This is a genomic window from Paenibacillus sp. WLX2291, from assembly GCF_046603665.1.
GTDB lineage: Bacteria > Bacillota > Bacilli > Paenibacillales > Paenibacillaceae > Saccharibacillus.
Window position 1 is genome coordinate 895,344 of record NZ_CP176755.1, and the last position, 57,671, is coordinate 953,014.

At 46.7% G+C, this 57,671-nt stretch carries 56 protein-coding genes and 1 riboswitch (2 of these 57 cut by a window edge); of the genes, 42 read left to right on the forward strand and 14 right to left on the reverse strand.

The genetic code is table 11. The features are described 5' to 3' along the window. The 3 genes from ACDE64_RS03860 to ACDE64_RS03870 form a co-directional block, all read left to right on the forward strand. A protein-coding gene (locus ACDE64_RS03860) for a protease inhibitor I42 family protein (protein ID WP_411349051.1) crosses the window boundary here: on the forward strand, positions 1 to 710 show its 3' portion. Its footprint begins 121 nt before the window's first position; only the last 710 of its 831 coding nucleotides appear in the window; the start codon falls outside the window, past its left edge; its stop codon occupies positions 708 to 710. Positions 711 to 893: 183 nt separating this feature from the next. Then, a complete protein-coding gene (locus ACDE64_RS03865) occupies positions 894 to 1,529 on the forward strand; it encodes an RNA polymerase sigma factor (protein ID WP_411349052.1) in 636 nt (211 codons plus the stop codon). Next, positions 1,519 to 2,184: a hypothetical protein gene (locus ACDE64_RS03870; RefSeq protein ID WP_411349053.1), complete on the forward strand. Its 666-nt coding sequence runs from the start codon at positions 1,519 to 1,521 to the stop codon at positions 2,182 to 2,184. The genes ACDE64_RS03865 and ACDE64_RS03870 overlap by 11 nt, the downstream gene beginning before the upstream one ends. Positions 2,185 to 2,532: 348 nt before the next feature. Here ACDE64_RS03870 and ACDE64_RS03875 read toward each other — a convergent pair whose 3' ends face one another. The 4 genes from ACDE64_RS03875 to gpmA all read right to left on the reverse strand — a co-directional run bounded on the left by ACDE64_RS03875 (position 2,533) and on the right by gpmA (position 7,833). Next, the gene (locus tag ACDE64_RS03875; protein ID WP_411349054.1) at positions 2,533 to 4,005 is read right to left on the reverse strand and encodes an amino acid permease; all 1,473 of its coding nucleotides are present in this window, start codon (positions 4,003 to 4,005) and stop codon (positions 2,533 to 2,535) included. Between the two features lie 107 nt (positions 4,006 to 4,112). After that, positions 4,113 to 4,309: riboswitch (Lysine riboswitch) on the reverse strand. Between the two features lie 174 nt (positions 4,310 to 4,483). Continuing rightward, a complete protein-coding gene (locus ACDE64_RS03880) occupies positions 4,484 to 5,632 on the reverse strand; it encodes a virulence factor (RefSeq protein ID WP_411349055.1) in 1,149 nt (382 codons plus the stop codon). 377 nt (positions 5,633 to 6,009) lie between these two features. Then, entirely contained in the window at positions 6,010 to 6,789 is a 780-nt protein-coding gene (locus ACDE64_RS03885; RefSeq protein WP_411349056.1) for a DUF4253 domain-containing protein, read from the reverse strand. A gap of 294 nt (positions 6,790 to 7,083) precedes the next feature. Continuing rightward, positions 7,084 to 7,833, reverse strand: coding sequence for a 2,3-diphosphoglycerate-dependent phosphoglycerate mutase (gpmA, locus tag ACDE64_RS03890; protein WP_411345201.1), 750 nt, complete (start codon positions 7,831 to 7,833; stop codon positions 7,084 to 7,086). A 325-nt stretch (positions 7,834 to 8,158) separates the two neighbouring features. Between gpmA and ACDE64_RS03895 the strand changes: the two genes are divergently transcribed. Next, entirely contained in the window at positions 8,159 to 9,289 is a 1,131-nt protein-coding gene (locus tag ACDE64_RS03895; RefSeq protein WP_411349057.1) for a helix-turn-helix transcriptional regulator, read from the forward strand. Between the two features lie 312 nt (positions 9,290 to 9,601). Here ACDE64_RS03895 and isdG read toward each other — a convergent pair whose 3' ends face one another. Genes isdG through ACDE64_RS03915 form a run of 4 tightly spaced genes read right to left on the reverse strand, consistent with a single transcriptional unit; the run spans position 9,602 to position 12,803 of the window. Beyond that, positions 9,602 to 9,940 (reverse strand): heme oxygenase, encoded by a 339-nt coding sequence (gene isdG, locus ACDE64_RS03900; RefSeq protein ID WP_411345203.1) that lies wholly within the window; start codon positions 9,938 to 9,940, stop codon positions 9,602 to 9,604. Continuing rightward, a complete protein-coding gene (locus ACDE64_RS03905) occupies positions 9,900 to 10,820 on the reverse strand; it encodes an ABC transporter ATP-binding protein (protein ID WP_411349058.1) in 921 nt (306 codons plus the stop codon). Before ACDE64_RS03905 ends, isdG begins: the two co-directional genes overlap by 41 nt. Further along, positions 10,817 to 11,827 carry a FecCD family ABC transporter permease gene (locus tag ACDE64_RS03910; protein ID WP_411349059.1) on the reverse strand — a complete coding sequence of 337 codons (1,011 nt, stop codon included), beginning with the start codon at positions 11,825 to 11,827 and terminating at the stop codon, positions 10,817 to 10,819. Before ACDE64_RS03910 ends, ACDE64_RS03905 begins: the two co-directional genes overlap by 4 nt. After that, positions 11,820 to 12,803 carry an ABC transporter substrate-binding protein gene (locus ACDE64_RS03915; protein WP_411349060.1) on the reverse strand — a complete coding sequence of 328 codons (984 nt, stop codon included), beginning with the start codon at positions 12,801 to 12,803 and terminating at the stop codon, positions 11,820 to 11,822. Before ACDE64_RS03915 ends, ACDE64_RS03910 begins: the two co-directional genes overlap by 8 nt. 445 nt (positions 12,804 to 13,248) lie before the next feature. Here ACDE64_RS03915 and isdC point away from each other — a divergent pair, with 445 nt between their 5' ends. The 11 genes from isdC to ACDE64_RS03970 all read left to right on the forward strand — a co-directional run bounded on the left by isdC (position 13,249) and on the right by ACDE64_RS03970 (position 26,913). Continuing rightward, positions 13,249 to 13,722, forward strand: a complete 474-nt coding sequence (isdC, locus tag ACDE64_RS03920) for a heme uptake protein IsdC (RefSeq protein WP_411349061.1) — start codon at positions 13,249 to 13,251, stop codon at positions 13,720 to 13,722. A 27-nt stretch (positions 13,723 to 13,749) separates the two neighbouring features. Beyond that, positions 13,750 to 14,235 carry an NEAT domain-containing protein gene (locus tag ACDE64_RS03925; RefSeq protein WP_411349062.1) on the forward strand — a complete coding sequence of 162 codons (486 nt, stop codon included), beginning with the start codon at positions 13,750 to 13,752 and terminating at the stop codon, positions 14,233 to 14,235. 88 nt (positions 14,236 to 14,323) lie between these two features. Then, positions 14,324 to 14,812 carry an NEAT domain-containing protein gene (locus tag ACDE64_RS03930; RefSeq protein WP_411349063.1) on the forward strand — a complete coding sequence of 163 codons (489 nt, stop codon included), beginning with the start codon at positions 14,324 to 14,326 and terminating at the stop codon, positions 14,810 to 14,812. An 89-nt stretch (positions 14,813 to 14,901) separates the two neighbouring features. After that, positions 14,902 to 18,516: an NEAT domain-containing protein gene (locus ACDE64_RS03935; RefSeq protein WP_411349064.1), complete on the forward strand. Its 3,615-nt coding sequence runs from the start codon at positions 14,902 to 14,904 to the stop codon at positions 18,514 to 18,516. Between the two features lie 160 nt (positions 18,517 to 18,676). After that, positions 18,677 to 19,597: a heme ABC transporter substrate-binding protein IsdE gene (gene isdE, locus ACDE64_RS03940; protein ID WP_411350226.1), complete on the forward strand. Its 921-nt coding sequence runs from the start codon at positions 18,677 to 18,679 to the stop codon at positions 19,595 to 19,597. 144 nt (positions 19,598 to 19,741) lie between these two features. Then, complete coding sequence (locus ACDE64_RS03945) at positions 19,742 to 20,695, forward strand: FecCD family ABC transporter permease (protein ID WP_411350227.1); 954 nt, start codon at positions 19,742 to 19,744, stop codon at positions 20,693 to 20,695. Then, entirely contained in the window at positions 20,685 to 21,470 is a 786-nt protein-coding gene (locus ACDE64_RS03950) for an ABC transporter ATP-binding protein (protein ID WP_411345211.1), read from the forward strand. The genes ACDE64_RS03945 and ACDE64_RS03950 overlap by 11 nt, the downstream gene beginning before the upstream one ends. Before the next feature lie 143 nt (positions 21,471 to 21,613). Then, on the forward strand, positions 21,614 to 22,720 hold the full coding sequence (locus ACDE64_RS03955; protein WP_411345212.1) for an MBL fold metallo-hydrolase: 1,107 nt from the start codon (positions 21,614 to 21,616) through the stop codon (positions 22,718 to 22,720). Between the two features lie 624 nt (positions 22,721 to 23,344). Next, positions 23,345 to 24,970, forward strand: a complete 1,626-nt coding sequence (locus ACDE64_RS03960) for an ABC-F family ATP-binding cassette domain-containing protein (protein ID WP_411345213.1) — start codon at positions 23,345 to 23,347, stop codon at positions 24,968 to 24,970. Positions 24,971 to 25,354: 384 nt separating this feature from the next. After that, positions 25,355 to 26,227, forward strand: a complete 873-nt coding sequence (locus ACDE64_RS03965; RefSeq protein WP_411345214.1) for a cation diffusion facilitator family transporter — start codon at positions 25,355 to 25,357, stop codon at positions 26,225 to 26,227. Between the two features lie 41 nt (positions 26,228 to 26,268). Further along, complete coding sequence (locus ACDE64_RS03970) at positions 26,269 to 26,913, forward strand: hypothetical protein (RefSeq protein ID WP_411349065.1); 645 nt, start codon at positions 26,269 to 26,271, stop codon at positions 26,911 to 26,913. Positions 26,914 to 27,041: 128 nt separating this feature from the next. Here ACDE64_RS03970 and ACDE64_RS03975 read toward each other — a convergent pair whose 3' ends face one another. Continuing rightward, entirely contained in the window at positions 27,042 to 27,206 is a 165-nt protein-coding gene (locus ACDE64_RS03975) for a DUF1328 domain-containing protein (protein WP_411349066.1), read from the reverse strand. 305 nt (positions 27,207 to 27,511) lie between these two features. Here ACDE64_RS03975 and ACDE64_RS03980 point away from each other — a divergent pair, with 305 nt between their 5' ends. The 10 genes from ACDE64_RS03980 (at position 27,512) to ACDE64_RS04025 (ending at position 38,973) form a co-directional block, all read left to right on the forward strand. Beyond that, positions 27,512 to 28,036, forward strand: coding sequence for a DUF948 domain-containing protein (locus ACDE64_RS03980; protein ID WP_411345216.1), 525 nt, complete (start codon positions 27,512 to 27,514; stop codon positions 28,034 to 28,036). A gap of 214 nt (positions 28,037 to 28,250) precedes the next feature. Then, the gene (locus tag ACDE64_RS03985) at positions 28,251 to 28,823 is read left to right on the forward strand and encodes a hypothetical protein (RefSeq protein WP_411345217.1); all 573 of its coding nucleotides are present in this window, start codon (positions 28,251 to 28,253) and stop codon (positions 28,821 to 28,823) included. A 140-nt stretch (positions 28,824 to 28,963) separates the two neighbouring features. After that, entirely contained in the window at positions 28,964 to 29,308 is a 345-nt protein-coding gene (locus ACDE64_RS03990; protein WP_411345218.1) for a general stress protein, read from the forward strand. 233 nt (positions 29,309 to 29,541) lie between these two features. After that, a complete protein-coding gene (locus ACDE64_RS03995; protein ID WP_411349067.1) occupies positions 29,542 to 30,711 on the forward strand; it encodes a SpoIIE family protein phosphatase in 1,170 nt (389 codons plus the stop codon). Next, entirely contained in the window at positions 30,708 to 34,406 is a 3,699-nt protein-coding gene (locus ACDE64_RS04000; protein ID WP_411349068.1) for a response regulator, read from the forward strand. The genes ACDE64_RS03995 and ACDE64_RS04000 overlap by 4 nt, the downstream gene beginning before the upstream one ends. A gap of 166 nt (positions 34,407 to 34,572) precedes the next feature. Further along, positions 34,573 to 35,466, forward strand: coding sequence for a CheR family methyltransferase (locus tag ACDE64_RS04005; RefSeq protein WP_411349069.1), 894 nt, complete (start codon positions 34,573 to 34,575; stop codon positions 35,464 to 35,466). A gap of 18 nt (positions 35,467 to 35,484) precedes the next feature. Next, positions 35,485 to 37,152, forward strand: a complete 1,668-nt coding sequence (locus ACDE64_RS04010; RefSeq protein ID WP_411349070.1) for a response regulator — start codon at positions 35,485 to 35,487, stop codon at positions 37,150 to 37,152. Between the two features lie 238 nt (positions 37,153 to 37,390). Then, positions 37,391 to 37,729, forward strand: a complete 339-nt coding sequence (locus tag ACDE64_RS04015; protein ID WP_411345223.1) for an STAS domain-containing protein — start codon at positions 37,391 to 37,393, stop codon at positions 37,727 to 37,729. Positions 37,730 to 37,747: 18 nt separating this feature from the next. After that, positions 37,748 to 38,200 (forward strand): anti-sigma B factor RsbW, encoded by a 453-nt coding sequence (gene rsbW, locus ACDE64_RS04020; protein WP_411345224.1) that lies wholly within the window; start codon positions 37,748 to 37,750, stop codon positions 38,198 to 38,200. Then, the gene (locus ACDE64_RS04025; RefSeq protein ID WP_367064155.1) at positions 38,197 to 38,973 is read left to right on the forward strand and encodes a sigma-70 family RNA polymerase sigma factor; all 777 of its coding nucleotides are present in this window, start codon (positions 38,197 to 38,199) and stop codon (positions 38,971 to 38,973) included. Before rsbW ends, ACDE64_RS04025 begins: the two co-directional genes overlap by 4 nt. A gap of 136 nt (positions 38,974 to 39,109) precedes the next feature. On the opposite strand, the gene ACDE64_RS04030 is transcribed toward ACDE64_RS04025, so the two are convergent. From ACDE64_RS04030 to ACDE64_RS04050, 5 genes are all read right to left on the reverse strand, one after another. After that, complete coding sequence (locus ACDE64_RS04030; protein ID WP_411345225.1) at positions 39,110 to 39,487, reverse strand: DUF5665 domain-containing protein; 378 nt, start codon at positions 39,485 to 39,487, stop codon at positions 39,110 to 39,112. Between the two features lie 105 nt (positions 39,488 to 39,592). Continuing rightward, a complete protein-coding gene (locus ACDE64_RS04035) occupies positions 39,593 to 40,192 on the reverse strand; it encodes a YtxH domain-containing protein (RefSeq protein WP_411349071.1) in 600 nt (199 codons plus the stop codon). A gap of 162 nt (positions 40,193 to 40,354) precedes the next feature. After that, positions 40,355 to 40,612, reverse strand: a complete 258-nt coding sequence (locus ACDE64_RS04040) for a GlsB/YeaQ/YmgE family stress response membrane protein (RefSeq protein ID WP_411345227.1) — start codon at positions 40,610 to 40,612, stop codon at positions 40,355 to 40,357. Between the two features lie 131 nt (positions 40,613 to 40,743). After that, on the reverse strand, positions 40,744 to 41,469 hold the full coding sequence (locus ACDE64_RS04045) for a phosphatase PAP2 family protein (RefSeq protein WP_411345228.1): 726 nt from the start codon (positions 41,467 to 41,469) through the stop codon (positions 40,744 to 40,746). A gap of 339 nt (positions 41,470 to 41,808) precedes the next feature. Then, complete coding sequence (locus tag ACDE64_RS04050; protein ID WP_411345229.1) at positions 41,809 to 42,033, reverse strand: DUF1128 domain-containing protein; 225 nt, start codon at positions 42,031 to 42,033, stop codon at positions 41,809 to 41,811. 106 nt (positions 42,034 to 42,139) lie between these two features. Between ACDE64_RS04050 and yyaC the strand changes: the two genes are divergently transcribed. The 17 genes from yyaC to ACDE64_RS04135 all read left to right on the forward strand — a co-directional run. Beyond that, a complete protein-coding gene (gene yyaC / locus ACDE64_RS04055) occupies positions 42,140 to 42,745 on the forward strand; it encodes a spore protease YyaC (protein ID WP_411349072.1) in 606 nt (201 codons plus the stop codon). A gap of 96 nt (positions 42,746 to 42,841) precedes the next feature. After that, the gene (locus ACDE64_RS04060; protein ID WP_411349073.1) at positions 42,842 to 43,633 is read left to right on the forward strand and encodes an alpha/beta fold hydrolase; all 792 of its coding nucleotides are present in this window, start codon (positions 42,842 to 42,844) and stop codon (positions 43,631 to 43,633) included. A gap of 607 nt (positions 43,634 to 44,240) precedes the next feature. After that, the gene (locus ACDE64_RS04065) at positions 44,241 to 44,885 is read left to right on the forward strand and encodes a DUF6483 family protein (protein ID WP_411349074.1); all 645 of its coding nucleotides are present in this window, start codon (positions 44,241 to 44,243) and stop codon (positions 44,883 to 44,885) included. A gap of 16 nt (positions 44,886 to 44,901) precedes the next feature. Beyond that, positions 44,902 to 46,095 (forward strand): class I SAM-dependent methyltransferase, encoded by a 1,194-nt coding sequence (locus tag ACDE64_RS04070; RefSeq protein ID WP_411349075.1) that lies wholly within the window; start codon positions 44,902 to 44,904, stop codon positions 46,093 to 46,095. 280 nt (positions 46,096 to 46,375) lie between these two features. Then, complete coding sequence (locus tag ACDE64_RS04075) at positions 46,376 to 46,975, forward strand: DedA family protein (protein ID WP_411349076.1); 600 nt, start codon at positions 46,376 to 46,378, stop codon at positions 46,973 to 46,975. A gap of 27 nt (positions 46,976 to 47,002) precedes the next feature. Beyond that, positions 47,003 to 47,572, forward strand: coding sequence for a thioredoxin family protein (locus tag ACDE64_RS04080; RefSeq protein ID WP_411349077.1), 570 nt, complete (start codon positions 47,003 to 47,005; stop codon positions 47,570 to 47,572). 3 nt (positions 47,573 to 47,575) lie between these two features. Beyond that, complete coding sequence (locus ACDE64_RS04085) at positions 47,576 to 48,214, forward strand: MBL fold metallo-hydrolase (RefSeq protein ID WP_411346690.1); 639 nt, start codon at positions 47,576 to 47,578, stop codon at positions 48,212 to 48,214. A gap of 352 nt (positions 48,215 to 48,566) precedes the next feature. Continuing rightward, the gene (locus ACDE64_RS04090) at positions 48,567 to 48,944 is read left to right on the forward strand and encodes an ATPase (protein ID WP_411345236.1); all 378 of its coding nucleotides are present in this window, start codon (positions 48,567 to 48,569) and stop codon (positions 48,942 to 48,944) included. 165 nt (positions 48,945 to 49,109) lie between these two features. Further along, complete coding sequence (gatC, locus tag ACDE64_RS04095; protein WP_411345237.1) at positions 49,110 to 49,397, forward strand: Asp-tRNA(Asn)/Glu-tRNA(Gln) amidotransferase subunit GatC; 288 nt, start codon at positions 49,110 to 49,112, stop codon at positions 49,395 to 49,397. A gap of 54 nt (positions 49,398 to 49,451) precedes the next feature. Continuing rightward, entirely contained in the window at positions 49,452 to 50,909 is a 1,458-nt protein-coding gene (gatA, locus tag ACDE64_RS04100) for an Asp-tRNA(Asn)/Glu-tRNA(Gln) amidotransferase subunit GatA (RefSeq protein ID WP_411345238.1), read from the forward strand. A 27-nt stretch (positions 50,910 to 50,936) separates the two neighbouring features. Continuing rightward, complete coding sequence (gene gatB, locus ACDE64_RS04105; protein ID WP_411349078.1) at positions 50,937 to 52,376, forward strand: Asp-tRNA(Asn)/Glu-tRNA(Gln) amidotransferase subunit GatB; 1,440 nt, start codon at positions 50,937 to 50,939, stop codon at positions 52,374 to 52,376. 169 nt (positions 52,377 to 52,545) lie between these two features. Beyond that, positions 52,546 to 53,037 (forward strand): GNAT family N-acetyltransferase, encoded by a 492-nt coding sequence (locus tag ACDE64_RS04110; RefSeq protein WP_411349079.1) that lies wholly within the window; start codon positions 52,546 to 52,548, stop codon positions 53,035 to 53,037. An 8-nt stretch (positions 53,038 to 53,045) separates the two neighbouring features. Then, the gene (locus ACDE64_RS04115; RefSeq protein ID WP_411346691.1) at positions 53,046 to 53,753 is read left to right on the forward strand and encodes an MgtC/SapB family protein; all 708 of its coding nucleotides are present in this window, start codon (positions 53,046 to 53,048) and stop codon (positions 53,751 to 53,753) included. A gap of 135 nt (positions 53,754 to 53,888) precedes the next feature. Then, positions 53,889 to 54,458, forward strand: a complete 570-nt coding sequence (locus ACDE64_RS04120) for a hypothetical protein (protein ID WP_411349081.1) — start codon at positions 53,889 to 53,891, stop codon at positions 54,456 to 54,458. Next, positions 54,442 to 55,836, forward strand: a complete 1,395-nt coding sequence (locus ACDE64_RS04125) for a DUF4097 family beta strand repeat-containing protein (RefSeq protein WP_411349082.1) — start codon at positions 54,442 to 54,444, stop codon at positions 55,834 to 55,836. The genes ACDE64_RS04120 and ACDE64_RS04125 overlap by 17 nt, the downstream gene beginning before the upstream one ends. A gap of 369 nt (positions 55,837 to 56,205) precedes the next feature. Beyond that, positions 56,206 to 56,646: a Fur family transcriptional regulator gene (locus tag ACDE64_RS04130; protein WP_411349083.1), complete on the forward strand. Its 441-nt coding sequence runs from the start codon at positions 56,206 to 56,208 to the stop codon at positions 56,644 to 56,646. 166 nt (positions 56,647 to 56,812) lie between these two features. Further along, positions 56,813 to 57,671: the 5' portion of a glycosyl hydrolase family 18 protein gene (locus tag ACDE64_RS04135; protein WP_411349084.1), read on the forward strand. Its footprint extends 851 nt past the window's final position; only the first 859 of its 1,710 coding nucleotides appear in the window; the start codon lies at positions 56,813 to 56,815; its stop codon lies off the right edge, out of view.

Sequence of the window (57,671 nt, forward strand, 5' to 3'; positions counted from 1 at the left end):
TTGCAAATGTATCGCAACAAAAATCTTCGATTGGAGATACTTGGACGTTCACAGCAGACAAAGATGGAACGTACACTGTTAAATTTGTATATGTTAAATATGGTAAGGACAAAACAGAAATTGCAAAGAAATTAGTATATAAAGTAAAAGTAGCAGGAACTTCTACAGAAAGCAAAGCGCCAATCGCACTGCAAACGAATACGTTGAATACAGTCAAAAAAGGAGAACTTCTTACAGTGATTTTACCTGAGGCTGATAAACAAGGATATGTATGGGTACTAAAAGACGCAGATCAATCACTTCATAGTGAAAAACAACCTGATGGGCCTATCCTCTTTACTGGAGATGGGCAAGAAAATAAACAAACGATTAAAACTACACCGAATAAAATGTTTAATATAACATTAGAGGAGAATCCTTCTACTGGATATTCTTGGTCATATAAAGCAAGCAGTAATGCTATCAGTTTAGTAAAAGAACAAAGCCAACCGCAAAACAACTCAAATGAAAATATTGTCGGTGCACCGAATGACAAATCTTGGACATTTAAAGCTGCAAAAGCTGGAACCTATACTCTAACCTTTACATCTGCACAGCCTTGGGAAAAAGACACCTCTAAAGCTGAAACAAAAACGTATACGATTGTTGTCGAAGATAATCAAACAACAGACCAAGTAAAAACATTACAATACACGATTAATGTGAAGTAGGATGTACAATGAATCACTAAGTATCGTTTGCAGAATGTGAATATAAATATGAATATGAATTTGTATGGCGCAAGGTATATTATCCATTTATGATAATATACCTTGCGCCACCTTTTTGAGGTTGATATTGGTACGATACGTTTTGCATAAGCCATTTTATTATTAAGTATAGGAGGGTTTTTTTTGTACAGTTTGTTGCATGGCGAAAAAGTATGTAATGAGAAAAAAAGTTTTTACTGGTTATTGTTTTGCAAATTAATGAATTATTTATTCAGTGCTACAACAACTCGGAATAAGGAAAAAGAGTATAGCAACGTCGAGAGTAAAGAGGAACCATTAGATATAGGTGAAAGAGCAAGAGATATTATCGATAAATATGGGGATTCACTTTTGCGTCTTTCTTATTCGTATATGCATAATTTGATGGATGCTGAAGATGTGATACAAGAAACGTTAATTCGATATTTGAACTATTGCCCTAAGTTTGACAATGATATACATGAAAAAGCATGGTTAATTCGTGTAACAATCAATTTGTGTAAGAATAAATTGAAATATAATAAACGGCGTCAATCGGATGAGTTAGACGAGGGGTTATTTTCAAGCGAAGATGCCGATTTATTGTTTGTATGGGAAGCAGTCAAAAAACTAGAGCCTGCTTATAGCGAAGTAATACATCTTTTTTACCACGAAGGCTATTCGACGGTAGATATCGCAAATTTGACTCATAGAAAAGATACAACAGTGCGTTCATTACTACATCGTGCTCGGATGAAGTTGAAATCTATACTAGTGGAGGAATATGACTTTGATGATTGAGCAAAATAAATACAACAAAATGATGGAAAAAGTAAAAATGACTCCTGAGATGCGAGAACGAATCATTGATAATGTACGCATTCAAACAGTAATGATGCAGCAACATAAAAAAAAGAAAAGCAAATTTATTTTAAAGTATCAAAAGTATATGTACGCAGCGGCTACTTTTTTAGTATTGCTTGCAGGAATAATAACTGCACAATATACGGTTAATCGTAATCCAAGTGAGAACCCTATATTATCTTCTAACAATGGTTCCAATACAGGCTCTTTTGGATTGAATGAATATGATTCCTTAGCTGAGTTGAAAACTGCTATTCCATTTACATTCAAGTCCGTTACATCTGTTCCATTTGAGCTAAAAGATACAACGTACTCTTCGTTTTCTAACACACTAGTGCAGATTGATTACATTGGCGCTACAAACCAATTAAATTTGCGCACGTCTCCTAATAAAGAAGAATTGATCGGCGATTACAATACTTATTCGCAAATCGACGAAATTGAAATAAACGATATTACTACAACGATCAAGGGTAACGACGGAAGCTACACTACAATTACGTGGAAACAAGATGGTTTATATTATTCACTTCAATTTGATCAAGGGATTAGCAAACAACAGATCCTTCAGACCTTTCGTTCCATGCAATAAATTTGATGTGAACATAGGATAGCTGAATGAGTTATATCCAGATGGACAAGTGAGATGCAGGAAAGAATAAAGGCTGGGATGCGGCTCGCAAACATTGGACTATATGATGCAACAAAAGAACTCATGGAGCAGATCACGCAAGTGTAGATACAAATAAAAAAACCTCTCTGAATCGGTAACCGTCGGATGCGACACATTGTACCGGAACAGAAAGGTTTTTTGTTATAGCTCGATTTCGCGTATACACTTAACCAGACTCACAGACTCACAGACTCACAGACTCACAGACTCACAGACTCACAGACTCAGGAGTCTGGTTCGCATATCACAGTAGACTAGACGCTAGTATTACACGTCTTGCCGTGCGCCCGTATCCAGATCGCATTGCTCCAGTGGAATAATACGTGTACGTTTTGTCCATTTATAACCGAGCCACAAAATAAGAAATAGCGGTACGCTAATGTACGTGGCAAAGATCGACTGCCAATCAATACCATCGGCAGAGAAGTACGACAAACTCTGTCCGATAATGACAACCGCACACAATACAAAAGCAAATAGCGGACCAAACGGGAACCATCTAGCACGGAATGGCAATTCACTCAGATCGCGTCCCTGCGCGGCGAACGCACGACGGAACCGATAATGACTGATCGCAATACCCAGCCACGTAATAAATCCACACATCCCAGACGCATTTAGCAGCCAGTTATATACGATTCCATCGCCAAACAGCGAAGCGAAAAAGGCGAGCATCCCGAAGGCGGCCGTGACGATCAGCGCATTTTGCGGAATGCCGCGTGAATTTAGACGCGCGAACATCTTCGGCGCTTTGCCTTCGCGTGCTAGTGCGAATAATACACGGGTGGACGCGTACATACCGGAGTTACCCGCGGATAGCACGGACGATAGAATAACTGCATTCATGACCGCAGCGGCGAACGCCAGACCTGCCTTTTCAAAAATCAGCGTAAACGGACTGACACTAATATCGGTCAGATCACTTCCTAGCAGCGATGGTGTCGTATACGGAATGATCAGACCAATCACCAGAATCGCCAAAATGTAAAAGATCAGAATCCGCCAGAACACCTGACGGATCGCGCGTGGCACATGTTCGCGTGGATTCTCACTCTCGCCCGCAGCGACCCCGATCAATTCGGTGCCCTGGAACGAGAATCCTGCCGCCATAAACACACCGATAAAGGCAAGCAGCCCGCCATGAAACGGCGCATCGCCAATCGTGAAGTTGCGGAATCCGACGGCTTCGCCACCCATAATGCCGAAGATCATCAGTACGCCGACGATCAGGAAGACGACAACGACCGCAATCTTGATCATGGCAAACCAGTATTCGGCTTCACCGTATCCTTTGACCGATAACACGTTTAGCAGGAAGATCAGTGCGAGGAATAGCAAGCTCCACAGAAACGATGAACTTTCCGGGAACCAGTATTTAATAATAATCGTCGCCGCTGACAATTCGGCAGCAATGGTGACTGCCCAGTTGTACCAGAAATTCCAGCCCATCGCGAATCCGAATGCTGGATCGACGAATCGTGCTGCATACGTATTGAAGGAACCTGAATCCGGCATATATGTCGCCATTTCGCCAAGGCTGGTCATCAGAAAATAAACCATAATGCCGACACACAGATAGGCGAGCAATGCGCCGCCCGGTCCGGCTCCGGCAACTGCACCGCCGCTCGCAAGGAACAGCCCGGTTCCGATTGAGCCGCCGAGGGCGATCATCGTCATATGTCTGGCACGCAGACCGGCTTTCAGGGTAGTAGGTGTTGGTTTCGTTGCAGGTGAACTCATGTTGCTTGGATACACTCCTTCATCAATATCCAGGGAAAGAAGGCAATAAAAATAGACCGCAGGCGAGCTGCGATCTATATACAGATAGACTCCGCACCATACTTTCCCTTTAAGATAGCTCAACACAATGAAAGGCTAGGTTTTTTCCATTGTGACAGTTCTGTTCCTTTCGGAGACAGCCCCAGCGTCATATTCTGGAGTGGAATACGGCACTTCGGCAGCAGGACCTTTTCTCCCGGGATCGACGGCGACTCCTGCGCCTGGTCCGGGGGTACTGATTCATGCTGCGACCTCTACCTCATCGGTTCTGCTGATGAGGCATATTATTTAATTAGTTAAAGTATTACGCACATGCCGACTATTGCATACTTGCAAGTAGCTGACACGGATGTGTTACAGTATAGCTTTTTGGCGTGCATTTGGCAATGACTTTTCTGTGACAGCATGCGTTATACGTTCGGACGCGGATAGTCAGGTGTTAGATGGAGCTATTTTGCTGACGGCTTTTCGCCATTTGCTGCCAGATCGTACCGGCAGCTTCTTCACCGGACTCGATGCGTTCCAGCGCCATTTTCGCCTGTAAACTCACTTCAAATTCGGGATCTTCGACGGCTGCTTCCAGCGCACCACGCGCTTCCTCCGTGCCGACCTCATACAGGAAGCGCGCCGCGCGCCAGCGAACGAGCTTGCTGCTATCCTGCAACGTTTTTAGCATCGCTGGTGTCGCTGCATCGTCACCAATATCCGACAGCGTATCGCCTGCCGTACGACGAACAGCAGCAGATTTATCCTCCAATGCGCGATATAACAGCTCCATCGCGGCTGGCGTTTTCAGATCGCCCAAGTAAACGACGGCAAGGCGGCGCAACTGCATTTTCTCATCATTCAACGCTTGCTCAATCAGCGGCAAGCTGTTCTCATCCGGCTCCAATACGTCGAAGGCGGCATAACGCATACGCCAGTCGTCACTATCCATCGCCGTAGCAATCTCGTCAGCCGACAACCCGCGCCGCTGCTCGACAAACTCTTCAGCACTCGCACCATGTGAGATTGCCTGATCAATGATTTTGCGTAGACGCTCCTGTGGAAATGCCGCTTCTAACTCCTGCTCCACCTCACGCGCAATATCCGGCAATTCGCCATAACGCACGCCATAATCGGTCAGCTTGCGTTCCTTAATCAGCGTAGCACTTGCAACCTCAGTTACCGCCTGGACAAACCGCTCTGCCAGCGAAATTCGTTCTTCCTTCGTTCCCGCCTTTACCCGAATCTGCATCGGAATGCCGCGGAAAAACTGTACGAACACATTCGCTTCTCCAAAATGCTCACCCGACAGATCTTCCGGTACTTCCAGCTTGTTCTCAATACCATCCTGACCTAGCTTCTCCTGCACTTCATTCAGAATCGCTGACCAGTCCGCACTTGCACGACGATCCAGCGCGACAAAGTCAGCCGTATGGAATACACTTTTGACCCCTTGAATATGCAGCATCTCCCGGATAAAAGACGGCGCAGAACGCTCATTGTCTACTGTATATGTTTTGCGAACACCATGCGGCAACTGCTCGTCAATCCGCAGCATCATCGTATTCGGACTCGGTGTTGGTTCTATCGATAAAATTTTCATGCAACATGTACCTCCTTGTTTACTTGTGATAACGCAATTGACCGACCAAGCGCTCAATCGCTTTATTTTATAGATGCAATACCAATACTTCAAATTGCAATGATATCAATTACAATGATACAAATTGCGGATATAATGCCATTGTGGTGGAACGACATTGTACTAGCGCCTTGCAGTACTGTCATAGCGCCAACCCTTACATTGCTGTCCAATCTTCGGTGTGTCACTACTTATTGTAACCCAAATCGTCATGTACCGGCACTGTTCTCCGCATGAGAAATGCATGAAGTCGCCGTTGTCTACGACTATTGCTTATTCAGTCCATATATATTCTGCGTGTCGACTCCAAGTATCCGCATTGCAGCTATAGAAAAGTATCAATCCCACCAGAAATACCAAATATGTTGTTGCTTCAAATAACTGGCATACTCGCCAATCGTCTCAAAGCTCTCCAACACATACTGACAAAATAACACATGCTGACGCGCCAGTTCTAGCGCATCTTCATCCGTTAGCGGAAGGTGCTGGGCGTGTAGTATCCATGTGCTTTCATTAACTGCGATTGGGATAGCACCGTACTGCTCCTGCCACTGACGGAAAATCGCCGCCTGATATACAGGCAGCGGACATTCATTGTAGCCACCCATCGGAATGATCAGCGCTGCTTCATATTCACGCCCTTGTGGCAATGTCAGCCAAAACGCACCATCTTCCTGCCGCGATTCCGCCCAATCCATATCTGGTACAGGCGCAACATGTGCTGTAGGAGTTATCGTCTCGTCAAGCATGGCGAGTGGCTGTTCGGACTCTTGCAATTGTCGGTATGCTTCATATAATTGGGTAGCGGATAACTTCTCCAGCGGCTGAAAGGAGGCAGGCAATTCGTTATATTCCAATAGCCAAGATAGTGAACGCCGCAATCCATCTGCTAGTGAGAGGGAGGATGTTTGTACTGCCATTTGCTGTACATAGTTGGATAGCGACTCGTGCTCGTCGATCACTTCCTCCATCACTTCCAACAAGTTTTCGCCTGTCAACACTAGCAAACGATGCGCTTGTGGCGATTGCGGATGCGGTGGAGCAGGGTAAACAATTTCCGCTATCTCTACCGTCTCAGTCTCATAGTCTTCTAATTGATCAAGCAGATCCTGACTCATCAGTAAAACTCCTTCCGGGTTCGGATGTAGAATGATATAGATGTGTGATGGTAATGCAAGTGAATATGTATTGCAATGAATCTTCTTATAGGAACACCAAATAAAAACGGTATACGATGACGCAACCTGTGTTCCTGTTCGCATCATTCGTATACCGTTTATTATACTCCACAGCCTGCATCGCTCCCAAACAGCCTACTTTCGCTTTTCACCAAAGCCCCCCAACTCTGAACGCTTCAGACATATAGACCAAGTAGTCTGAACTACGACATCAGCGGCAGGTGGAACGTACTCTTATTCTGTGACGTTATGCTCGTTCTCCACCTCAGCAGATTTGCGGTCAATATGCTCTTGCTCGCCTAAATAAAAGCGGCGCAGCGGATGAATCTGCTCATCCAACTCATACACCAGCGGAATACCGGTTGGAATATTCAGTTCTGTGAGTGATTTCTCATCCATATCTTCCATATATTTAATCAGCGCTCGGATCGTATTGCCATGCGCGGAAATGAGCACGCGTTCTTTTTCACGAATGAGCGGGACAATCCGTTGATGCCAGAAGTCTTCGACCCGTTTGATTGTATCCTGCAAACTCTCGCCAAGCGGCAACTCCTGTGGATCGATATGACGATACCGCTCCTCTGTACGCGGACTGCGTTCATCGTCTGGCTTGAGTAGGGGAGGACGAACAGTTAAACTACGACGCCACAGCTTTAATTGATCTTCCCCGTACTTTTGCGCTGTGTCCGATTTGCTCAGCCCTTGCAGCGCGCCGTAATGTCGCTCGTTGAGCTTCCACGACTTTTCCTCTGGAATCCAGAGCAAATCCAATTCTTCCAAAATAAAATGCATCGTCTCGATAGAACGCTTCAATACCGAGGAAAACGCCATATCAAACCCATATCCTGCTTCCCGAATCAATTGCCCGGCTACGCGCGCTTCGTGAATACCCCGTTCCGTCAGCGACACATCCGTCCATCCGGTAAATAAATTTTGCTGATTGTACTCACTTTCTCCATGCCGAACTAGAATGACGCTATACATGCTATCTTGCTCCTCTCCATGAGTGGATCATTTGGGTTGTTTGCTGCTGCGAAGTTGAATTGTTGTGCGAATAGAATGATTGTTCTCTATGTTCATTTTAACCAGAGCAAGCAGGTTACAATCGGGGAGGAAAAGGAATTGGTTATGTAGATAAAGACATAATCTGGATTGTGGATTGTCAATCCAAGTCTGGATACATGTATATTGTTTTATGTTCGATAACCATAATCCAGTTTCTGCATACAATCACCGCAACTATTATCAAACGTCATTGTCCATGTTTCCCTATACTTAAACCTATCACCACAGCAGAAAGGAGCAGCATATGAACGAAACGCACTCATCCAACCATCCTGTCCAGCAGATGATCGATATCATTGAGCACAGTCTCGCACACCAGCAAGACTTTTCCCTGTCAGAGCTGGGCGAGCAAATGAGCTATTCTCCATTCTACTGCTCATTCCTGTTCCGCCATCACACCGGAATCAGCATCAAAAAATACATCCTGCTGCGTCGTACCTTTCTGGCGGCATCCCGATTGGCAGAGACGAATGACCGCATTATCGATATCGCTGTTCAATATGGCTATTCCTCACAGGAAGCTTTTTCACGAGCATTCAAAGAGATCTTCGGCGTCACGCCCGCCGCATTCCGCAATGATCCGCAGCCATTACAGCAATATGCCAAACGCAGTCTAATTGCATCAGACACATACGAAGGAGCGATTCCCATGCACGAACTCAAAACAGCAGATATTCTCCACCTGCAACATCAAGTGGAGCAGCTTTACGAGCAGGATATTTTGAACGTATTAAACGGTCAACTGATGTATCAGGAATTTCAATCCAACCAATGGATGGGTAATAGCGACTATGTGCCGTTCAATGAAGCAATGTGCACGCATGAAGCAGCCCAAGCTATTTTCAGCCCAACGTTTCATACAATCAGAGCAGCAGGACATGGCAGTACTTTATCGAGTTATGAGCAGATTGTGATTCAGCCGCTACAGCCGCTTTGGGAGCATTTGCATGATTACAAATGTATCGTTCTCTGGTTTGGCGATGATATGTTTTGCCAGCTTAATCTGTTAACGATGCTGGCGTATCTGGAACAGCAGCAGTTCAAAGGAACGGTTTACTTCAATACGGTACAAGAGCAGACGTACGATGTACAGCAGACGGAGATGACGCTCGGAACGTTTGCTTCATTATATGAGCATGTAGTGCTGCATCACATGATGCCGGAGCAGAATCTATTGCCGGTAATGTATCAGGGGATTACATTGTATCTGACTATGCAGCAGTCCGATCATGAGTTGAAGCGCTATATTATCGCCCATCCAGAACAACCAGCTATGGAGCTAGTGCGTCAGATGCTGAAGCTGTTCACGCATTACGGTCTGGGCGATACGCAGTATATGGAGATGATTGAAGATGTGCGCGGAACAGAGAGGTAGCTACATGGATAGGCAAGAAGTAGAGAGCAAAGTAGAGGTACACATATCGCGCATGATGTACGATAAGAACATGGTAATACGATGAGAATATAGTAAAAAATAAGCGTATGACACAAAAAAGGCTGTTCCGTTAGGATACGGAGCAGCCTTTTCGTTTATTTACACATTCAGATACTCAGGCACGCATAGCATAGATTAATCGCTCTCATGTACGTCATCAATCCATCATTTTGGTTGAACCAATTCAATTGAACAAGCTACTGGCGCTTGCACGCTTGATCTTGTTCACAGCTTATGCCTTTGACACGATCCTTATACCGCTGCCTGATCACCGCTTGGCGATTGCTGCGGATCACGAACAATCTTCACTTCATAGAAACCGATTTTGTTATCCAGAATATAATCTGGAATATTGCGGTGTGCGTGGGATTCGCGGAACGCGTCGCTGCGTGTCCAGCCGTGGAAATGGTCTTTGGATTCCCAGCGAGTGCTGATTACGACCTCGTCGTATTCTTTGTTGCCATCATTGTACAGCACTTCCAGACCGAGAAAGCCTTCCATAAATTCCACTTTGCCTACTTTGTCAAAACGTTCAACCAGCAGATGGGCACTACCTTTGGTGATTTGCGATGTGTTCGTTACGATGATCATGGGATTGTCCTCCTGAATGGTGAGGGATTACTGGTACGATGACCGGATACTTCCCTTCATATTTAATAGTGGCATTCATGCCGTATACCTGTTTGATAAAATCATCCGTCAGCAACTCCAGCGGCTGCCCCTGTGCAGCTAGCTGTCCGCCCTTGAGAGCGATCATATGATCACAGTAAGCGGCTGCCTGCTGTAGATCATGTAGCACCATCACAATCGTCAAACCAGTATCGCGATTGATTCGATGCAGCATATCCATCACTTCAAACTGATGAGCGATGTCGAGAAAGGTCGTTGGCTCGTCTAGTAGCACGACCGGTGTCTTCTGAGCAAGCACCATGGCAATTCGTGCTCGTTGCTGTTCGCCGCCAGATAACGTATGGAACATCCGGTCACTGTAAGCGGCGATGCCTGTCCAGTCCATCATCTGTTGTACAATGGCGTCATCTTCGGCGCTGTGTAGTGTCTGGAAACGTCGCTTGTGTGGAGCACGTCCATACGCGACCAGTTCACGCACCGTAAGCAATGGCAAAGATTCTTTTAGCTGGGGGAGCATTGTGATTCGGCGTGACCATTCTCGCAGACTATATTGTGACGATAGTTGTCCAAGTACTTGCACCGTACCGCGATCCGGCTTGAGCAGTCGTACCATGATGCGCAGCAATGTCGATTTGCCCGAGCCGTTCGGTCCGACAATGGCGGTCATTTTGCCTGCCGGAATAGATAGCGAAATGGAGTCCAGCCGGAAATGCCCGCGGTTTAGAGCAATATCCTGAACATGAATGGCATGGTTAGGATCTGAATGTAGCTCCCAATGGATTCCATCCTGTGACAAGGCGGCATCAGTCGAAGTTGTTGGCATATGATTGGCAAATGTCATGACAGCACCGGTCCTTTTCTTTTTAATAAATAAAGGAAGAATGGAGCGCCGATAACCGCCAGCAGAATGCCAACTGGCAGTTCGACTGGATCAAACCACGAACGGGCAATCTGATCTGCCAGCACAATGAGTACACCGCCGCCAACCATGGAGTACGGTAGCAGAAAGCGATAATCTTCGCCGATTAACAGCCGGATCATATGCGGTACAACTAGCCCGACAAAGCCGACCAATCCTGCGACACTGACCGCTGCCCCTGCCAGCAGTGCCGCTAGCATGATCAACAAGAAGCGCTGCAACTCTACCCGCTGTCCGAGTAATTTTGCTGAATCGTCACCGAGCAGCAGTAGATTGGCAGGCTGGATAGCGAACAGACACAGCACCAGACCAATCAGTGCGTAAGGCGCCATGAACTCCAGATGATGCCAGCTGCGTCCGTTCAATCCACCGGATAGCCAAGGCAATACCGCCTGCACACGGTCGCTAAATACGACCATGATGCCATTCGTCACCGCGCCGAGCAGCGCATTAACCGCCACACCTGCCAGTACAATTTTGACAGGGGAAGCGCCGTGCTCCCATGCCATAAAGTAGATGATGATCGCTGTGATAAAGGCACCGATAAAAGCAGTCACTGGCAGCAGATAGCTGAATTGCGGCAAAATAACCATCGTGACCATCGCCGCCAGCCCACCACCTGCCGAGACGCCGATAATGCCAGGATCGGCAAGCGGATTTTTCATGACGCCCTGTAGCAATGCACCGGACGCAGCGAGACAGGCACCGACAAGGATACCGATCAACACACGCGGCAAGCGCAAATCCATGATAATGGTGCGGTATACAGATTTTTGTTGACCGGACAGCACTGCTAGCAGATCGGATAACGGAATGGAGATCGCTCCGTAAGCAATGCTGTACAGTGACACTACAAATAGTAGTGTTGGCAACAGTACGGCAAGCAGTAGACGGCGACGCGACCGCCTGCGAATATCAGCGTTACCCATGAGATGCGGTATCCGGGTAGAGCAGATTGTGTAGCAGATCCAATGCTTCGGTTACACGAGTACCGGGATTCGTGCCGAACAGATCGGAGGGAAGTACTTCGACGTTATTGTTCTTCACCGCGCTTACACTGCTCCATGCCTGATTATCCTGCATTTCCTTGAGAAAGCCGGCTTTCACTTCCTCGCTGTTACCATGAGTCATAATGAATACATAATCTGGATCAGCTTCTACGACTCGCTCGGTACTCAACTGGGCATATTGCGGATAATTTTGCAGTCCGGGCAGATCGGCAGCGATATTACTTCCACCTGCCAGCTCCAAAATGTTGCCGCTGAGCGAGTTGGGCAGTGCTGCCATATATGTACCGGGTGCGCCATAGACGAGCAGCACTTTGGGCTGGGTTCCATTGGCTTGGCTATGTGTAGCGAGTTTGGCGATATGCTGCTTCAGCTCAGTATTGAGCTGGGATGCTTGCTCCGGTTTGTTCAATAGCTGTCCGAATAAAGTAATCTGCCGCTGTATATCGTCAACCGAGTTGGCGGCGCTAAGTATCATTTGCGCACCGATGCCTTCCACGGATGGGATATCCTTTTCATTCATCGGACTGTTGCCAAGCACAACATCCGGCTCAAGCAGAGCGACCTTTTCCAGATCAATCTCGTGAGTGGAGCCGATCGTCTGTACATTCTCCGCTTCCTTGACTGGAGCGCCGCCGCTGGACGTAGGGCGCCCGACAACTGTGCCGCCCAAAGCGTACACGATATTCACCTCGCCATTGCTAAGCGCTACGATACGCTGTGGTGTATGTTGCAGACGAACGGTTCTGCCTGCAAAATCGGTAACCGTCACCGGTGATCCTGTCGCTTCGGCTACTGCCGAGCCTGTTGTAGGGGATGTGTTGCTACCAGCTGGTTGACTGCATCCGGCAAGTGCACACATCAGCAGGACGGATAAACCGAGATAAGAAGCCTTCATGAACATCTATTCCTCCTGCCATTTGTATACAAAATATTGTAAGGTGTTAATTGATAATTGTTTTCAATTACCTTAACCTAAATGATAATTAATATCATTTGAGGCGTCAACATTAAAATGAATTTTAATTTATTTTTTTTAGAAAAAAGCTCTAAATTCGTGTTAGCTTTATGTGCGTATAGATGAAAACAAAATAAAGAGTACGCCTGAAATTCCTTATCACATGAGGGATTAAGCAAAAAATGACGTATTGACAAGTAGGAAAAATATAGTCTACCATTGGCATTGTGTAATGCACACAACTTTCCTGATAATGAACAGGGAGGGAAAAACTAGCATTTCACATGTCCTGCGAGGACATTTATTTTTTAAAGTTAATTGAGAATGATAATCAATTAACTTGCCAGCATCCCAAAAAAGTTAGAAAGGAGGAACCCTGTCACCAATGAAACGGAAATTCGCTTTACCGGTAGTATGGATGATTATGATCGCAATGCTAGTTGTCGGAACCGCACCATCTTCCGCCAACGCAGCTGCATCATCCCGACCGGCTGTAGGTACATATACGCTGGATTACGATATTGTGCGGGCAGAAGACAATTCTGTATCGATGGCAAACGATTATTTTGAGAAGCCTGCCAAACTGTATGTGACTGGCAGCAAAATGACGATGCAAATTACGATTAACCACAGCGCTTGGACGACGCAGTTCAAGGTGAAGTACAAAGGCAAAATCGTAAACAGCACCGTGCTCAAAACGAACACAACCAAAGATACGCGCATCGTTCAATTCCCGATTGCGGATATCACCAATCCGATGATCTCGCAAATTCACGTTACTGTACCTTCATACAACTACGACCACGACTACACGATTCGCTTCAAGTTTGACCGAAGCAGCCTGAAAAAAGTCAAATAATCCATCCAAATCGAGGAGAGTGTTGTTATGAATATTGCAATCAACCGTCAACAAAAATGGAGCTTCAAAAATACCCTGCTGGCTATGGTCATGACTGCTTTGCTGGGCGTTCTGGTTCTGCCATTCGGCGCTAGCCAAGCACACGCAGCACTGGCAAACGGAACGTATTCCGTAGATTACACTGTACTGGCAGATGGCACATCCAATACATCGCGTCTGGATAGCTATGTTGTGAAACCAGCAACTGTAACAGTAGCTAACGGCGTAACCAAAGCTCGTATCACAATCACAAGCAGCAACCTGATCACAGCGTTCAAAGTAGAACAAAATGGTCAACTGGTTGATGCTACCGTTGTTAGCACAAACACAGCAAACAACACTCGCGTTGTTGAATTCCCGGTTGCTGATCTGGATGCAACACTGAACGCTTACGCTGAGATCAAAATCCCAGTGATCAACTACACTGGTAAATACAACGTTGACCTGAAATTCGATTCTTCCAGCGCTGAGTAATCGCATTTTATTTACACTACGCTCTGTAAGATGGAATTGGGAATAACAGAACCGTTAATCAAACTACAAAAGAAGGAGAATGAATACAATGAATATGACATTGAACCGTATGGAAAAAGGAACATGGTTGAAAGCACTCATGATCGCAATGGTAGTCGCTCTGGTTGGCGCCCTGATGGCACCGTGGGCTTCCAAAGCGGATGCAGCGATTGCAGATGGCACATACCAAATTGACTACACTGTATATGCGAACGGCACGAACAATGCTTCTTATATGGACAGCTCCGAGTATTCCCGTAAACCAGCTACGCTGATCGTATCCGGTGGCAAAGCAACGGTAAAAGTAACACTGAATCATAAAGATTGGATCAAATCCTTCAAAACGCAACAAAACGGAACGTACGTTGCTGCTACATCCACAACAAGTGGTGATACTGTAACATACACATTCCCAGTAAGTAATCTGTCTGCAAAAGTGAATGCACAAATCCATGTTGTGGTTCCTGCTGAAATTGCAGGTCAAGCATACGATAACACGTACACTGTGCAATATCTGTTTGACCAAGAAAGCATCTAAATTAAAAGACAAAACGATGTAGACGTATGACGATTGCTTATCTGGGGCCACCCGGCCCCGGATAAGTCTATTTTGTTAACAGGGGGAGCATGACTTTGAAAAGGCGCTTTGCACCATATGTAATAAAATGTATTGTTTTTGTAATGCTGTTCTCTATGATCTCACCGGCACTGCCTTCCGCTTTCGCAGAGGATACAGGTAGCGGTGATTCCAGCAGCGTAAGTGCCGACACCTATGGTGATTCCTCGTCCGGAACAGTCAGCAATGACACCTATTCACCAGCGGAAACACCTATATATGTCCCTTCGCAGGACCCGCTGAGCCAGTTTAACTATTCCACGGCTACAACGGCTACGTATGATACGTATGCAGATGGACAGTATACGATTGGGTACAAGGTTGTTCGTACTACGGATACTAGCCGAGAAGTGACTGCTTTCCGCGAAAGCTATGGGAATGCTGATCGTCCTGGTCGTGTGATTGTTGATAATGGAAAATATACTTTTAGTTTCCGCGGAGTAAATGCAAATGGTTTCGTTGATCTGACTGCTACTCAGAATAATCATACAAATGCAGCGGTATATACTGAGGAAACTGACTTTGTTACTAATGCTGACGGAAAAAAAGTGAAAACTAATTTTACCAGAGTAAGTTTTGATGTATACGATTTAAACAGTCAAATTACGTTGAATTACAAATTTAATGATCTTGATGGTTCAGGCTATTTGATTCTTGATCCTTCAACCTTAACACCGATTACACCAGTCGTAACAGAGCCGGAAACACCAGTAGATCCTGATATTGTGGAAGCGGCAAAAGGAACTACCAAAGATATCACATATACGGCTTTAAAAGATGGAACAACACAATCTTCAAGTATGAATAATTATATGGTGAATCCTGCTAAGTTTGTTATTACCTCAAATAATAAAAAATATGTACAACTTACACTCAAAAGCAGTAGCCAGATTACTGGTTTCCAAACACAGGTCGGCACAAATTATATAGATGCCGGTATCATTTCAAAAGATTCCACTAATAATACCCGCACGATTCAATTTGCTGCCGATGCTCTGACAGTAGATAGCAAAGTTATATCTGCCAAAGTGCATGTGGTGACTACTATTCCAACTGGTCAGGTGTACGACAGTTGGTATACCGTTCAACTACAATTTGATACGAGTGTACTGAATGAAGTCACTTCAGAGGATATCCAGTATAACGTATACAAAGATCAAACGAATGAAGTTTCGATATTGGACGGTTATCTGGTTAAACCCGCACAACTAATCACACAAAATGGGAAGAAATATATTCGTCTTAAAGTAAAAAGTAGTGATCTTATTCTTTCTTTCCAAACGCCGATTAACGGTGTGAACACTGAAGCAGAAACTGTTGAATCTGACACAGCCAATAATATGCGAACGATTCAATTTCCTGTAGATGACCTGTCACAAAAATTGACAGCCTACACGCATATTTATATACCAGACTTGAATTATGATCACTGGTACTACGTACAATTTCAATTCGATAGCTCCAGTCTGCCTGAAAATCCAAATACGGGTTCAAGCCTTACACCTGAACCTATTAAGTTACAAGATGGCTCCTATACGATTGACTTCTCCGCTTTGAAATCCGATAGCGATGAAGCATCCACAATGGGTAACTATCTTGGTCAAACAGCCGATTTGACAGTGAAAAATGGACTGTACAATGTATCGTTAGCAGTGAAAAGTAGTAATATCATTCCAAGTTTCAAAGTTGAAGAAGATGGAACGTTTGTAGAAACGACAAAGGTAAGCGAAGATACGGATAACAATCAACGTATCGTTTCGTTTAGCACAAAACAATTACAAACGATTATGAATGCTCAAGTTCATGTACAAATGCCGAACTACGACATGACGCATAATCTTCGTTTGCAGTTTAATCCAGATTCCATCCAATCCGTCTCTACAACACCAGACGGCATGGCGGATGGCAAATATAGTGCGTCCCTGACAGCTTACAAATACGGAACCAAAGAAATTTCCGTGATGGATGAATATCTCGGTAAACCGGCAACGATACTCAAAAAATCCGGTAAATACTATGTACAAGTAACACTCAAAAACAGTAGCTGGATCAAAACGTTCAAAGTCGGCGGACAAGATGCGCAAGTGATCGAAACGTCCGGCGATACCCGTGTCGTTCAATTCCCAGTAACTGAACTGCCGCGCAAAGTGAAGATCAATACGCACGTCATTGTGCCGGGTCTGGAAATCGGCGGCGTGGCTTATGATCACACGTATGATGTCGATCTGCAAATCGGTTCGCTTATGCCTTACGAAGCACCTAAGCTGTCCGCAGCAACCACGACGGTTCCGCTGGACTTTACCAACCTGGCAGCCGGTAAGTACAAACTGCCATTCAGCATCGTAATGCCAGGTGTTGCTGCTGGTACATCGTCTCCACTGGATCGCTTTATGTCATCGGAAGAGCCAGTACAGTTGACTGTAGAAAACGGGAGTCGTTACGTAACGATGACACTGAACAACGGCAATAACATCAAAGCGTTGCGTGTCTCCAATGACGGCAGCTATACCGATGCCGAAGTGGTCAGCAGTGATGAAGCGAAGAACACCAAAACGGTCAAATTCAGCGTGTCCGACTACACCCAAAATGTACCCGCACAGCTCGTAACGACCGGCGGTGTCAGCATCGCCAGCACAACGGATAGCAGCGACACTGTATACGATTTTGCCTTCAAATTCGATACAGCGTCCGTGACTGCGGATAGCTCTACGACTGATACGGCAAATGGCAAACGCACCAACAATATTGCGAATGGCGACTACACTGCCACATACCGCATTTTGAAAAATGGTTCTGATGCAGATTCTGTACTGACACCGTATCTGGATCGCACTGCCAAATTGACAGCAAAAGACGGCAAAGTGTATGCGACCATCACGATTGCTGATGGTGAAGCAGTGCCGGTATTTATGACTGATTATGAAGGCAAATACACGGCACCTGAAGTAGTATCGCAATCGCAAGACGGCAAGTCTCGCACAGTCACATTCGAAGTTCCTGATCTGGACAGCAAGCTGAGTATCTTCGCTCATGCCCACGTTTCGTCCCGCTATATGAACAACGAGAAACTGGGCGGTCAACTGCTGTTCGACCGTGCAACTTTGAAATCCAATGATGGCACCACTGAGACACAACCTGCACCAACAACGGAAGCAACGCCTGCCAACCCATCTGGCACAACTGGCACTGTTCCGGCAGAAGAAGCAACGACAGGCACGAACGGTTCCAGCGACACTGGTACAACCGTGACTGCACAGAAATATAGCATCAACGTCAAAGTATACAAAGACAAGAGCAGTGAATTGTCCGTGATGAACGATTATGTGACTCCAACCGCTACACTGGTGGAAGAAAACGGCGTAACGTATGCTGAACTGACACTGAAAAATGGCAGCTGGATGCCTGTCTTGCAAGTTGAGCAGGACGGCGCGCTGAAGGACGTGGAGAAGGTATCCTCGACTGGCGCAACCACAGTCGTTCGTTTCAAAGTGGACAATCTGTCCAGCAAAATCAATGCGTATACGCATGTCGTAGTACCGGGTCTGGTCATCGGCGGCGTACCATATGATCACTGGTATACGGTGCAATTCCAATTTGACGAAGCCAGCAAAAAAGAATTGAGCTAACAACACCATATTCATACAGGCTTGATCCTGTACGCTTGCAAGTCTTGGCATTCCTTTATGCCAGGGCTTGCGGGCATTTTGGAAACTATTTTGAACGTTGGAGGGAATATAGGTGAAGTTATATTCATCCCGTCGCACCGGATACCATACACGTCCAGCGATGTTTGCACGCAAGCCGATCTATGAGGGATTGTCACTGCTGCTTCTGCTCATGCTAATCTTGTCCGGCTGCTCGTCTGCATCCGGTACAACATCTACTTCCGCTGCTGCGGACAATGAGAGTACGTCCAGCAACAGTCAGGCGCGCATTGTCGCAACGACAGTAGCGATTACCGAGATCGCCAACGCGCTGGATCTTGATCTGGCAGGCAAACCGACCAGCAGCAAAACACTACCGGAACGCTATAAGGATGTACCCGATGTTGGTAACCCGATGAGCCCGGATATGGAAAAAGTCATGTCGCTCAGTCCGACGGATATTTTATCTGTAACGACGCTCCAATACGATCTGGAACCGAAATTCAAAGGGTTGAACATTAACGCTGAGTTTTTGAATTTTGAAAGTCTGAGTAATATGGAAAATGAAATTACTAAGCTGGGTGCTCGTTTTGATCGTGTACAGCAGGCAGAACAGGTCAACAGCAAGCTGCAAAGCAAAGTGGCTGAGATCAAGAAAGAAGTAGCAGGTAAGCCATCGCCGAAAGTGCTGATTTTGCTAGGTGTACCGGGTAGTTATCTGGTAGCGACCGAGAATTCGTATATCGGCGATCTGGTGAAGATTGCGGGCGGTACGAATATTGTGCAGGGCGAGAATGTAGAGTATTTGGCATCCAATACAGAATATTTGCAGCAATCGAACCCGGATATTATTTTGCGCGCGGCACATGGCATGCCGGAAGAAGTTGTGAAGATGTTTGACGAGGAATTCAAAACGAATGACATCTGGAAGCACTTCAATGCCGTGCAAAATGGGCGTGTCTACGATCTGCCAGAGCCTTTATTCGGCACCACCGCTAGTCTGGCTGCGAATGATGCACTGGATGAACTGGTCAAAATGATGTACCCAGACTCGAAATCATAACAATCTATTCAAGAACAGGAGAGAATCATGTTGCCGAATCTACAAACGACCCCGGTGGCAGCGGGACGTGCGGACGGACAGAGCGATGATACCCATCTGATCTACCGTCGTCAGCAGAAAAAGAGAACATGGAGCTTTATTGGAATGATCGTGCTGCTGGTCGGTGTCGTGCTGTATTCGGCGATGACAGGCAGTCTGCGCGTCGGTGCGCTGCAACTGATACAAGGGTTGTGGACTGGTGATGATGCGCAGGTGAATGTAGTGCGTGACTTACGATTGCCGCGCATTATTATTGCGGTGATGGCAGGAGCCGCTTTGGCGGTTGCCGGGGTGTTGTTTCAGGCGGTGATGAAGAATCCGCTCGCAGACTCTGGCGTGATCGGCATCTCATCCGGTGCTGCACTCGTATCGCTAATTGCGGTGACCATTTTCCCGGCACTGTATTTCTGGATGCCGGTCTTTTCCTTTCTCGGCGGGGCGCTAGCGTGTCTGATGGTATATGGCTTCTCGTGGCGCTCGGGGCTACATCCGGTACGGCTCATTCTGATCGGGGTAGCGGTGAATGCGATCTTTTCCGGTTTGGGACAGTCGTTTAATTATCGGGGTAGTTATGCAGTGACAAGCATTAATCAGGTGACCACCTCTACGTTGTCGATGAAAAAGTGGATTGATGTCGATGTTATGCTCTGGTATGGCGGTATCGGTCTGGCGCTGGCGCTGCTGGTGGCGACTTGGTGCAATTACTTGTCGTTGCAGGAGAAGACGGCGCGCAATCTGGGGCTAAATGTGACGCTGGCGCGGGTGCTAATCTCGGTCGTAGCGGTCATTTTGGCATCGACAGCGACAGCCATCGCGGGTGTGATTGTGTTTATCGGATTGCTCATTCCGCATATTGGCAGACAGCTGGTCGGCTCGGATCATAAGTGGCTGATTCCGTTCAGTGCGCTGGCAGGCGGAGTATTGCTATTGCTCGCGGATACGCTTGGACGAACCGTACTGGCACCGCAGGAGATTCCGGCGTCCATCCTTATGGCAGTGATCGGCGGACCGTTCTTGATTTTCCTGATTCGGAGGAGTGATCGCATCTATGGACGTTAATCAGATTACCTTTTCATATGATGGTAAAATCGACCGGCTGCATAGTGTGCAGACAACGATTGAACACGGTAAAATCACTACCATCATTGGTCCAAACGGCTGTGGCAAGTCTACGCTATTGAGCGTCATGTCCAACAATGGCAAACCGCGTCAGGGCGAAGTGATTCTAGACGGCAAAGCGATCGCCCGCTACCGTCCGCTAGAGCTGGCAAAGCAGCTGGCGGTCGTGCATCAGCAGAACGAGGCGCCGGATGATCTGACGGTAGAGAAGTTAGTCAGCTTCGGACGGATGCCGCACAAGACGATGTTTGCTAGTAATAAGGCAGAGGACGAAGAGGCGATAGAGTGGGCGATTGCCTGCACCAATCTGGAGCAGCGACGCTTTCGCACACTGGATCAATTGTCTGGCGGTGAACGACAGCGCGTCTGGATTGCGATGGCACTGGCACAACGAACTCCGATTCTATTTCTTGATGAACCGACGACGTATCTGGATATGTTTTATCAATTGGAAATTATGGAGCTGATCCAGCGGCTCAATCAGGAGTTTGGCTTAACGATTGTGATGGTGCTGCATGATATCAATCAGGCGCTACGTTATAGTGATGTGATGATAGCGATGAAGGACGGACGAATTCTGACGTCCGGGCATCCGCATGATATTTTGACAGCTGATTTAATGAAAGAAGTATACGATGTGCAGGTGCTGGTGCGCCGCGATGAGGAGGCAGGGATGTATATCGTGCCGATGCAGGCGGTGTTGCGGTCTGTCTGAAAGCGGGTAATATACCGACAAAGACAGCCAGCCTAGTCTCCAGCCTGCCCCCAACAATGCCAGGGTACTGTGGATGACACAGCTCTGGCATTTGTATTTGTTCCAGACATTCTACATTTTACATGCGGGAGGACAGCATCTTTATGCCAAAAACTCGTTATCATAACATCGACAACGTTAGTATCGACAAGACGCTCAAGCAATTCCGCCAATGGCGAGAAGATCGGCGCAAAAAGGCAAGCCGCGACCGCTCCTATCTCGTGCCTAATCATCCGCCAGAAATGGATTATTTGCACGCCAACCGCGATGATGCCTCGATTACATGGATCGGGCATTCGACTTTTTTTATACAATACGAAGGGCTGAATATCGTGACCGATCCTGTATGGGCGCAGCGCCTTGCTTTTCAAAAGCGTATCGGTCAGCCGGGCATTCCGATTGAAGATATTCCGCCCATCGATATTATCCTGATCTCGCATTCTCATTATGATCATATGCATATCAATTCGATCCGCAAGCTGTATCGTAGCTCGACAACGATTCTGGTGCCTCAAGGATTAAAATCCAAAATGGTACGCAAAGGCTTCCATCGTTGCCATGAGATGAAATGGTGGGAAACGTTCAAAATGGGTGACGCCAATATTACCTTCGTTCCGACCCAGCATTGGAGCCGTCGCACATTGCTCGATACCAATACGTCTCACTGGGGCGGTTATGTGCTGGAACCAGTACAGCATCCGGTCATGCCGGACGAGCCGCATAATGTATGGAATACAGAACTGGATCCGACGCATCCACGTCCGAAAATTCCAGAAGTCAGTAATAGCAAAGAAATGGGCTATGTCCATCGTGTAGTGCCACCGACCGTTTACTTTGCCGGAGATAGCGGATATTTCCCCGGCTTCATTGATATTGGACGTCGTCACCGTATTGATGTTGCTCTATTGCCGATCGGTGCATACGATCCCGAATGGTTCAGTAGCTCCCAGCATACGACACCGGAAGAAGCGTTGCGCGCCTTTTGCGACGTGTGCGCGGAGGTTATGGTGCCGATGCATTATGGTACATTCAAGCTAGCCGACGATACCGCTCGTGAAGCACTTGACCGTCTTGAAGCCGAACGAGATCGTCTCAACATCGAAAAAGATCGCATTCGCGTACTCGGCTACGGCGAGACGTTGGTCGTACATGGTCTGCTGGATGAAGAAGCGGAACAACGCGCCGATGCTTGTCGTGCGGATGCTTTATAAAAGAATATTGCGATATAATGCATGATAACAATCAAACATAGCAACGAAAGCCTCGTCTTCCCTATAGGAAAAGGAGGCTTTTTTATTGCAACATACAATAAGTGTACCCATATTGCTTGAAATAGTAACTGTTATATAGTAGTTACTATTTCATCATTAATAAAATACTTGACTACAAAATACTAACGACACAACCTTATTCGATTTTCGATTTTCGATTTTCGATTTTCGATTTTCGATTTTCGATTTTCGATTTTTAAGCATACGTTGCTATCCAACACTAAGCGGAGGGAGGAGAATTTGACCAAAGGACGACTTTGGAGCACGGGAATTTACATATATTCCTATTCCGCAGATTCCTGTGCTCCACCTAAGGACGTGGTCAAATCTCTTCCCGCAGCGATTGCTGCACCAGCAAGCATACATTAAATCCCCATCACTCCCAAAACTAACCTTCAAAATTTTAATCATCAAAACATTCATTCCACGCCTACGATTAGCCCAACTTGTGTGTTATACTAGTGCCAACAGTCGTTTTATGAAAACGAATACTGTCTTTTTCTTATGAGATCAGACATTTTCATTAAAACAACACTTTATAAACGATAAGGATGGGTTGTATACATGATAAGTACTTCAGGTGTCACGCTGCGTTATGGGAAGCGCGCCCTTTTTGAAGATGTAAATATTAAGTTCACACCAGGTAACTGCTACGGTCTGATCGGTGCGAATGGCGCTGGTAAATCGACCTTTCTAAAAATTCTGTCTGGCGAAGTGGAGCAGAATGAAGGCGAAGTGCATATCACACCGGGCGAGCGGATGGCGATTCTGAAACAGAACCAATCCGAATACGATGAGTTCCAAGTGCTGGAGACCGTCATCATGGGTCACAAGCGTCTGTACGATATTATGAAAGAAAAAGATGCACTGTACGCAAAGGAAAACTTCAGCGATGAAGATGGCATGCGTGCCGGCGAGCTGGAAGCGGAATTTGCTGAAATGAACGGTTGGGAAGCCGAAGCCGAAGCAGCTGAGATGCTGAATGGTCTTGGTATCGATAACGAAATGCAATACAAAACGATGAAGGAATTGAACGGCAACGAGAAAGTACGCGTCCTGCTGGCACAAGCGCTGTTTGGTCATCCAAACATCCTGCTGCTGGATGAGCCTACCAACCATTTGGACATCGAGTCCATTCACTGGCTGGAAAACTTTCTGGCATCGTATGACGGCACCGTTATCGTAGTCAGTCACGATCGTCACTTCCTGAACACGGTTTGTACGCATATCGCAGATATCGACTTTGGTAAAATCCAGATGTATGTCGGTAACTACGACTTCTGGTATGAGTCCAGCCAATTGGCTCTGCAACTGAGCCGTGAGCAAAACAAGAAAAAAGAAGACAAGGTGAAGGAACTGCAAGCGTTCATCCAACGTTTCAGTGCCAACAAATCCAAGTCCAAACAAGCAACATCCCGTAAGAAAATGCTGGACAAAATTACGCTGGATGATATTCGTCCGTCCAACCGTAAATATCCATTCATCAACTTCAAGGGCGAACGCGAAGCGGGCAAACAACTGCTGCTGATCGACGGTCTGACCAAAACTGTAGATGGCGAAAAAGTCATCGACAACCTGACCCTGACCGTGAACAAAGGCGACAAAATCGCACTGGTTGGTCCAAACGGCAACGTAAAAACTGCCTTGTTCCAAATCCTGATGGGCGAAGTAGAGCCAGATGCAGGTACGTACCAATGGGGCGTAACGACATCACAAGCTTATTTCCCGAACGACAACTCCGCGTATTTTGATGGCGTAGATGAGACGCTGGTCGACTGGCTACGCGATTATTCCAAAGACCCGGATGAATCGTTCCTGCGTGGATTCCTTGGTCGTATGCTATTCTCCGGCGACGAAGCGCTGAAAAAAGCAAGCGTATTGTCCGGGGGCGAGAAAGTTCGCTGTATGTTATCCCGCATGATGCTCATGGGCGGTAACGTATTGCTGCTGGACGAGCCGACGAACCACTTGGATCTCGAATCGATCACAGCGCTGAATAACGGTCTGATCGACTTTGACGGTACCATTTTGCTCACGTCGCATGACCATCAGTTCGTCCAAACAATCGCCAACCGCATCATCGAGATTACGCCAAACGGCGTCATCGACCGCATGATGAGTTATGATGAATATCTGGAAAGCAAAGAAATTCAAGAAATGCGTGATAAAATGTACCCGGTACAAGTATAATCACCGGAACATGTTTTTCATTTATTACTGTAAGCCTGTAGTTCATCGGATAGTACTGTCCGGTGCGCTACAGGCTTTTTTGCTGTTACGGAACATTTAGAACAGCAATGGTAGGAAGAGCCTGCCTTTACACATACAGCGTTATATTTACTATATTGAACAAAATTATTTATTGTGCACAGGCAAAATTGTTGAGTTACCCTTACAACATTTCGTCAGGCATACATGATTTGCCCGGCACTACAACGTTTAGTATAGGCTAAAAGGTTTGCCCTACCCTACAACGTTTCTCTAGACCCACAACAATGTCGTTTGTTAAGATGAACAGACGAAAGTGGAACCGAGTCATTGAGTAGGTTCCAATGGTGGGAGGATTCAGAACAAATGGTTGATGTGTATCAAAACCTAAAAGAAGGCGAACGTGGCGCGTGGCTCAGTATTATATCGTATCTGGTGCTATCCTCGTTTAAATTGATTCTTGGTTATTTATTCCTGTCGAGCGCACTACGGGCAGACGGAATGAATAATTTGACCGATATTGTGGCATCCATTGCTGTATTGATCGGACTGCGCATTGCGCGTAAACCGCCAGATTCCGATCATGCGTATGGACATTTCCGTGCGGAAACAGTAGCAGCACTTATCGCTTCGCTGATTATGGCGATGGTTGGCATTCAGGTGTTGATTGATGCCGTTCAATCGTTATTTGGTGGTAGAGAACAGGCACCTGAGCCATGGCTGGCAGCTGTAGCGTTAGTATGCGCAGCAGTCATGTACGGCGTATATCGGTACAATATGGCACTGGCGAAGCGTACGAATAGTCAGGCATTGATGGCAGCAGCCAAAGACAATCTGTCAGACGCGATGGTGAGTATCGGCGCAGCAGTGGGGATTATCGGCTCACAGTTTGGGATGCCTTGGCTCGATGTCGTAGCCGCCCTCGTCGTTGGCTTATTGATCTGCAAAACGGCTTGGGATATTTTGCAGGAATCGATGCATCGACTGACTGACGGATTTGATGAAAAGGAATTGCCAGAGCTGCGCGAAACGATTGCTTCTATTAAAGGTGTAGAACATATCAAAGATATTAAGGCTCGTGTTAACGGCAGTCAGGTGCTAGTCGATGTCATTATCGAAGTTGCACCGGAGATGTCCGTAAGCGACAGTCACCATATTACCGACCGGGTTGAAGCGGAGATGGCGAAAGTGCATAATATTCATTATGTACATGTGCATGTGGAGCCGAAGGATACCTGATTGGGAATACCGGCTCCTTTGGGCAAAAAGGAGGCCGTACGTTGAACCAGTCACCGCAACTTGATCCATCCTCACCATCTCAGCGACATCAACCGTCTGATCCTTCACGCAAACGTCGAAACAAACGTCGCTGGCTGATTGCACTGCTCGTGCTTATTTTATTGTTAGGTGGAAGCGTCGCGTTATTATCGTGGATGATTGCGCCGCAGCGTCAGCCGGGCTTAGCATATACTGGACTGGATATGCAGGCGAAGATTATCGAGATGGTCAAGCAGAAGAAACCGGAGATTACGTTATCTCCAGCGGAATTCAATGATCTGGCGCGAGAAGAATTGATGGAGCGTGCAGCCCGTTTTCCAGCAGGTGTTCATATTACAGGCGCCGATTTTAGCTGGAAAGGCAATGTGGTGCAGGCGGATGTACGAGGTAGCTTATGGGGCATACCGTTTGGCGCACTGCTGGACTTTGATGCGCAGCGGCAGGGCAATGCGTTAGTGTTGTCACATGTGCATACAATGGTGAAGCATGGTGCCTTTAACTGGCCGCATTTGCAGCCCATTTCGATTTCATTGAACAAATATGTACCCGCTATTGTGGAGGTGAGCGATCTTCAATTCGGAGATCAGCAGCTTACCGTTACATTTAAACTGGATTTATTCACATTACCTCGCTTATTATGGAGATAGCAGACAGACAGCAAGCGAAAAAAGCAACATGATCCTGTAAAGGAATCATCCTGCTTTTTTCGCTTTTTGCTGTGTATGAAAGTATTACGCTGCAATTGTCTTCTCATGTACGAAGGGTGCACCGCTAACTAATAGGTTCGACGTCGTCCGGTAAACAGACTAATCACGAACAAGATCAGGAACAGGAAGAACAATACTTTGGCAATAGTCGCTGCTGCTTCCACGATACCGAAGAAACCAAAAATACCGGCTACGATGGCAACGATCAGGAAAATAATAGACCATTTCAACATGAGTTTCACCTTCTTTCAGGGTAGATTTGCCTATATGTAGGCGTTCATCAATGAATCCAACGGGAGTTCCATAATAAACATATCCAATATGGCAATATGTTCATTGTGGCGTTGTTCCGTTAGCGGATCGTAATGAAACTTAACCTTGAATTTCCAGCTTGAAACAAGCTAGCAAAAAGGGGATGGCAGCAGTCGCTTTTTGTTTCGGTGCCTGATCAGGCGGGTAGTTAAGAGTAACATAAAGGTGCACCACGAAATACATCGAAGACAGAAAATTTCAATCGTTGAAGGAGAGGACAGACAATATGATCATTAGTATCAGTGTCGCGATTATCGCGATCGCATTCGCAGTACTCGTAGTATTTCTGGTTAAACTTTTATTGGCAGCAAAGGATTCGCTTGATAACGTATCCGCTACATTAAAAGACGTTCAGAAAACCGTAGAAGAATTAACCTATGAGGTGAAACAAACCGTACGTAACGTAAACGACATTACGTCGAACGTAGAGTACAAGCTCAAGCAAGTCGATCCAGTTGTTGATTCCGTCAATAATCTCGGTATCGTACTGAGCGAAGTAACAGAAACAGTCAAAGACTTGACGCTGAAAACAAAAGAAGTATCTGGTGCTTTTTTTGAAAAAGTAAAGTTCGCAAGTGGTGACACACACGAGCATGCCAACAATCCGCATGGCGTAGTTAAAGCTTCGACTCCAGAAGATCGCACGCTGCAATCGTATTCGGCTACATATGCCAAATCCGGTGCGTGGGTGAACACTGTTGATATTATCGCTAACGTATGGCAACGCCTGCGCAAAGCACAATCTCGTTAATTGACATTAGGATAATTATATTGCTTTGAAGTGTTATTCCTCTATTTAACCGGCAGAGCGAACTTTGTTTAGACGACTACGCTTTGCCGGTTGAATTATAGATGAAACAGACCTGTAACCCCGAATAGACAAACTGGTAACCAAGCAAGCTTTCTAATGTATTAAGATGTAGATATAACGCTTCACAGAAGCAAGCCGAAGAAAGGGTGAGACGATGCTAACTCTCATGATGTTACTCGCTGGAATATTGTCCCCTGACCCCGGTTATGATCAAGTATCTGCTGCTTCCGTACAGCCGGTTACGACTGTACAGACCGCTCAATATGCTTCATCCACACCGGACACCGGTATTACGACTGCTCAGGCTTCTATGCCAACGGTATCGAATGCCGTATATGAAGAGGACCACAATTATACGTACAGCACACTGAATGGTGTATCGCTGGAAGATACCAAGGCGGATGTCATTCGCAAACTTGGAGAACCTGCGAGCATTGCAGAGAATGTGAGCGGCTATACCGAATACCGCTACAATCATCTGACTGTAGGTCTGCGCGATGGTCTGATTTATTACATCAGTGTCCCGGTAACAGCAGGTTCTATTGAACTGGATGGACAGCGTATTGCGCTAAATAAACAGGATATCACGAATGCACTTGGACAGCCGCAGTTTACCGCTGAGGACGGACAGGGCTATAACAATGAATTTTATGCCTTTAAGGTATTTACCGACCCAGAGACCGGCAATATTGTAAGTGCAGATATTTTTGACGCATTGTCTCAATAATAGACATGGTAGGACGTTGTTTCACGCAGCGAATATCATTATGCGCAAATTTTGACAACATACATGTTTCGGATGATTGGAATCGGGTTAATATACTGAATGACCATTTTGACAAACTTGAAAAGGATTGGTGAAACAGCATGGCATCTACCAACGCAAAACCTTATGCAAAAGTTGTAGAAAATGGAACACAGGCAGTAGCTGTAGTAAATGAACTTCGCAGTACCGGATATGGATTTGAGGAAGTGTATGTACTTGCTCACCAAAAAGACCGTACTGAAAAAATTGCTGAAACTGCTGATGCGCAAGAAATTGGCATCAAAGAAGAAGGCGCATTTGATTCTCTAGCGAATCTGTTCCGCTCTCGTGGTGATGAACTTCGCTCCAAAATTACTTCCTTGGGCTTTACGAAGGAAGAAGCAGATTTTTATGAAGAAGAGCTAGACAAAAATAAAGTACTGGTGATTGCACAGCACAAAGCCTGATGAATCACTTGCCTGTTTTGCGGAAAGAGGTTATATCAAACGCGTATACCCATCGTCCCCGCAAGGGCCCAGTATGGTAGGGAATACACCTTCAACATCACCTATTTGGTGGTGTTGAAGGTTTTTTGACGAGTTTTTGATATAGCCCCTTTTCATACGGATTTTAATGTATTCTAAAATCAGGAAGTATGGCATGATGTTTTAGGGTTGAATTCAAGGAATGAGGAGAAGATATGAATATATTAATCGTGGATGATAATCCGACTAATCTAATCATTATCCGGGAAATTCTGAAAAGAGAACAATATACTGATCTGGTCACTGCAACTTCAGCGAAGGAGATGTTTGATTATCTGGGACATGGAGAACCGGATGCTGTTTTGCGTTCCAAATCTAATACATTTGATTTGATATTGCTGGATATGATGATGCCAGAGATGGATGGGATCGAAGCATGCCGGATTTTGCAGCAAAATGAAGTGTTACGGGATATTCCAATTATTATGGTCACAGCAGTTGGGGATTCGAAGAAATTGGCAGAGGCATTGGATGCGGGTGCTGCTGACTATGTAACCAAGCCGATCAATAAAGTGGAATTGATGGCGCGTATTCGTCTTGCCTTGCGACTCAAGCATGAGAAAGATTGGCACAAAGAGCGCGATCAACATATTCAAGACGAATTGAAGCTGGCGAGTCTGGTACAGCACGCGGTGCTTAGTACACCGATTACAGATCAGCAATTCCAAATTGAAGCGCGCTATAAACCTTCGTTTGAGCTGGCAGGTGATCTGTATGCCTGGTATCCACTCGGTGAAGGACGATATGGCATCATTCTGCTGGATATGATGGGTCACGGTATTTCATCATCATTGTTCTGCATGTTTATTGCTTCCGTGCTCAAGGATACGGTCACTACATATGTAGAACCTGAGAAAGTTATCCAGGAGCTGAATCGTCGCTTTAATCAATTGCATATTGAGAATCAGCTCGTTCAGTACTATTTTACAGCGATCTATCTCGTTGTAGATACGAAGTACAAAAAAATCGATTATGTGAATGCTGGTCATCCGCCAGGTTTATTTTTTGATGATCAAGGTGAAGTGACGCGCTTGACGACAACGACATTCCCGGTTGGATTATTTGACCGTATTGATGCAGAGTCGAACAGTTTCCACTATGAAGGAGATGCGCATCTGGTGCTGTATACCGATGGTTTGCTGGAAGCGGTGGAAGGCGATCAAGAAGTACAGCTGGAGTTCTTAATCAATCAATTGAAACAAGGTCATCATCTACATCAAACAGATGTAGAACAGGTATTTTTCGAAGATATCATACCTGCCGACCGGGACGACGACAAGTGTCTGGTCTGGATTTCGTTACAGGAAGGGACGGACAGTGAATGAAACTAAGAACGAAACTCGTTCTGGGGTTCAGTGCCATTATTATGATTTTAATGGCGCTGGGCTTTATTACGTATGACCGTATGAATTACATGAACGAACAGCTGGACAAAGTATATCAAGATCGGTATTTGAAAGTTCGTTATTCTACCGATGTTCGTTCCGAAATGAACATCATTGCCCGCGAAATCGCCAATGTATTGCTCAGTGCCACTACGCAGCCAGCGCAAAGTCGCAGCATCATTGAAGAAAATATCGCAAGTGGTAACAATAACCTCAAGTTGCTTAAAGCTGGCGCAGATACGCCGGAAGAACGCCAGTTAACGGCTACCGTTACAACCAACTGGCAGACTTATATCGAATATGCTCGCAAAGTAACTGATTTGTTATCTCAGGATCAGATTGCTGCCGCGAATAATTATCGTACTACGAGCGGCTTGCCTGCTCAGATTAATCTGAATGATAGCCTGGGCATCCTGTCGAACTATCAAGATACGACGATTGATCAGGAGATTCAGGCAGCCAATACGGCGTATCAGAATTCGATTCGGATGACCACATACGTCATGGCATTCGGGATTTTGCTAAGTCTGTTGGTTATGCTATGGATTGTACCGAGTATTAGCCGTGGTCTGGGAACGGTATCCCTGATGATCAAAGGCTTTTCCGAAGAGCGTTTTGGCGCCATTCGTCGCATCAAAGTGAAATCGAAAGATGAGATTGGTGATGTGGCACGCGTATTCCAAGATATGGCGAATGATCTGCAAGAGAAGCGTAAGCTGGAAGAGCAGTATCAGCAGGCACAGGACGATCAATCTTGGCTCGCTTCCAATACTGGGCGCATTACCGAATTACTGCGTGGTGTCATAACACTTCAGCAAAGTTCGCAAACGTTCATTGATGAGTTTGCTCCGCGCCTCGGTGCGCATTATGGCAATCTGTATCTGCGTACTCATGAATCGCCAGATCATATTCATCTACTCGCTTCCTACGCAGCAGAAGGATTATTGCCAGCCAAAAAAGAATTGCGGGTTGGCGAAGGATTGGTTGGACAATGTGCCGCTGATATGAAGCCGATTATATTGGATGATGTACCTGCCGGTTATTTCCCGGTCAGTTCTTCTCTTGGTGCAAGTCAGCCGAAAAGTATTATGATTTATCCGATTCTGTTTGAAGAGGAATTGCTCGGTGTTATTGAAATGGCATCGCTGCAAGGGTTCACATCGCTGCAACGACAGTTGTTGCACATGCTGTTGCAAGATCTCGGCGTCATTGTCAACAATATCAACCGTCGTCTGCATGTAGAGCAATTGCTGCGCGAATCTCAGGCACTGACCGAAGAATTGCAAAGTCAGTCGGAAGAATTGCAGATGCAGCAAGAAGAGATGCGTCGTTCCAATGAGCGACTGGAGGAGCAGACCGAGGAACTGAAACGTTCTGAAGATTTGCTGCAACGTCAGCAACAGGAACTGGAGCATTTTAACAATGAACTGATCGCCAAGACACGCGAGCTGCAAGAGCAGGTACAGCATGTTGAGGAGCAAAATGAAGAGATTGAGCAGAGCAAGCATCAGCTGGAGCAACAGGCGATGCAGCTGTCTGTAACTAGCAAATACAAATCTGAATTTTTGGCGAATATGTCGCATGAATTGCGCACACCGCTGAACAGTCTGCTCATTCTGTCGCAGCTGCTGACTGAGAATAAGGATGGAAATCTGACTGACAAGCAGATGGAATACGCCAGCACCATTTATATGTCCGGTGCCGATCTGCTCAAAATGATCGATGAGATTCTCGATCTGTCCAAAGTAGACGCAGGCAAAATGGAAATGAATCGCGAGACGATGCCAGTCAAAGTACTGGAATCGTTTGTAAATATGAACTTCGCTCCGGTCGCTGCTAAGAAGAACATCGATTTGCATGTGAATATTGGCGACAATGTGCCGGAATACTTGGTCACCGATGAACATCGAGTGAAACAGGTGCTGCGTAACATGCTATCCAATGCGTTCAAATTCACTGAAAAAGGCTACATCGAAGTGGATATCAGTGAATCGGACGGCAAGGATCTGCCGGTATATTTGCGTAAGCAGGATGAATATATCGCTATTCGGGTTACTGACAGTGGGATCGGTATTCCACAGGACAAGCTGGATCTGATCTTTGAAGCATTCCAGCAGGTCGATGGCACAACCAGCCGTAAGTATGGCGGTACAGGATTGGGACTTTCGATCAGTCGTGAATTGGCACGCCTGCTGGGCGGTGGCATTACCGTAAGCTCTGAGCATGGCAAAGGCAGTAACTTTACGCTATATCTACCTAAAGTATTACCAACAGCAGAGGATCAGCCTGCCAACACGTCTGGAACATCGGTTGATCTGGTGAGTGCTTCGTATCTGCCGTCAGACTTTATCAGTCAGCAATTGCAGAATAGTGGCAATCCGTCGCGCAATCGCATGATGGAACAGGAAGAGAGTAAAGTGATCGCGGCTACGATTCTGGATGATCGCGATACTCTTAATAAGAGCGATAAGGTATTGCTAATCATTGAGGATGATCCGAACTTTGTTCGTATTTTGATCGATATGGCGCGTGGTCGTGGATTCAAGGCATTGGTAGCGATGCAAGGCGATACAGGACTTCATATGGCGAAGACCTACAGTCCAGACGCGATTATTCTGGATATTCAGCTGCCTGTGATGGATGGTTGGGCAATTCTGAGTGAACTGAAGAGCAATGCTCAGACTCGCCATATTCCAGTTCACGTTATCTCGGTAATGGATGATGTGAAGCAGGGCTTAATGATGGGAGCAATCGCTTATCTCAAAAAGCCATCCAGCAAAGAATCGCTGGAAAAAGCATTCAATCAGCTACAAAATTACACTGAACAAGGACTCAAGCAGCTGTTGATCGTTGAAGATGATGAGATTCAGCGCAAATCGATTATCGAATTGATCGGTCACGACGATGTAGCGATTACGGCTGTATCTACCGGCGGTGAAGCCCTGCAACAACTGAGCAGCAAGCGGTATGACTGTATGGTACTGGATCTGATGCTAACAGATATGACTGGGTTTGAATTGCTGGATCGGATTCGTGAGAATCAGCAGCTGCGCGATCTGCCAATCATTATTTATACAGGGAAAGAACTGGATACCAAGGAAGAAACTCAGCTGCGCAAATATGCCGAGTCGATTATCGTCAAGGATGTGAAGTCGCCGGAGCGCTTGCTGGATGAGACAACCTTGTTCCTGCATCGGGTGGAAGCTGATTTGCCGGAAGACAAACGCCGTATTCTACAGAAGCTGCACAACAAAGAAACATTGTTTGAAGGCAAGCGTATTTTGCTAGTCGATGATGATATTCGCAATGTATTTGCTCTATCGAGTGTGCTAGAAGGATATCGGATGGATGTCACGTTCGCTGAGAATGGACGCGAAGCAGTCGAGATGGTAGAGAAGCAGGACTTTGACCTCGTATTGATGGATATGATGATGCCGGAGATGGACGGTTACGAAGCGATGCGTCTGATTCGTCAGATGCCAGAACATGATAAATTGCCGATCATCGCACTAACCGCTAAAGCGATGAAGGATGATCGCTCCAAATGTTTGGAAGCCGGAGCTTCCGATTATGTGAAGAAGCCGATTCAAACGGATCAACTTTTATCACTAATGCGCGTCTGGTTGTATTCGTAAACCAAAAAAGTGGGTAAATGAAGTATAATATGGAGTACCAGGTTATTTTATAATATGATATGCATAATAAAGTGGAATGTCATGAATGATACGATTGCGCAACGACGTATAGATAAATGTATAGAGACTAGATAGAAGAGTTTACAGAATTGGGGCTGAAGAAACGATGACACCAATCGATCATGAGCAAATACCGAGTAGTTCCGAAACGCCCCAGGCGAACAACCAGATTACAACCAATATCGCAGAACGTGAGAATATCGAAATCGACTTGCTGCTGGAAGGTGTGCATCGACTGTATGGGTATGATTTTCGCAATTATGCCCGTGCATCGTTAACACGTCGGATTTGGCATCATGTGCATGCTGAGAAGCTAACCTCTGTGTCAGCACTTCAGGAAAAGGTCCTGCATGATCGTTCTTGCTTTGAGCGATTGGTGCAGAATCTGTCCATCCCGGTTACCGAGATGTTCCGCGATCCGCAATTGTTTCGTATGTTCCGCGAGAAGGTTGTTCCACTGCTGCGCACCTATCCATACATTCGGATCTGGCATGCAGGTTGTTCTACTGGCGAAGAGGTCTATTCCATGGCGATTTTGCTTCATGAAGAAGGATTGCTGGATAAAGCCCGAATTTATGCAACCGATATGAATGATCGTTCGCTACAGCAAGCACGAGAAGGTGTGTTTGGTATTGAGCGGATGCAGCTTTATACGAAGAACTATCTGGAAGCTGGCGGTACACGCTCCTTTTCGGAGTATTATACTGCCCGTTATCAGTCGGTGATTTTTCAGCCGTTTTTGCGCAAGCATATTATTTTTGCAGAGCATAATCTGGCGACCGACCGTTCCTTTAATGAATTCAATGTGATTTTATGTCGAAACGTTATGATTTATTTTGATGATAAACTGCGTGAGCGTGTGCATGGATTGTTCCACGAAAGCCTGAGCCGTTTTGGTATTTTGGTGCTCGGCTCCAAGGAGTCCATGCAGTTTACCGGTTACAGTGACAGCTATGAACCACTGGATCGGATTGAAAAGGTATACCGGAAAATTAACTAGAGAATGTAGGGGGATTCCATGAGGTTTCATGAACCGATTCATATCTTGCTCGTAGATGATCGACCTGAAAACTTACTCGCCCTGGAAGCCGTCCTTGAAAGTGAACGCTACAATCTGGTCAAAGCTACTTCGGGTGAAGAAGCGTTGCGATGTTTGCTCAAGGATGAATTCGCTGTGATTATTCTGGATGTGCAGATGCCGGGTATGGATGGCATCGAGACGGCCAAGCTGATCAAAGCTCGCGAGAAAACAAAAGAAATACCGATTATCTTCATTTCTGCCAACAGCAAGGAAGCTGAGCATCTATTCGCTGGGTATTCCGCCGGGGCAATTGATTATATGGTCAAACCATTCATTCCACAAATTCTCAAGTCCAAGATTGAAGGCTTTGTGAATATGTATTTGACCAACAAGCGACATAAAACCCAGTCGATGCTGTTACAGCAAAAAACGCTGGAATTGGAAAAGATGAATCAAGAACTCATCCGCGCCAAGGAAGATGCAGAGATTGCAGCCAAAGCCAAAACTGAATTTTTGGCAATGATGAGTCATGAAATCCGTACCCCAATGAACGGTGTGATCGGCATGATCGATCTGCTGATGGAAACCGATTTGCATCCTGAACAAAAAGGCTATGCCGAGATTATCCGCAGTAGCGCGGATACCCTTGTCATGGTCATTAACGATATTCTGGATTTTACGAAGATGGAATCAGGCAAAATGGAGCTGGAAGAGCATCCATTTACACTGGACTCCTGTATTGCGGAAGTATTCAGCCTGTTCTCGGTTGAAGCAAGCAAAAAGAATCTGGAATTGGTGTACCGGCTGAGTGATGATATTCCGGGGTACTTGTTTGGGGATATGGCGCGATTGCGTCAGGTCTTAATTAACCTGACAGCGAACGCGGTCAAGTTTACCGAACAAGGTGGTGTCTATCTGGAAGTCCAACGCAAAAGTCAGCTGGACGGCAGACTAGAATTGGAATTCAAAGTCAAAGATACGGGTATCGGCATCGCTCGGGAGAAACGCGAGCAGTTGTTTCAACCGTTTTCCCAGCTGGATTCATCCATGACCCGCAAATATGGCGGAACTGGATTGGGACTTGCTATCTGCAAAAATTTGGTGCAGATGATGGGCGGCGACATTTATCTGGATTGCAATGAAATGGATCTACAAAACGGAGCCATCTTTGCTTTTAATATTATGGTTGGTGAATATACGGTGGAAGAACCGGAAATCGGCAATCTGGAAGAAGGTCCGGCAAATTTGATTCACCCGAGGACGACAAACCCTCAGATCCTGATCGTGGATGATCATCCCATTAATCAGAAACTGATGGTGAGTATGCTCGGAAGACTCGGGTACACATGCGAAACAGCGGAAGATGGAGCGGAAGCAATACAGATGGCGGCAGCCAAAAGATATGATTATATTTTTATGGATGTGCAGATGCCAAACATTGATGGGTTGGAAGCCACCCGCAACATTCGCGAATTGCAGAATGGTGAACATACGGTTATTATTGCGATGACCGCTGATGTGATGGAAGGAATCAAAGCACGCTGTTTTGCTGCTGGAATGGATGATTATATTAGCAAGCCAGTTAAGATGATTAGTGTTCAAAATGCATTGGAGCGTTATTCCGCAGAATTGTCGCGCTTTGAAGTTAAGAAAACAGTATACTAAATACGCAATGACGTTTGTCCTATAGCAAGCGCGATGAATTGCAGGTAAGCTGGTAGTAATAAAAGCGCACCCGCGATCGATCGCGTTTTTGCCTTTATGGTTGTTACGACAACCATTTTTTGTGTTTTTAGTTACCGATTGGAAAGCAACATACCAACCGAATGGAATATATTGGTTGTTTCAGGTCTTCATCGGTTGGGTTATTAGTAAAGAAACCATTGTTCAGGGGAGAATGTCTATGAATACTAACAAAAATGAGAAATTCAATGCTGTAACCCAGATGGACGAACGTGCATGCACCGTATTTTTAAGCGGGGAAATGGATTTGTCGGTCGCACCTGATTTTCGTCTGGTTATGGAACCTTTGGTCGGTAACGCAGACCAGGACTTGATCGTAAATATGAAAGATTTGAAATACATCGATAGTACAGGTATCGGTATTTTGCTTTCTATCCTCAAAGCACGTCACGGTATGAATGCCAGCTTTACTGTTGAAGAAGTTCCTCCACAGATTCAAAGATTGTTTGAAATGACCGGTATCGCCAAGTTTTTTGCCCCTCAGGAGAACTCCCACTAGGAAAGGACCGAACATAGCATGAAAGCTGATACTCAAAAGGTAATCCTTAATCTGCCTGCCACAGCAGAGTTTGTTGATGTGGTACGTTTAAATCTGTACGGAATTGCTTCCAAAATGGGTTTTTCCTACGAAGATATTGAAGATATGAAGGTCGCTGTCTCCGAAGCATGTAACAACTCGGTTTTATATGCTTACGGTCAAGATGGCGGTCATATTGACGTTATTTTTGAAATTGGTGAAGAAACGCTGTCGATTATCGTTGAAGACGAAGGGGAGAGCTTTGACACGGTAACCGAAGTGGCGGATCAGTCCACCCTGCACGACAAAGAACTGAGCGATGTTCAAATCGGCGGATTGGGCTTTTATCTGATGCAGGCGTTGATGGATGATGTCAGCATTGAGAATGTGTCTGGTCAAGGAACACGCGTGACCATGTCCAAAAGCCTTGCTCGAAGTGAGGAAAGAGTATGAGTGAAAAAGTGACTCCCCCTGCATCGATGGACGAGGCAATCGGCCTGATCTGGGAGTATCAACAAACAAAGGACAATGATATTGCAACCGTACTGATCAAAAAGTACGAGCCGATGGTCAAAATGGCTGCCGGCAAAATTGCACGTAACCGTCCTGACCTGTATGAAGACCTGTATCAGGTTGGTCAGATGGCACTCATCCGTCTTTTGCAACAGTATGATATTTCCTTGGGGATTCCTTTTGAACCGTATGCCATGAAAAGTATGATCGGGCACATGAAAAACTTTTTGCGCGATAAATCATGGTACATACAGGTTCCGCGCCGTATTAAGGAAAAGGGTGCCCTGGTTCAGCAGGCGATTGACGAACTGACTGTGAAGTTAGAGCGTTCACCAAGTGTACGTGAAATTGCCGGATTCCTGGATCTGTCCGAAGAGGAAACGATCGAGGTATTGGCAGGACGCGAATGCTATCATTATGTATCCTTGGATTCCCCGCTGTCGCAAGAAGAAAGTGCAGCGACACTGGGTGAACTGATCAGCGCGGACGTGAATGATTACGATGCTGTGGAGAAACGTATGGATCTACAACAGGCACTTAGCCAGTTGAAGGAACAGGAGCAAAAAGTATTGCTGCTGGCTTTCCAAGAAGGTCAATCTCAGCGCGCGATTGCGCAGAAGCTGGGCGTTTCCCAGATGAGCGTATCACGTATCCAAAAACGGGCAACCGAGAAGCTGAAGCAGATCATGTCCAACGCTTCATCGTCTGGATAACGCCAGTGGGTTATTCCATTTCATATGCAACATTGTCGAGTAGGCAATGCCAGAGGGTATGCTAATTCTTCCATCATGGAATGAAGCAGCATACCTTTTTTATGTATGTATATGTGTATGATAAAAAAGAGGCGGATTATTTTCCGCCCCGGGATGTATTTACATAACCAAGCAGTTCACTGATAAAGTCGCCAATAACCGGAAGGTTAAAGTTTACCAGCAAAGTAAGTACGTAACCAAGTAGAGCCAGAATAACGATCGTTCCGAGCGATAAACCGAGACCACGTGCTGCACCAGCGACGAAGTTAGTCAGGATCCGCTTTTTGACACTGCTGTAATTTTCAATAATGTCTTTGATCTCTGCTTTGTCGAGTGCAGAGGTCAATTGATCCAGCCGCTCATTGAGACGATGTACCTCATGACGCAATTCAAATGGGTGTTCGCGAATGGCATCAGGTGCAGGGACAACCTGTGGTGGATTCGGTGATAACTCCTTATCGTCTTTATCAGCCATATCGTTCCCTCACTTTCACAATAATGTAAAGATGGACGTGTACCGGGCATAAAAATAGCCGACTGCAATGAGCCGGCTATTGGAATTGTTCGATTCAATCACTGCTTATTTCTTCGGTGCATTTGTAGAAGAAGGAGCAGTATAAGAAGCAGAACCAGGTGTAGTTGTGCTTGTACCAGTTGTACTGCTGCCAGCAGAGTTATTTTGCGCCAGCGGTTTTGCATCTTCTTTTACGTTGTCCGAAGCTTTGCTTACTTCTTTGCTGATATCATCTTTTGCATCTTTGATATCTTCAGCAATGTTTTTGGAAGCTTCCGCTACGTGTTTTACGATATTATCTTTCGCTTCTGCCTGTTCTGGTGTAGGCGTTGTAGCATCTTTTACTTTACCAGTCAGTTCCGTAGCTTTAGTTGCTACGGTTTGAGCGATTTCGGTTGCTTTGTTACCTACAACACCAGCCAGTTCGACTGTTTTGTCGCTGATCAGACCAGCGGCTTGAGCTGTTTGATCGGATACTGTACCGTAGACGTTTTTCGTTTTCTCACCAGCTACAGTCAGCTTGTCAGAAATGTCACTGCGCAGTTCGCGTCCAGGCTTTGGCGAGAACAGCAGTGCTGCGGCTGCACCGATCAGACCTCCTATAAATACACCTTTTATAAATGTGGAACTGCTTTGTGCTGGGTATTCTTTTTCTGCTTCGTTCATGAACAATCACTCCTTGGATTAGTATAAAGTGCATGGGCTAGCATATAAATCTCCTAGGCAGGAAGATTCAGCCATATCATATCAAGTGAAGCTTTCTGAGGAGTACATCTACCGAGAGTTTAGCTTACGAAAGGTATGGCTATATTTAAGCCTGGTATTGGATCAGGCTGCTCTTCGCAGCAGTCTGGAAACCAGTCCAAGCAAAAAAACAAAGATTGCAGTACCGATAATAGCAGGAATAATTGCGAAATCGCCGATCACCGGTCCAAAATTTCCAAACAATAATGCACCTAACCATGAGCCGACAAAACCAGCAATGGCTGCACCGATGATACCACCTGGCATGTTATCGCCTGCCAATGCATTTCCGATGATACCAATAATAATAGCTAGAATCAGGCTGATAATAATTCCCCACATATGAACGCCTCCTTTTCCAGTGAAATGGCTTGGATTCAGATGAGGTGAAGAACAAGCCGGCTAATCGATTCGGTCTTACTTCGTATATAAACCGTGTTCATACAGCATGAAACATTACGATTCATTGGGCATTAACGGTAAGGAAGTTGCTGAGGGCGCCGCTTTTGCCACAAAGACAGGCAGTAAGCACAGGCAGCAAGCCAGAGAGCGCCGCTAAAAAAGCCAGCCAGCACATCGGTTGGATAATGCACACCCAGATAAATACGCGTCGTACCGATGATGACAATGAGGCAGATACCGGACACAATCGCTGGCCACATCGGTCGACCTTGCTGTTTGCGATACCGCGCCCAGATGAAGAACAACATACCATACATCGCTGCGGCAATCGTTGCATGTCCACTTGGAAAGCTATAGCCCGAAGCTGGTGTCCAGAATTCCAGCTCTGGTCGCGGACGCATAAAGTGGGCTTTAAGCAGCGTATTCAGCTGCCAAGCACCAGCTGTCGTGATGACGATCATCAGCGCTTCGCGATATTGTCGCCAGCTAATCAGGAGCGCCATAAAGCTAAGCGCCACAAACATCGTCGGGTAAAAGGAACCCAGATACGTAAAGAATAGCATAATACTACGCAGCGGCTCCCCGTGGTATTCACGCAGATCGCGCTGGAATTCATTTTCCCATACATGGATATTGACGCCAAATATTGCTTGCATCAACCAGATCGCTGCTTCTAGCAGCAAAAACGAACCTACTGCACCGCCAATCAGCACGAGAATGATTAGTAGCCAGAGGGGAATAGAGGGAGGAGAACGGTGCCCGGATGTACCGGAAACAGATCGCATAGAGATGGTCATCGCCTTCTTTCATTTTAAAATCAATAATCGTCCAGCTATAGCAGCCTGTCGATCACCTGCATCAGATTAGAACGTATTCACCGCATCCATTGCCAAGCAACAGCAAATGCTAATCACCGGCGACTCATGCAAAGAACATGTTCCATTTGTAATCGTTATGTTAAATATAACCGCCGTCCGGCGTCTGAACCTTGTTAGCTGCAAACAAATCGTGAACAGAATCGCGCTTACTTTACTACCACTAGAAAGGATCACGTGGCAGGAGAACAGTCATACGCTATCTCTAACAAATGACAAAGCCCGCCACCGTGGGAACGGAAGCGGGCTTTGCGGCAGGCATTACTTGTTGCGCAGACGTCCAAGTTCAGAGACGAGGGCTTCCACTTCGCTAATGCTCAGATTCGGTTTGTTCATCACAATATCGTAGACATCATGAATATCTTCATACTGATCCAGCGAAAAGGCAGAAGCTTGCATCGCTGCGCCACTTGCCATCCGTAGCTTTGTTTTAATACCTTCAATCATAATGCTCAGATTTTCAGGCGTTGGTTGAGACAGGTCCATAATATCGTGTGCTCCTTCGTTTTCGCAAATAACTGATTTTGTTGTATTGTATCATGGATATGGAGTGGGAACCAACATTTTGCGGTAACGGAAGTCATGAGGTAAAATGACAGAAAATACGATCAACACGATGAGGGGAATCTACCATTATATGATTAATCGCCGTTCAAGCCTGCTACCATACGATCAGCAGAACCGACGCAATGTAAATATGGATGGCATGGTGCAATTTTTCCGAATGATTCATAGCAGGCATACGCTGGATCAACTCGCCTTTGTCTGCATTGGCACCGATCGTTCCACTGGCGATGCGCTCGGTCCGTTAACCGGTAGTGGTCTGGAAGCACACGGCATTCCCCATGTCGTCGGCACGATGGAGCATCCATGTGATGCGCATAACTTGCATGTACGCATCCCGCAGATTGCTGAGCATCTGACGATTGTCGCTATCGACGCCTGTCTTGGACAACCGCGTTCGGTCGGATTATATAGCATCGGCGAAGAACCGCTGTTCCCGGCATTGTCCGTCGGTGGTCAATTTCCGGGTGTCGGTACGTATAGCATCGCTGCTATCGTCAACGAGAATGGGCCCAAACCGTACGTAACCTTGCAAACGACATCTCTGCACAGGGTTATGAATATGTCGAACGATATTGTACAGGCTGCGGTACGCGGACTTGGCTTACATCGTGCCAATTCATCGATGATATGATCCATGCATTGTATATTATGATCTTTGGTGATCTATGTATAGAATAAAATATAATTTGAAAATACGATCCTATACCCACTACAGGAGGAATACATTATGAGCAACCTGTCACCTCAATCCAACCCATCTCTGCTACATTATACCGACTCCGGCAAAGGAACACCTGTCGTACTGCTGCACGGATTTTTCGGAAGTTCAGCTTACTGGGATGAAGTCGTTCCTTTACTACATCCACATGTGCGCTGTATCGTACCTGATCTGCGCGGGCACGGGCGCAGTCTCGCACCAGAAGGCAGCTATCGAATCGAGCAAATGGCAGACGACATCATTACCCTGCTGGATCATCTGGAATTGGATCAAGCCGTAGTGCTCGGACACTCCATGGGCGGCTATATCGCACTGGCGCTGGCAGAACAACATAGCGACCGTTTGCAAGCATGGGGACTCATTCACTCCACCGCCCACGAAGATACACCCGAAGCCAAAGAAAAACGCCTGCAAGCCGTATCCAAAATTAACAGCGAAGGCGTAGCTACCTTTGTCGATGGCTTCGTCGAAGGATTATTCGCTCCAGCTTCCGTAGACCAATTCCCACAAGCTATCCAAAAAGCCCGCGAAATCGGCTACAATACACCGCCACAAGGCGGCTGCGGCGCCGCACTCGCCATGCGCGAGCGCCCGGATCGAAGACAAGTGCTGTCATCGTCAACTCTGCCGATCCTGCTAGTCGCTGGCGAACACGACCAACTCATCCCAGCAGACCGCCTGTTTACCGCCGAAGGCACCAACATCACCATCGCCACCATCCCAGCCGTCGGTCACATGAGCCTATTAGAAGCACCCGAGAAACTAGCAGAAATTATCACTTCATTCGTTCAAAAACTATAAATCTTGCTAACGGATCAAGTATTCCGTCTAATCATTACAAATAAACACCAATGCCATCATCACATCAAGACGTTCCAATCCAAACCAACTGTTCCCAAAATTGCATATCCCCCAACCATCCATTATAGTTAAGCAACAAATCAGTAAACCATATAAACTTATTTTCATATCCGAACCTATATTTTAATGCAAATCCAATTACAATATGCCTGCAAACAAAATAAGCTCAAACTAGACAACGAAGAAAAAGTAATAAGAAGAAATAAAAATAAAGCAGTTAAAAGGTTTAAATCACTTAAACTACTGCTCCACCCAGAGACAAGGTAAACTTGCATGATGCATCGGCACAGAGCGTAGGAAAGGAAATAAGGGATAAGTGCGACTTACAGTGTTTGCGAATTTCAAACACGAGGTTCGATGAAAAGTGATTTTTGCGGAAGCAAAATATCTTACCTCTTTGGAGGGGCGGGAATCTACAGCTATCACCTTATCCGTAGATTCCCGCGGCTCCACCGGAGTCCCGTCTCCTTATTCCTTTCCAAAGCGGATGTCCCAAGCAGAAACTGCATTTACCCCATTCTCCAACCATGTAAAGGCGGGATACCCAATGTTCAGAAAAGACTACCTCATGGGCATGATCGAAGACATGACCACCATGATTGCCAAAGCATTTGGCTTAAAAGAACAAAAGAAATACACCGAAGCATTATGGGAAACCGACGATCTGATGCGCAAAAACTTTCGCTTGAACAGCGAACTGGTCAACCGCATGCCGACGGAAGAGATCGTCGAGATGTTCCGTGTCGGTGCGACCGTAGAAGTGGATCAACTGCAAGGACTGGCACGGATGGTCAGCGTCGAAGCGGATATTTATGATGCCGCTGGTAATGAAGACGAAGCTGTCGTGCGCCGCATCAAAGCACTTAATCTGTTCCTGTACAGCGCCATCAATCAGGCAGATCGCAGCCTGCTGGACTATCCGGCACAGATCGACGGTCTGCTGGATGCGCTCGAAGAATTCGTGCTGCCAGCCGCTGTTGAGAAATTGATGGTGGAATATGAGCAGCAGGAAGGCTATTATGATAATGCGGCAGATGCCGTGCGCCGTCTCGTAGAACTAGACGCTGCGGAAGGCAAACAGATCGGTCATGAATTTTACGTGCGTATGCAGGTGAAGACCGATGAGGAGCTAGAAGCGGGCGGATTAAGCCGCGCGGAAGTTGAAGACGGACTGATCCGTTTTCAAAATTGAACAAATGGAAAGTGAGATGTACGCAATGGAGTCACTCCACAAATTGATTCACCAACTCACCGAAGGCGGAGAACTGATCTCGGCAACATTGAGCCAGCGTCGCAAGCGTGACCCGGAAGCATTCGCCAAAGTAGTCATCAAGCCGGTTGAGTTGAAGAAGCAGCTGTTCTACCAGTTTGCTTATCATTACAGCAACAAGGTTACTCATGACAATGTACCGGCTGCCGAAGCCGCAGGTCCACTGATGGAACTGTTTGAACAGCATTTACGTCAGGGGCTGCTTTGCACGCCCGAAGCCGATTACCAAATATTGATCAGCAAAAAGTACAAAGTATCCATTTTGAAGAAAACCGCTACCAAAACGGTCGCTGACCTGAACCATAATCGTAAAAAGCGCTACATTTTGGACGAAGGTGAGCCGGTTCCATTTTTGGTGGAGCTGGGCATTATGAATGCCGATGGCAAAGTGCTGGCGAAGAAGTACGACAAGTTCCGTCAGATCAACCGCTTTTTGGAGATGGTGCAGGATATTTTGCCCGCGCTGCCGGAAGGTCGCGAGCTAACCATTGTCGATTTTGGCTGCGGCAAGTCATATCTGACATTTGCCTTGTATCATTATCTGAATATTCAGCAGCGCCGACCGCTGCGCATCGTCGGTCTCGATCTGAAAGCAGATGTCATTCAGCATTGCAGCCAGCTCGCCGAGAAACTGAACTATGAACATCTGCGCTTCCTTGTTGGCGATATTGCCGATTACGACGAGCTGGATCAGGTCGATATGGTCGTTACGCTGCACGCATGTGATACCGCGACGGATGCCGCATTGGAAAAAGCAGTCCGCTGGGACGCTTCTGCCATATTGAGCGTACCGTGCTGCCAGCATGAACTGTTCAGTCAGGTGCAGAACGATGCACTCAGCCCACTGTTATCGCATGGCATTTTAAAAGAACGCTTCTCCGCTCTTGCGACTGATGCGATCCGTGCCAAGCTACTTGATCTGATGGGCTATCGTACGCAGCTGCTGGAATTCATCGATATGGAGCATACGCCCAAAAACATCTTGATTCGCGCAGTCAAAGGCTCCGCTGGCGAGATGCCTGTCATGTGGCAGGAGTATACGGTATTCCGCGATATGCTGCAAGCCGATCCCTATCTGGAAAATGCCTGTCGTGATCTGTTGCCGCAGGAAGTTGGAACGACTTCCAACTGATTCGTCAACTGCTGTATTCAAACAGAGTTCATAATGATCATCTATACTGCAATAAGCCGGCGTTGCCACCGCGCAATGATCCGGCTTATTTTCATATGTCGCTATGCAACCGGGATGGTATGATTGGAATCGCGCAGTTTCTGCTCGTGCTAATGCTTGTAAAGTAGCTGCTTTACAGGCGGGTGTGCTAAAATATGTAAGGACATCATGAGCATGAGCTGCATGCGTGGGAATACATACGCCCGGATATAGAGAACGTACACATATACAAGGAGGATTGGTGGAGATTATTTCCAATATTATTGCCCAATTACTGCATATGGTCGAGCAACTTGGTTATTTCGGCATCATGCTCGGACTGATGATCGAGGTTATTCCAAGTGAGATCGTACTGGCTTACGGTGGTTATCTTGTTCATATTGGTAGCATCAACTATTTTGGCGCTGTGCTGTTCGGAACCGTCGGCGGTGTGCTAGCGCAGCTGTTCATTTACTGGATCGGACGCTATGGCGGACGCCCGGTGCTGGACAAATACGGCAAATACATTTTGATCAAAAAAAGCCATATCGACCATGCGGAAGAATGGTTTAACAAATACGGCACAGGTGTCATTTTCACCGCTCGCTTTATTCCGGTTGTACGCCATGCTATCTCCATCCCGGCAGGTATCGCCAAAATGTCACATATGCGCTTTATTTTGCTGACAACGTTGGCGGTTATTCCATGGTCGGCATTGTTTGTGTATCTCGGCATGGTACTGGGCAGCCAGTGGGAAAATATCGACGAAATTGCCGGAAAATACACAACGCCAATATTAATTGTTGCTGTTGTGCTGTTGGTAGGCTACCTTCTGGTTAAAATGAAGATGAAGAAAAAATAATCTGCATTTCGAAAGGCGGCTAACTTCATGAGCAAACGCAATCTGGCAGACAAATGGGAACAAGCCATTACACCGCAACAATTCATGGATGGTATGACCAAGAACAAGGAAACGTTTCATGACAACTACCAGCTGTTCAATTGGACCGATCTGGATGATCATGAATTTTTCAAACTGTTGAACCAGCGCGATGATCTGCGCTCGCTAATCGTAGCAGCAGACTGGTGCGGTGATGTAGTACGCAACATTCCGGTCGTATTCCGCGCGTTTGAAGAAGGCGGTATTCCAACCAAAGTGTTGATCATGGAAGAACATCTTGATGTGATCGACGAATATCTAACGATGGGCGGACGTTCGATACCGGTTGTGATCATTACCGATACGGGTGGTCATGTACTCGGTCAATGGGGTCCACGTCCAGAGCATGTACAGGAATTGATGGTACAGTTCCGTGAGGAGAATCCCGACCGCGAAGCACCGGATTACAAAGATAAAATGGCAGTCGTGCGTCAGCATATGATGGAGCGGTATGGCGAAGGTTCCGCTTCACATGCGATGGTCATCCGCGAACTGCATAAATTATTGTCAGGAGTGTGAGTGATCTTGTTTAAAGTTGAAAGCTTTTCCCTAGGACCGCTGCAAACGAATGCGTATCTACTCATCAACGAAGAGAGCAAGCAGGCGGTTGTGATCGATCCGGGTATGAACCCAAGTTCGCTTATTCGTCGTATTCAGACGCTGGGTGTGCAGCTGGAAGCTATTTTGCTCACACATGCTCATTTTGATCATATGGGCGGTGTAGAAGAGATGCGCCAGCATTTTGACTGCCCGGTGTACCTGCATGATCTGGAAGCGGAATGGATGACCAATGCCAAGCTGAACGGTTCAGCGAATTGGCCGCAAGTGACACCACCGCTTACGGCAGAACCTGCGGAACATGCGCTGGATGAAGGGCAGAAGCTAGAGCTGATCGGTCATACGTTTACCGTCTACCATACACCGGGACATTCGCCGGGTAGCGTCAGCTTCCTGAATAGTACGCATTTATTTTCCGGTGATGTCTTGTTCCGTATGGGTGTAGGGCGTACCGATCTGACTGGCGGCAGCGAACGTCAGCTGGTAGATTCGATTCGTACCAAGCTGTATACCTTTGCCGATGATGTGACTGTGTATCCCGGACATGGACCGCGTACGACGATCGGTGCTGAAAAAGCCAGCAATCCATATGTGCCTGCATAATATAGTCATGTAACACGAAATGATAATTTTCGACAAGAAATTTGTAATTTGCTATTGTATTGCGCGCAATTATGAATATAATAAACATATGCACGAGCACGCGGACCGCATGATCATCACGGTTTGCGTGCTTTCTTTATACCTTTTTCCATTTTTTATTGAAATAAGAGCATCCAAAGCCGATAACTAAACGTATAATCTTTTGACACCAATCGACGCGGATGCACGTAGAAGATACTCATATCATTTTGACAAGAGGATTTGGATGTAACTTTCATGATAGAAGTGGACACTACTTACTTTTTGTAGTAGGATGTACAAATAAGTAGATACAGCTAGGAGGAGATAAACGATGCTACACCTCGGAGAAAAAGTCGTAGTCGTCGCTGATACCTTTGAGCAAAATCTGCCTGTAGGCGATTACGGATATATCATCGCATATGACCGCAATCCTGATAATGCCTTCGATTATGTCGTTCGCATTCCCAAAGCGAATCGTAACTTCTTCGTCCCGGCTGTCGATATCGAGCCAGAGGAAAAGTTGCTGCAACAGGAAGCGGAACGAGTCGGACGCGAGGCACTCATCGATTATGCTCTGGCGACACATAATGAACAGTTGTTTTTCCATGTAATGAATGGTGGAGAGATTCCAGTCCCAGAAGAACCGTTAACTGATAAAAGCGCACAGGCGGATTTCGTCAAACAGATCAATCTGCGCGCGTGGATTTAAAAGAGTCGGCTAAGCCGGCTCTTTTTTTGTATGCTTCGCTTTAACGGATTGAATTGTACCAGCATGTACCCTATAATGAGAAAAGTTATTTCCGACCGCATCCAGACAGGATTTGTCCTGATATGGACGACGGATGAACGGTATAGCATCAAAGGAGGATGGCATATGAGTATTAATATTCAGGATGTGGAGCACGTAGCGCGTCTGGCTCGTCTCGACTTGAGCGAAGAGGAAAAGGAAATGTTTACAGCGCAACTGAGCGCCATTTTAAAATATGCGGAAAAGCTGAATGAGCTGGATACCGACAATGTGGAGCCAACGACCCACGTTCTTCACGTCAGCAATGTGATGCGTGACGATGAAGTGAAGGAAAGCCTGCCGATTGAAAAAGTACTGCTGAACGCACCGGACGACGAAGACGGACAGTTCAAAGTTCCTGCCGTATTGGAATAGGTACACCCGGCGCATAGCCAAACTGCGGATACAGAATTAAAGGAGGACATGCAAGTGACTTTATTTGACCTCAGTCTGAATGAAATACATAACCGGCTGCATGCCGGCGATCTGTCTGTAACCGATCTGGTACAGCAGGCGTTTCAGACCATTAACGAACGTGATGACCAAATCCAAGCGTATCTGACGCTGGATGAAGAGGGTGCTACCCGTCAGGCGAAGACGCTAGACGCGAAACTGGCATCTGGCGGCGAGCGCGGACTGCTGTTTGGTCTGCCAGTCGGCGTGAAGGATAACATCGTAACCGAAGGACTGCGCACAACGTGTGCTAGCCAATTTTTACGTAATTATGATCCGATCTACAATGCAACAGTAGTCGAGAAGCTGCAAGCGGCAGATTCCGTTACACTAGGTAAACTCAATATGGACGAATTTGCGATGGGCGGTTCCAATGAGAACTCTAGCTTTAAGCCTGTGCGCAATCCATGGAGTCTGGATCATGTACCGGGCGGCTCCAGCGGTGGTTCAGCAGCAGCAGTCGCTGCGGGCGAGGCTTACTTTACACTCGGCTCGGATACTGGCGGCTCGATTCGTCAGCCAGCGTCATATTGTGGCGTCGTTGGGCTGAAGCCGACGTACGGTCTGGTTTCCCGTTTCGGTCTTGTTGCCTTTGCATCCTCATTGGATCAGATCGGTCCAATTACCAAAAATGTAGAAGATTCTGCGTATGTGCTGCAAGCGATCGCTGGCTATGATGCCAAAGATTCGACTTCGGCAAATGTAGATATTCCCGACTATATCAGTTCTCTGACCGGCGATATCAAAGGTCTGAAGATCGCCGTGCCATCCGAATATATCGGTGAAGGTGTCGATCCAGCGATCAAGCAATCCATTATGGACTCGCTCAAAGTATTGGAAGGACTCGGTGCGCAGTGGGAAGAAGTATCGCTGCCATACACCGAGTACGCGGTAGCGACATATTATCTGCTTGCTTCTTCGGAAGCTTCGTCGAACCTGGCGCGCTTTGACGGTGTACGTTATGGCGTACGTGCTGACAATCCAGGCAACCTGCTGGAATTGTATCACCAGTCCCGCAGTCAAGGATTCGGACCGGAGGTAAAACGCCGGATTATGCTTGGTACGTATGCACTCAGCTCCGGTTACTATGATGCCTACTACCTCAAAGCGCAAAAAGTCCGTACCCTGATCAAACAGGACTTTGACAATGTATTTGCCAAATACGACGTCATTATCGGACCGGCTGCACCGACGACCGCATTCAAGCTCGGTTCGCAGGTGGATGATCCGTTGACGATGTATCTGAACGACATTTTGACCATTCCAGTCAGTCTGGCAGGTGTACCGGCAATCAGTGTTCCGTGCGGATTTGTATCCGGGCTGCCAGTCGGCATGCAGATTATCGGCAAAGCCTTTGACGAACAGACGGTTTTGCGTGTGGCGCATGCATTTGAACAACATACCGATTTCCACAAGCAGCGTCCACAGCTGTAACCACATCTGAAGAGGGAGGAACTACCGATGTCCACAGCCAGATACGAAACTGTTGTCGGGCTTGAAGTTCACGTTGAGCTTCATACCAAATCCAAAATTTTCTGCGGTTGCTCCACCGCCTTTGGCGCACCGCCGAATACCCATACATGCCCTGTCTGTCTCGGTCACCCGGGCGTATTGCCCGTATTGAACCGTCAGGCAGTTGATTATGCAATGAAAGCGGCGATGGCGCTGAACTGTCAAGTGGCAGATATTAGCAAATTCGACCGTAAAAACTACTTTTATCCCGATTCGCCCAAAGCGTATCAAATCTCTCAATTTGATCAGCCGATCGGCGAACATGGCTGGATCGATATCGAAGTTGATGGTGTAACCAAGCGCATCGGCGTGACCCGTCTGCATCTGGAAGAAGACGCGGGCAAACTGACCCATACGTCAGGTGGCTACGATTCACTCGTTGACTTTAACCGTGTCGGCACACCGCTGATTGAGATTGTATCCGAGCCGGACATTTCCTCACCGGAAGAAGCCCGTGCTTATTTGGAAAAGCTGCGCGCGATTATGCAGTACTGCGACGTATCCGATGTGAAAATGGAAGAAGGCTCCCTGCGCTGCGATGCCAACATCAGCTTACGTCCAGTCGGTCAGGAGAAGCTCGGCACACGCGCCGAACTGAAAAACATGAACTCTTTCCGCGGTGTACAGCGCGGTCTGGAATACGAACAACTGCGTCAGGCACAAATTCTGGATGATGGCGAGCTAGTTGTACAGGAGACACGCCGCTGGGATGAAGCTCAGGGCAAAACGATCTCCATGCGTGGTAAAGAAGAATCGCATGACTATCGTTACTTCCCGGACCCGGATCTGGTTACTCTGCATATCGATCAGGAATGGAAAGACCGTGTTCGCGCGTCCATTCCAGAGCTGCCGGATGCACGTCAGGCACGTTATGCATCTGAATACGGATTGCCGGCATACGATGCAGCTGTCGTTACTTCGTCCAAACCGCTTGCCGATCTGTTCGAAGAAAGCTTGAATTATACGAAGGATGCCAAATCAGCAGCCAACTGGATTCAGGGCGAGCTGCTTGGTTATCTCAACGCAGGCAATTTGGAGCTGACCGATGTACCGCTGACCGGACAGCATCTAGGTGAGATGATCGGCTTGATTGAGAAAGGCACAATCAGCAACAAGATCGCCAAAACTGTTTTCAAAGACATGCTGCAATCAGGCAAATCGCCACAACAGGTCGTTGAAGAAAAAGGTCTGACCCAGATCAGCGATACCGGCGCGATCAAATCGATCGTCGAAGAAGTGATTGCCGCTAATCCGCAATCTGTTGCTGACTACCAGGCAGGTAAGGACAAAGCGATCGGCTTCCTCGTTGGTCAGGTAATGAAACAAAGTAAAGGGAAAGCAAACCCTGGCATGGTCAACCAACTGCTGGCGGAATTGCTACCGCGTTAAGCTATCCATCATCATCGCAACCATCAGTACAAGGACCTCACATTCCACTCTGTGGAGCATGAGGTCCTTCTTTGCAGGTATACTTATATCCATAGACAGATAGAACATATGGAGCAGAATGGTTGTCAAAGGACACCATGTCGTCCGACAGAGAGAGGGGAAGGTAATCATGATACGCCAGTTTTCGTTGCACGACGATGATACCGTACGTCAAATATGGAGCCTTCAACATATCGCCTACCGTATTGAAGCAGAGATGATCGGGGCAAAGGAGCTGCCACCGTTAATGGATACGATGGAGAGTTTGCGCAGTTGCGGTGAAACCTTTTATGGAGAAGTGGACGAGGATGGCGAGATTCATGGCGTCGTCGCTGTACTGCGCGAGAAGCCAGATACGCTCACCATTACACGCATGATGGTGCATCCTGATTACGGTCGTAAAGGCATCGGCAGTCAGCTGCTGAATCATGTCTTTGCGCAGCACTCGCAGGTGCCGCTTTATATCGTGTCCACTGGTACATTGAACGAACCCGCTGTTGGTCTGTACCGCAAAGCTGGTTTTGAGCCGGTGGAAGCTTTTCAAGTAGCACCCGGTGTGGAACTGACGACTTTTCATCGCCATAATCCGAATCCAGTACAGACAGACAACAGGGAGGAATAGCCTTGGTCATCGACAATCCGTGGTTTATTGATAACACTCATATTTTGATTCGTTTACTGATATCGATGCTGCTAGGCGGCTTGATTGGCTGGGAACGTGAACGTTCCAGTCATGCTGCCGGATTGCGCACGCATATTCTCGTTTGTGTCGGTTCGACGCTTATTATGCTACTGTCTGTGTACGGATTTTCTGAATTTGTTAATGAAACGAATGTGCGGATTGACCCGGCGCGTCTGGCAACAGCCGTCATTTCCGGTATTGGTTTTCTCGGGGCAGGTACGATTCTGTTTACTGGCAAAGCGATCACAGGTCTGACGACCGCTGCCTCATTGTGGGTAGTCGCTGCGATTGGACTTGCGATTGGCGCAGGCTTTTATTTTGCATCCATTACGGCGACTGCACTGGTGCTGTTGAATCTATGGGTACTGAACATCGTGGAGCTACGCTATATTCGCCGTAGTAAGGCACATTCGATTACCGTAGAAGGGGTGTCCGGTATTTTGACATTGGAGCGTGTATCCAAATTTCTCTATGCCGAGAATATTACGATCAAGAAGGTTACCTTTATTAAGGAGCGCAGCGGGCATACGATTTCTTCTGAAATTCTGCTAACTGAGCTGCGTATGAATGTGGAGATTCACCACGATTACAGCCCAATGGACATTATCGGTCGTCTGCAAAAGATCGAAGGCGTTACCGCTGTTTCATTTGAATAAATAGACATTACTCATCGTCTCTGATGAATAAATCATACGCTCTGACACAGAAACCAATCAAAAACGCCATAACGGTGTAAATAGTAAACAGGTTGTTTTCATAATGGATTGTTTTGAATGGAAGGAGGACCCGGCATGACCACACCACCGTCCAAACTCCCGTTAAAGCGCAAATTTTTTGCGTTGCTTATCGCTGCACTATTTCCGGGTTTGGGTCATATGTATCTGGGATTAGCCCAGAAAGGGATTCAGTTTATCGCTCTGCTGCTGCTGGATGTGTCGGCACTGCTGTATTTTACATCCAAAGGCATTCAGATTAATTTGCCGCTGCTTATTTTGCTAGGGCTGCTGATCCCGATTATTTACTTTTACAACATCTACGACGTGCTGCAATCGACCGACTGGATCAATGATCATATTCGCGCATTGATTCCGTTTAAAAAGAAGCATCGCAGCTTCGCACGTCTGCGCGGGATCACCTTCGGTATTCTGCTTATTGTCGAGGGCTTGCTGATCTGCCTATTCTGGCTACGACCGTACTGGCTACGCAATATCGTCAGCTTCTGGGCAGGCTATCTGACCGCAGGTGTCTGTCTGGCAGTCGGTCTGGCACTACTGATTTTCCAGATCGTGCGTATGTATCGTGGACTTCATCGTCCGGCATCTGGCGAGGCAGGAGGTGTGATCCATGCCCGTAAAAATTAAAGCGGGTCGCATCACCGCGGCCCTGCTCTGGATCACACTTGGCGTGCTGGTCATGATGGATCAGCGCACTGGCGATGGACAACTGATGTTATTGCTCACCTGGTGGCCGCTCATTCTAGTTGCATGGGGCATTGAATATCTCGCCCTTTACATGTTGGCACGGTTGCGTAAGCTGCGTTTGCGACTGGATATCAAAGGTGTACTGATCGCGATCGTAGCGGCAGCAGCTGTATTTCTCGTCACTGAGCAAAATCAGTATCTGTACTTATGGAGCAAAGTCAGTCTCGATCTGACCGCCGCTTCTGCCGAATTTAGCGAAGCTTCCGGTACACGTACAGAGCTGGATCAAGTAGACGTTCCGATTGCCGAAGAAACCGATGAGTTGACAGTCGAAGGCATTAACGGCGATCTGATCATTCATACTGGCAACGTAGATCAGGTGCGTGTACGCCCTGTCGTTTGGGTAGACGAACTTGACACCGAACAGGCGCAATCAATCGCTGAAGCTACGACGATCCAGACGAGTGAAGGCGAAGAGATTAATATCCACGCTGAGACGCAGGCGTACGGTCAATCGAAGAATCGTCAGCCCCGCGTCAATATGGAGATTACTCTGCCAACAGATCGTCATTTCGATATCAATGTCCAGACGACCAATGGCAAAATCACGATGAGTAACGTAGAGGCGCTGCGTAACATTTCCGTACGTACCGGCAGCGGTGGTATTGTATTACGTAATCTGATGGGCGATGTCAAAGCCCAATCTACGAACGGCAATATGGATATCAACTCTATTCTTGGCAGTCTGAATGCTGAAACAAGTCAGGGCACATTTAAAGTAAACGATATTAGCAGTGCAGCCAAGCTGTATACTCAGGTTGGCGATATTACCCTGACCAGCGGGCTTGGCGACATCGATGTGAATACACGCAACGGCAACATTCTGGTCGACGAAGCCAATTTTGGTGTCAAAGCTCAAACGTTGAACGGCAACATTGAGATTCGTTCCGTCAGCATCGGCGCTGATTGGTCAGTATATAGCGCGGTCGGCGTGATCAGTCTGTATTTGCCACCGACTGGAGATTATGCCGTTGACGGCTCTAACAGTTATGGTACGCTCAAGACCGATCTGCCATTGGAAACGAAAAACAAAAACATCAGCGGTGAATTTGGTACTGGTGAACATACGGTACAAGTAGACGGTAACGGCGATCTGAATATTTTGCGCAATACCGACGCACTGGTCGAAGATAATGACGATGAACAGATCGTTCCAAGCAATGGAGAAACAGTACCGGAGCAAGGAACACAGGAAGGCGATGCAACGGACACTACCAATAACAGTACCGATCGCAGTACGAATAACAGTGCCAACTAACAGTATGAAATAGCAGCGCCAATACTAATCGTAGCGCTGCTATTGCGAATGATCGGTATACATTCATGCTGGACCATACTAATTGGCTCTTACTGTAAACAAACGTCAACGCCAATACCACAAGCAACACAGTTTCAATTGCAGTACTTTTAACAGTAGTGTCAGTACAGATAATGAATAAGTGTATACACTCATAAATCCAGCATCCATTTGTTCACCAACTCGTTCTGCCAGCTTGCAGCGTTGACAATCCCTTTTTGCAGCACGTAAAATGTAAACCATATACGTCTGCGCGTTACATGCAGGCATTACGCATCGCAACGGAACAGGAACCTGCGAAATTTGAAAGTTCAACAGGATGGTGGGCAGATGACAGCACGTGTAGAACATGCACTAGAACAACTGAAAACAAGTGGAGTGCGCATCACGCCACAACGACATGCTATATTGACCTATTTGCTGGAGGAGTTGGAGCATCCAAGCGCGGATGAGATTTACCGTGCGCTAGCACCGCGTTTTCCAAGCATGAGTGTGGCTACGGTATATAACAATCTGAAAATGCTAATGGAAGCGGGCATGGTACGCGAATTAACGTATGGAGACAGCTCCAGCCGTTTTGATGCTAACGTTACCGAGCATTATCATATTATTTGTCAGCAATGCGGCAAGATCGAAGACTTTCATTATCCGATTCTCGCTGATGTCGAGCATCAAGCGCAGAAGCATACCGGTTATCGTATTTCCGGTCATCGTATGGAAGTATCCGGGATTTGCCCGTCTTGCCAGCATACTCAACAAGCAATGAAGTAAACTATCTCGGCAGCACAGATCATTTCATCCTGTGCTGCTTTTTTTGTGAAGTACAAGGTTAAACTACATAGAGAGAAGCAATCAGCATTATCCTACGTCCATCATGTCAATCCAGTACAGTCGTTATCGCATCTACAGATACCGCACAGCACATAGGAGGGTTACCTTGACCAGACAGAGGCGCTCACGCGCACGCAAAAGCCGTATCATCAAATGGTGGATTGGAATTTGGGTATTCATCATCGTTGCCGGATTCGCTGCCTTTTTGATTTTGCCTAACTCACTACATGAAGAACCAGATTGGAAAGGCTTGAACAAGCCTATTTTCGTGGAAGGCGTACTGATGGATCAACCCGCAGCTGGCAGTGGAGAATCGCTGCAACTGCCATTATCGGTTGTCCAATCGCAGATTAATGAGAACATCCGTTATGAAGAAAACACACGTTCCGTCATTTTGACGACGGGTAGCAATATTATGCATTTGCAGGAAGGAAGTACCGAAGCGGAGCTGAATATGAAGTCCGAGCAGCTACGTGTTGCTCCACAGCAGGAGGACGACATCGTCTATATCCCCATTGCGCCACTCAAGCAGATTTATCATGTCGATGTATACGAAGATCCGCAGACCGGAGCCGTTATTCTCATGCGCGCCGGTGACAACATACAATATGCCCATGCCTCTAACGGTGATGATACCGTACCGATGCGAACAGATGATAGCATTCATGCACGTATCTATGCTGATGTAACGCCGGATAGCCGTCTGCGCATATGGGAAACGGGCGATCAATGGGTATTTGCCCAGCTGGATAGCGGAGTCGTCGGTTATATCCAGCGCAGTCAGATCGAACTGGAAAAGCTCGTTACCGTACCAGTGCCAACCATTGCTGACAATCGTGTCGATATCGACTGGCGTGGCAAAAAGGTCAATCTTGCCTGGGAAGCCGTTTATGAGCAGCGCATTGACCCGCACCAAATCGGTTCCTTGCCTGGTATCAATGTCCTTAGCCCAACCTGGTTCGAGA

Bases quoted from the DNA above. Each gene is read 5' to 3' on its own strand.
- ACDE64_RS03955 (WP_411345212.1), top strand. From the start codon at position 21,614: ATGCCAAAAACTCGTTATCATAACATCGACAACGTTAGTATCGACAAG.
- ACDE64_RS04070 (WP_411349075.1), top strand. From the start codon at position 44,902: ATGTACGCAATGGAGTCACTCCACAAATTGATTCACCAACTCACCGAA.
- ACDE64_RS04035 (WP_411349071.1), bottom strand. From the start codon at position 40,192: ATGAACGAAGCAGAAAAAGAATACCCAGCACAAAGCAGTTCCACATTT.
- ACDE64_RS03885 (WP_411349056.1), bottom strand. From the start codon at position 6,789: ATGAGTCAGGATCTGCTTGATCAATTAGAAGACTATGAGACTGAGACG.
- ACDE64_RS03880 (WP_411349055.1), bottom strand. From the start codon at position 5,632: ATGAAAATTTTATCGATAGAACCAACACCGAGTCCGAATACGATGATG.
- ACDE64_RS03950 (WP_411345211.1), top strand. From the start codon at position 20,685: ATGGACGTTAATCAGATTACCTTTTCATATGATGGTAAAATCGACCGG.
- ACDE64_RS03960 (WP_411345213.1), top strand. From the start codon at position 23,345: ATGATAAGTACTTCAGGTGTCACGCTGCGTTATGGGAAGCGCGCCCTT.
- ACDE64_RS04000 (WP_411349068.1), top strand. From the start codon at position 30,708: ATGAAACTAAGAACGAAACTCGTTCTGGGGTTCAGTGCCATTATTATG.
- ACDE64_RS03995 (WP_411349067.1), top strand. From the start codon at position 29,542: ATGAATATATTAATCGTGGATGATAATCCGACTAATCTAATCATTATC.
- ACDE64_RS03895 (WP_411349057.1), top strand. From the start codon at position 8,159: ATGAACGAAACGCACTCATCCAACCATCCTGTCCAGCAGATGATCGAT.
- ACDE64_RS03985 (WP_411345217.1), top strand. From the start codon at position 28,251: ATGCTAACTCTCATGATGTTACTCGCTGGAATATTGTCCCCTGACCCC.
- ACDE64_RS04015 (WP_411345223.1), top strand. From the start codon at position 37,391: ATGAATACTAACAAAAATGAGAAATTCAATGCTGTAACCCAGATGGAC.
- ACDE64_RS03975 (WP_411349066.1), bottom strand. From the start codon at position 27,206: ATGTTGAAATGGTCTATTATTTTCCTGATCGTTGCCATCGTAGCCGGT.
- ACDE64_RS03905 (WP_411349058.1), bottom strand. From the start codon at position 10,820: ATGACATTTGCCAATCATATGCCAACAACTTCGACTGATGCCGCCTTG.
- ACDE64_RS04005 (WP_411349069.1), top strand. From the start codon at position 34,573: ATGACACCAATCGATCATGAGCAAATACCGAGTAGTTCCGAAACGCCC.
- ACDE64_RS04025 (WP_367064155.1), top strand. From the start codon at position 38,197: ATGAGTGAAAAAGTGACTCCCCCTGCATCGATGGACGAGGCAATCGGC.
- ACDE64_RS03925 (WP_411349062.1), top strand. From the start codon at position 13,750: ATGAATATTGCAATCAACCGTCAACAAAAATGGAGCTTCAAAAATACC.
- isdC (WP_411349061.1), top strand. From the start codon at position 13,249: ATGAAACGGAAATTCGCTTTACCGGTAGTATGGATGATTATGATCGCA.
- ACDE64_RS03910 (WP_411349059.1), bottom strand. From the start codon at position 11,827: ATGGGTAACGCTGATATTCGCAGGCGGTCGCGTCGCCGTCTACTGCTT.
- ACDE64_RS04130 (WP_411349083.1), top strand. From the start codon at position 56,206: ATGACAGCACGTGTAGAACATGCACTAGAACAACTGAAAACAAGTGGA.
- ACDE64_RS04050 (WP_411345229.1), bottom strand. From the start codon at position 42,033: ATGGACCTGTCTCAACCAACGCCTGAAAATCTGAGCATTATGATTGAA.
- gpmA (WP_411345201.1), bottom strand. From the start codon at position 7,833: ATGTATAGCGTCATTCTAGTTCGGCATGGAGAAAGTGAGTACAATCAG.
- ACDE64_RS03990 (WP_411345218.1), top strand. From the start codon at position 28,964: ATGGCATCTACCAACGCAAAACCTTATGCAAAAGTTGTAGAAAATGGA.
- ACDE64_RS04125 (WP_411349082.1), top strand. From the start codon at position 54,442: ATGCCCGTAAAAATTAAAGCGGGTCGCATCACCGCGGCCCTGCTCTGG.
- ACDE64_RS04060 (WP_411349073.1), top strand. From the start codon at position 42,842: ATGAGCAACCTGTCACCTCAATCCAACCCATCTCTGCTACATTATACC.
- ACDE64_RS04065 (WP_411349074.1), top strand. From the start codon at position 44,241: ATGTTCAGAAAAGACTACCTCATGGGCATGATCGAAGACATGACCACC.
- isdG (WP_411345203.1), bottom strand. From the start codon at position 9,940: ATGATCATCGTAACGAACACATCGCAAATCACCAAAGGTAGTGCCCAT.
- ACDE64_RS04120 (WP_411349081.1), top strand. From the start codon at position 53,889: ATGACCACACCACCGTCCAAACTCCCGTTAAAGCGCAAATTTTTTGCG.
- ACDE64_RS03930 (WP_411349063.1), top strand. From the start codon at position 14,324: ATGAATATGACATTGAACCGTATGGAAAAAGGAACATGGTTGAAAGCA.
- ACDE64_RS04090 (WP_411345236.1), top strand. From the start codon at position 48,567: ATGCTACACCTCGGAGAAAAAGTCGTAGTCGTCGCTGATACCTTTGAG.
- ACDE64_RS03980 (WP_411345216.1), top strand. From the start codon at position 27,512: ATGATCATTAGTATCAGTGTCGCGATTATCGCGATCGCATTCGCAGTA.
- ACDE64_RS04010 (WP_411349070.1), top strand. From the start codon at position 35,485: ATGAGGTTTCATGAACCGATTCATATCTTGCTCGTAGATGATCGACCT.
- rsbW (WP_411345224.1), top strand. From the start codon at position 37,748: ATGAAAGCTGATACTCAAAAGGTAATCCTTAATCTGCCTGCCACAGCA.
- ACDE64_RS03915 (WP_411349060.1), bottom strand. From the start codon at position 12,803: ATGAAGGCTTCTTATCTCGGTTTATCCGTCCTGCTGATGTGTGCACTT.
- ACDE64_RS04045 (WP_411345228.1), bottom strand. From the start codon at position 41,469: ATGACCATCTCTATGCGATCTGTTTCCGGTACATCCGGGCACCGTTCT.
- isdE (WP_411350226.1), top strand. From the start codon at position 18,677: ATGTTTGCACGCAAGCCGATCTATGAGGGATTGTCACTGCTGCTTCTG.
- ACDE64_RS04040 (WP_411345227.1), bottom strand. From the start codon at position 40,612: ATGTGGGGAATTATTATCAGCCTGATTCTAGCTATTATTATTGGTATC.
- ACDE64_RS03875 (WP_411349054.1), bottom strand. From the start codon at position 4,005: ATGAGTTCACCTGCAACGAAACCAACACCTACTACCCTGAAAGCCGGT.
- ACDE64_RS04110 (WP_411349079.1), top strand. From the start codon at position 52,546: ATGATACGCCAGTTTTCGTTGCACGACGATGATACCGTACGTCAAATA.
- ACDE64_RS03945 (WP_411350227.1), top strand. From the start codon at position 19,742: ATGATCGTGCTGCTGGTCGGTGTCGTGCTGTATTCGGCGATGACAGGC.
- ACDE64_RS04030 (WP_411345225.1), bottom strand. From the start codon at position 39,487: ATGGCTGATAAAGACGATAAGGAGTTATCACCGAATCCACCACAGGTT.
- ACDE64_RS04080 (WP_411349077.1), top strand. From the start codon at position 47,003: ATGAGCAAACGCAATCTGGCAGACAAATGGGAACAAGCCATTACACCG.
- yyaC (WP_411349072.1), top strand. From the start codon at position 42,140: ATGACAGAAAATACGATCAACACGATGAGGGGAATCTACCATTATATG.
- gatB (WP_411349078.1), top strand. From the start codon at position 50,937: ATGTCCACAGCCAGATACGAAACTGTTGTCGGGCTTGAAGTTCACGTT.
- gatC (WP_411345237.1), top strand. From the start codon at position 49,110: ATGAGTATTAATATTCAGGATGTGGAGCACGTAGCGCGTCTGGCTCGT.
- ACDE64_RS03935 (WP_411349064.1), top strand. From the start codon at position 14,902: ATGACTTTGAAAAGGCGCTTTGCACCATATGTAATAAAATGTATTGTT.
- ACDE64_RS03965 (WP_411345214.1), top strand. From the start codon at position 25,355: ATGGTTGATGTGTATCAAAACCTAAAAGAAGGCGAACGTGGCGCGTGG.